This window comes from Roseibium album, from assembly GCF_001404515.1.
GTDB classification, from domain to species: Bacteria; Pseudomonadota; Alphaproteobacteria; order Rhizobiales; family Stappiaceae; genus Roseibium; species Roseibium album.
Window position 1 is genome coordinate 1 of sequence record NZ_CXWE01000011.1, and the last position, 57,671, is coordinate 57,671.

Consider the following 57,671-nt stretch of genomic DNA (forward strand, 5'->3'; position numbering starts at 1 on the left):
TTGATCCTCCGTTTTCCTAAACATAACGGCGGACCACTTCAAAGGGGGAGGATCAGCTGGCGCGTATCGTCAAAGACTGGGTGAAAGGCGCGTCGCTCCCTGATCTGGCGGAAGCCTATTTCTCAGGCGATGGCGATGACGCGACTGCGGCGATCTCTAAAGCTTGCCGGCTTGTATATGGCCGTCTCACCTCAACGGCATCCTGGGGTCTCTCCGCGATCCAGAGCCTGACGATTGGCGATGCACTCGATGGCATGACCGAGGCCGAGCAGAAGCACTTTCGGAACCTCCCGTCGCGCATCTTCTATGGCGTAAACTCTGATATGGCCATCGACCTGCGCCTCCTAGGGGTTCCGAGAAATGCTGCCCAGCCACTTGCTGATTATCTGGCCGAGCAGACCGTTGGTGGTGGACTTAGGTCTATCCGCACTACTCTCAGTGGTTTGACAGATGCAGATTGGCAGCGCGCAGTCGGCCCATCTGGCCCCACTTATCAGAAGGCTTGGAAAATTCTTGAAGGCTATTCATAGGCCTGCGCTGTCAAGTTCAGCTGCATAAGCTTGGACATTCCATCAGTCAGAGCGCATGTTTGTTCTCGAGGCCCTGAAGAGAATGTACGCGCTACGCTTTCGATGGCTCTTTAAGGCTGATAACGGCCCTGAATAGTCATATGGCGCCGGATTTTGGCTGATGTCAAAAATAGATATGCACTCAATCAGACGTGATCATCATGCGAGGGCTATGGGGTGAGGGTAGTGACCCGTTTCATACTTATGACTCGGTATCGAAATCCGTCGGAAAATTCTCAGGCCTATAATCGGTTTCATTCATCCGATCGACAACGGACGTATGAATGAGTGGCTTCCTATCCGTCCCCTCGATTTTTCGTGGTTCTGCAAGCGGCAGGTACATCCCAGCCAATTTCCGCCGAGTCCATTCCATCCATTTTGCAGATTTCGGGAGATACTCGAGGGGACGCCAGCCCGCAGTGAGGGAGTCATGCGCATCTGCCAAATGATCCGGCTTTGTATAGCGTACACTTGAGCCCATTCGCGCTTTGCCAAGAACGATGTAGTTTCGGGTTGCAGGATTGACTTTCAAGCCATGGGCTATCGCCTCTCGAAGCATCCAGTCGAGGGGGAATTTTGCCAAGCCACTCTCTTCTTCCGGATAGCCTCCTCCGATATCGGAATGGCATCCCGCAAACCAAACCTGTTTTATGTCCTGGGAAACAGGTTCAGCCTTTTTGTCGAAGGGATTTTTCACGAAAGGCTGCGGTTCCTCCCAGCGATTGAGCCGAAACATTCGCCGCCTTTCGTCAATCGCCATTGCGTGGCGGAACACTTCGACGCTTGGGTTATTTCGTGTGTAGGGTAGGGTGAGCAGTTGGGGGATCAGACGATCTGGGCGCGGGACAATGACAGAGGCCACCGTGTCCCAGACACCGAGGAATTTGATACGTGCAGGTTTGGCACCAGATACTTTTGCAAAGTGCCAAGGCACGGTGAAGTCGCCTTCAAGACTGGCTTGTTTGTAGGCACGAAGGGCGTAGTTCGCGATATTTAGCTGGTCGATAGGAATGAGCCCGACCATATGGATGAAGCCTGCAAGTGCTCGTGCTGTGTAAGCTCCACGGCTGAAGCCGAACAGGAATAATTGATCGCCGTCAGCATAATTGCGGCAGATGAAATCATATGGAGCAAGGATATCGTCATCCAGGCCATACCCTGTGGCCAGTTCAAAAACGGCCTTTGCGTTTTGGCGGTATCGGGCCCATGCATCGCTGGAGCCAATTGTTCCAATGCCAGCGTTGTAATAGACGCGCTGCTCTTCATGTTTGCGGCAGACACGGAAAAGTTTCAGAACGTTGGAGAGATTATTTTCAATCTGGTTTCCAGTGCCATCACAGCAAACGACGATGTTCTTCCCCATTTGTCCACCCTCGATTTGGTCGGCTTAATCCTGGTGAATGACAGAGGAATTAAATCAGTAATTGAAATTTCTATCAATTGCCCGTGATAATGTATTTGAGCAAATTCCTGAGTGGTTCAATGCTTTCGAAAACAGACTTCATACAGTATCTCAACTGCCCAAAGTCGCTCTGGCTCAAGCAACGCAAGCCAGATGTCTATCCTGAGGGTGAGCAGTCCGAATATGCTAAGAAGTTGGCTCGAGAAGGCTATGAGGTTGAGCGCTACGTGCAGCGGTTGGTGCAATCCCGACCGGATGCTGACGCCTATTCGTTTCAAGACGTATTCGAGACGGGGGAGGGGCTATATGCTCGAGCGGACATGCTACGCAAACACGAAGACGGATCCATCGATATATTCGAAATCAAGTCTTCGACGAGCGTTAAGGACAGCAACCCTCACAACCAACTGAAGGACGCGGCGTTTCAGGCGATCGCTGTCGCCAAAACTGGTCGCGAAGTCAGAAACATCTTCATCGTACATCTGAACAAGGACTACATCCGGGACGGCGAGATAGATCCCGCTGGGCTTCTGATTTTTGCAGATGAGACCGCACGCGTTAAGGGGCTGATCGAGGAGACCGAACAGCAAATTGAGGATGCGCTCTCTCTTTTAGGAGAAGCCACGATCGACGAGAGTTCATGCACCTGTCTGAATTTCAGCCGTTCTCACCATTGTGACAGTTTCGATTACTTCAATCCGGGAATCCCGGAGCGTTCCATCTACGCTCTCCCACGATTGTCTGGTGCCAAACTTGCGTCCTTCGTTGCGGATGGCCGTTTCGCTCTGGATCAAATCCAACTTGATGAGGTCACTAGGCTTCAGCAGCCGATTATTAAGGCCTACATTTCAGGTGCTCCGTATATCGATTTGGCTGACATTGAAAACTTCATTGGTGTTTTGAAATACCCACTCTATTTCCTCGACTACGAGACATACGCTTCTGCCGTTCCAATCGTTGATGGCGCAGGGCCCCAGGAGCAGGTTCCCTTTCAGTTTTCCCTTCATGTCCTCCAGGAGGACGGAGGGTTCGAACATGTGGAGTATCTGGCGGATCGGCCAGAGCAACCACGTCCATTGGTGGAGGCTCTGGAAGGGGCTATTGGTGCGACTGGCTCCGTCATTACCTGGAACAGGGCTTTCGAGAACACACGAAACAAGGAGATGGCCGAAGCCTTTCCTGACAAGGCAGATTTCCTCCTAGGTCTTGTCGAGCGAACTGTCGATCTGATGGACGTGTTCAAGACGGGGTATGTCGATATCCGTTTCAACGGATCGACATCCATCAAGAAGGTCCTTCCCGTTGTCGTTCCGGAACTTAGTTATGAGGGGATGGAGATTGCCGACGGAACTGCGGCAATGGATGGCTGGAACAAGATGGTCAACGAAGGCGATCCGGAAAAGCGCGCGCTACTGCGAAAGGCGCTTTTGGAATACTGCAAGCTCGATACACTCGCTATGGTCCGGATTTTTCAATTTGTACGGACGCTTCACGGGTGAAGACGTGCTTACCTAAATTGATAATATCTATGGTTGTGTTATTTTGGTTTCATCAACATGCTGGGGAGCGGTTGCATGGAAAAACATATTCCAAGAAATCGTTGTCTGCGGGTGTATTCGTTCGATCCTAGTCTTGCGTCCGATATTGCAACTTGGGGAATAAATGAGATCACAATTAGTGTTCCATGGGAGATTGATGAGGATGGGGAAAGCCGTCTGCAACCGGGACCAATTGGAGAATACATAGAAGTAATTGATTTTGATCCTGCGAGCGAACTTTTTTACAAACCTGTTGATCTCAACGACCGCAATTTACTCGGACAAAACGGACTACCCGCATCGGAGACCAATCCGCAATTTCACCAGCAAATGGTCTACGCTGTAGCGATGGCTACGATTGACCACTTCGAGAAGGCGTTCGGGCGGAAAGTTTTTTGGGCAAATAATATAATTCGCGAGCCTAAATATCGCGAGCAGTTCGTCGAGAGACTGCGGATCTATTCGCATGCGTTGCGGGCGCAGAATGCGTTTTACAGCCCTTCGAAGAAAGCGCTTTTGTTCGGGTACTTTCCAGTTACATCGAAGGACGAAAAGAACACTCCCGGAACTACGGTTTTCACCTGTTTGAGTCACGATATTATCGTGCACGAGATGAGCCATGCGCTTTTAGATGGTATCCATCCGCGCTTCAATGAGGCATCAAATCCAGATGTGCACGCGTTCCACGAAGCTTTCGCAGACGTTGTGGCAATTTTTCAGAGGTTTTCTTACGAAGGGGTCCTTGAAAGTCAGATTTCAAGGACTCGAGGTGATCTAGCCGGGGAAAACCTGCTTGCTCAACTCGCTCAGCAGTTTGGCAGAGCCACTGGGCGCGGTACTGCATTGCACGATGCGTTAGGCGGACTTGATCCTAAAACAGGTCACTGGATTCCGCGCCTACCAGATCCTAAGGCCTTGGAGGGGATCTACGAACCTCATGCGCGCGGTGCGATCTTGGTAGCTGCCGTTTTCCGCGCGTTTACCTTAGTTTATCACCATCGGGTCGCGGATCTCTTCCGCCTTTCTACGGGAGGCACTGGGATACTGCCGGACGGAGCAATTCACCCAGACTTGGTTGGCTGTTTGGCTGGCGAAGCTCGGGAAATTGCTGCCCGTATCCTCCGGATGTGCATCCGTGGTTTGGACTATTGCCCTCCGGTTGACTTGACTTTCGGTGACTACCTAAGGGCAGTCGTAACTGCGGATTGGGAATTCAATCGTGAGGATCCAGACGATTGCCGTGTTGCTTTTGTCCAGAGCTTTAGAGAGTGGGGGATAGCCCCAGCCGGGATACGATCAATGTCGGTAGATGCATTGATCTGGGACGAATACGCGACAGCGGGCGCCAAACACGATCTGCGAGAAATGCAAGGGACCGGCGACGGCGAAACAAAAAAACGCACTCCGGATGCGCAAATGCTATCGAGTCGAAGGCGCGAGTACCGCGAAAACTATAGCAAACACAAGCGCCTCCTTCATCAAGGTTATTATGAAACCGGAGAGGAAGATGCGCCCAGCGAACGAAGTGGCCGTAAAAGCCAACCCAGACGCCGCCGGAAGATACAGTCTATTAAGGGTTGGGGAGACCGAAAAGCCATTTGGGCATCGGCGCAAGACAGTACATACCCGATATGGGCTTGGCTAAACGATCCTGAGAATGAAGAAGTTGCTAGCGTTCTGAACTTAGAGTTGGATCCGAATATTGCACCGCCCACCGTCTATCGGAATTCGCGGGGGAACCCTACGGTTGAAGTTCATGCTGTGCGCCCGATTTTGCGTCGGCCCTATGAATTGACCGGCGAAGTCTCGCTAGTTGTGGAGGTATTGCAACGTCGGCGAGGATTTTTCGATAACGATGAGCAGCAAGTGATGGATAAGCCTGGCCAGATTCACGATCGGACGTATCGTGGCGATTTCACTTACCGTGCCGGCTGCACGTTTTTTCTCAATCCCGAGACACTGGATATCTACTCAGTGATCAGAACTCCCGGAACCATCTCCAACGATGTTGAACTGGCGCGAATGCGGGCTTGGCTAACCGGCGAGGAAATTCCCCTACACCATGCATTTGACCGCGGGCCCTTGAGTTTGAGTGAAGAGGCTGATCCCTACCGCAACGAGCCCTTCGCATTGCTGCATGAACATGACGAGGAGTGAGGTCATGGCACGTCGAAACACCAATCGCACTGCGGTAGATAAAATGGAGCCACCCGAAAATGGAGTCGCTATACGCATGTACCGCCAGGGCCATGGCGACTGCTTCTTACTAGCTTTCCCTCGCAACGACGGTGGCGATCCAGTTTATGTGATGATCGACTGCGGTTACAAACCGGGGTCACAGATCACTATAAACGGACGAAAGGTGACTGCGGATGATGTTGTTAAGGACATCAAGGCTGTCACTAAAGGAAAGCTGGACGTTTTAGCTGTGACCCACGAGCACCAAGATCATGTGAATGCGCTGGGCAAGTTCGAAGACTTCGACATTGGCACAGCTTGGTTTGCTTGGACGGAAAACCCAAAAGACAAAGATGCTAACGAGCTCAGGCGACGTCACAATGACCAACTGCTGGGACTTCTGGGAGCCCGGAACCAATTGCGTGGGCTGGCCGGGAATGCTGCAAAAGGTGCAGTAGCCCGGTTGGACGAGTTGCTGATGCTTGAACTTGGCGGTGAGGAAGAAATGCCGAAGGTTCCGGTCCAGGCGCTGTCGATGGGATTCGGCGCTGGATCAACGTCGGATCCTGCAAAATCGCAGAACAAGCAGGCGATGGAGAAGATCAAGAAGGCGGCTCGACTGATTGAGTATATTCTGCCCCATGATCGGATTATGGAGGTGCCGGGCGTTAAGGGTGTCAGGGTTTTTGCATTGGGGCCACCCAAGAAAGAGACACTGCTGAAAGACGAAGATCCTCAAGGTGATGCTTCTTTCCCTGGTCATGAAATTGCTGCGGGTAGCTCGCTTTCCTTTTTTGCCGCTGCCACCCAGAGCACTGCAAGCAGGTCAGGCGCCCCCTTCGCTGTTGAGTATGGAATATCTAAAGACGAAGCTTTCGCCGCTGACCGTCCGGACATTGCTGACAGCAGGGAGAACAAAGCGAAAGCTAAGGCTTTGAACGAATTCTTCCGGAACCACTATGGCGACGGACCTCTAGTCGATGAAGGCGATACGGTCGCCTCAAACGCCGAGTGGCGCCGTATTGATGAGGAATGGCTCTTTGCTGCGGAATCATTTGCGCTGAAGTTGAACCGGGGCATCAATAATACCAGCTTAGTTTTGGCCTTCGAGTTGATAGATACGGGCAAGGTGTTGCTGTTTGCTGCCGATGCCCAGAATGGTAATTGGAATTCTTGGGACGACGGTTATTGGATAGAAGACGGCAAGAACGCTACAGATGACGGCGCGAAAATAACCGCCAAAGATCTTCTAGGCCGCATTGTGCTCTACAAAGTCGGCCACCACGGTAGCCATAATGCGACGCTGAATGGCGAGCGGTCCAGCAAGTACCCAAACTTGGGGTGGATGGGCGTTGGCACCTATGCGCGTGAATTCACCGCTATGATCCCTGCCCATCGTGACTGGGCGCTCGAAAAGGCCAAGTGGAACCATCCCTTGCCCGCGATTAAGCAGGCGTTGGAGGACAAGGCGTCGGGCCGGGTCCTGCAAATGGATACCGGGCTGCCACCCCAGCCGAAAGACGTTTCAGATAGCGAATGGCGGACGTTTGAGGATCGAACCAAAGTCACAGATCTCTATATTGAATACCACGTGTCCGGCACGTTCTGACGTTGGGTACATTCATATGGGCGGCATGGAAATGGTGAAATGGAGAGCATCGTCCGAAGCCGGCCTGTTCAAGCCCGGAGAGTTGTCCAGCTATGACCCGACAGCAGTTGGTTTCAGTATGTCCGGTGGAGGTTACCGGGCAACCCTTTTCCACGCTGGTGCCATATTGCGACTGAATGAACTGGGCGTGCTGCCCCGCATTGACCGGATATCCAGCGTGTCTGGCGGCTCGATCACCAATGGCATTTTGGCAAAGGCGTGGCTCAAATTGGATTTCGATCCTGCGACGGGCGTGGCAAGCGAGAACAGCATACGGACGCATTTCCTGGATGTTGTGCGCAATGCGACGTCGCGTACGCTGGACGTACGAACGGGCTTTGCCGGTTTCCTTCCCTTTGTATCTGCGGGGAACCGGTTGGCAAGCCTCTACGACCGGTACATCTTCGATGGGATTTGGCTTGCAGAACTGCCGGAACACCCGAAGTTCATTTTCAATGCAACAAATCTGCAAACCCAGGGACTGTTGCGGTTCACCAAGAATTATTTGGCTGATTGGCGAGCACTTAAATCGACAACCCGGGGCATTCGCGTCGCCGATGCCGTCGCCGCCTCATCGGCCTTTCCGCCGGTGCTATCGCCAATGCGGTTAGATCTGCGCGATGAGGACGTCATTGTTCCGGATGGCGCGCGTTTCAATGAACCGGAATTACTGAAAGAACCAATTCTTGTTGACGGCGGCGTTTACGACAATCTGGGGTTGGAGGCGATCTGGAAGCGGTGCGGCGTGCTAATCTCGAGTTATGCTGGCCTCAACAGCGCGGCAGAACCTAGCAATTTCAACTTTGATCATATGCTCCCAGTTATCTATTCCTTCCTTGCTTCCTCAATCGACTGGCGTGAGAGAATGCTGGTGTCGCTATTCCAGCACAAGTTGGCCGATGGCCTGTGCGAACGAATTGGAGCCTATTGGACTGCGGGGACGGACATAACGAAATACAAGGTTCCTGTGGGCTGGGTGCCATCTTCCGATGAATTAAATCAAGCGGCGAATACTCCGACGCGACTTGAGGCCTTGAATCGGCAAGAGCAGGATGTGGTGATCCGCGCTGGTTATGCCTATGCCGATGCCGGAATGCGCCGCTACCTACTCACAGAGGTCGAACCACCAGCCGGCCCACCTGTGCTTGCTTAAAGAGACAAATTTTCGCTTTTTGAGGTTGTAAGATTTGGAGTGCACAACGTGGCAAGTGAAATACACCGGGACAGCCTTTCTGCCTGGAACGCGCTGCGCCAAATCGGTGGCTTGGACATTGACGATCGTGACGTCGATCTAGTCCGTATGCTTAAACAGCGGCTCGACGCGACCGCCCCCGATTTGGAAAGCGCGCTTACTTGTTCAACCATCGACCAGTTTCTTGCTGCGCTCTTTGAATCAATCCAGCCTTTCGTCTATATGTTTAGAGATATTCTCACGTTTTTCGAGGCGGCCGCCGCGCGGCAAGGCCAGTCACAGTGGCGCGTCAGCGTCAGTAACGAATTTGTTGAATTCCGTCACTTTGAAGAGTTCCTTGAACATTGGAACACAATTGACGCAGACTTCGTGGTACCGGCACTTGATCACAGGCATGCATTCATCTTGAATGATGTTCGTGCTGAAATTGGCGGCTATGATTATCTTGTCGATGGAATGGACTATGGGAAGCCTGCGGCAACGGGTTTGCAAGACGTTGACGATTGGCTCGGGGAGTATGATGAGGGGCACTACGAACCGTTTCCCTGTAGCCTAATGCCCCAGAACTTTCCGGAAGGATTGTCTGAATTGGCTGCGGTAATGCAGGCGGCCGTTTCTATCCTCCGTCGCCAAGGGTTCACCAGGCAGGAGATGCTCGAGCGGCATCGTGCTCGCCACTATAAAGCTGTTAACGAGGATGCTCTCCACCCGTGGACTATCGCGCAGAGCGAAACCGACTTTTGGCTTCGCTCCCATATCGGTTACCTCGCCAATATCCGGCAGCGGCCAGATGTAGAGGTGCAAGCGCTTGCCACCAAGGCGAAAGAGAAGTTAGCTCAGTTCCCGCTGCGGCGTTTACCGGGTAAGATAGACGTTAAGGACATCGAGCGACTTTTGTCACTGCCAGTCTGGACGCATCACTATGAAACTTATGGCGTTTGGATCGCGACACGGATCATTGACACGCTCAATGACCATGACGTGGTAATAAATTCGAATAACGGTGAATTAAGATTTGCGTTCGGTGAAGCAAGGATAGCAGATATCGAGACTGCAAATCCGAGACTCAGTCTTTTTGCAGAGCGACGCGTGGCATTGGCCAACCCTGTAGGTAAAAGTCGAAAAGAGGGTGCTCAGCCTGATTTCAGTATCTGGACGCAAGACGCTCGATACCCTGAATGCGTTTTGGTCGTCGAAGTCAAGCACTATAAGAAGCGCTCGCGGCGCAATTTTCGCGACGCTCTTATCGACTATAGCAGGGCTCATCCTCAGGCCAAGGTCATCCTAGTCAACTATGGCCCTGTGGGGGAAGAGTTCAGCGATCTGTCCGATTCAATCCGTAAACAATACCAAATGATTGGCCCACTGACGCCCGAGAGCTATCAGACGCTCTCCGATTTCCGCAAATTGGTACGTTCCATCGTGGGTGACCCAGTTAAACGCATACTAATCGATGGCTTGGCAGTTCCTGATCAGATTATCGTCCTTGATATATCGAAATCAATGCAATCATTGCTTTCTTCCGAGGTGCTACGGGACTTTCTCGCCATATCACTTGATGCAGGCAGTAAGATCGCTTTGATTGACCAGAAAGTAAGAGTAATCATGCTTGCTCACCAGCTTAATCGATGGTTAGTGGAAAATGATTTAGGCAATTCGACCTCGCTTGCTGAACCAGTCAGTGAGCTTCTAACTCAATATGAGCAGATTATCCTAATCACCGACGAGGGTGGCATGCGAAGCCTCAACGCGTTAGACTTCGAACGTTTACTGGACCCGCTGAGCGAGCTTGGCGAAGCCATCTTCTTGCGAGTGAAGCGATGATGCACTTTATCAATTACACAAGGCAGTCACCTTACACGGCAAGTTCCATTTCGTAGTCAATGTTCTCCGTCTCACTTCAGTAGTTGAACTTAAAAAATATGCTGCTCAGGCATAGTTAACAATTGCCTATGCTGGCTCTTCAGGCCTTGGATATTCAGCAAGGTTTATTCCAATCCCGTCGTCTCCCACGATCAGGGTGATGGCAGGGACACCGTCGGCCCTAAGGATAAGGGAAAGCTCAGCCAATTGCGCGAGGTCTGTAGCGCTCGGCTGGACCGATGCTCCGATGGGATGCGAGTGCCATTCCCCAATGTACCGAGCAAGCCCACCAGTTTGGTCTATGGCAGCATCAACAGCGCGGAACAGTCCTCGGGTTCCCCGAATAAACTCGTAAGGTTGGCCTCGGCTATCTTTCGGTGCGGGTAGGGCATCAAGGATGTCGACCCGCTTCCGCTCGATGTCGACCAGGCCAAGAAGCGCGCCTCCGGTCTCGTTTGGTAATGCGTCCAACCTTTTTTCTGACAAAACGCCTGCCAAGGAAGCGGGTGCTATGATGCTCCAGTCTCTCGCATTCCCCCGGGTGACGGCGATCGTAGGCCTAATTTCTTGGAGTTGTAGCGAAGCATCGAGCTGCCAGATCCGTAGGAGTGCGTCATCGTTGGAGATCGCATCCGAAATACCCGCGGAGATCAGGCCCGCAAGAACCTGGGTTCGAGAGGCGGGGATCCGATTGGTCACCGCGCGGCACGCACCAGCATACGGCAGGAAGTCCGTTGCGGAGAGGTGACCTATCAGATCGTCGTTGACGAGCAATTCCCTAAGGTACACCGCCTCAAGATCGCGCAGCTTATACTCCCGACACGCATCCTCGACCATCAGGACGGCAGCCCCCCGTCAGGCGTGAAGAACGCACTTATACGACGGGCTTTGGAAGCCCAATCCGAAATCGCCCGAGCGGCCGGGACAGATGCCGACGCGTCGATAACGAAGTCTGCATCATCAAAAGCTTGATTCACCTCGTCGCTGCGTTCGGCGTCAAAAAGGTTGGCCACTATGGCGCGGGGATCGGTATCATGACGGATCATATGCAGACGGCGCGCGAGCATTCGCGCCTTCAACTGTCCCATGGCACCCGCGTTGAGAGTGTGTCGCGACAAGTTATGCGGCAAAAGTACGTCGTCATCCAGGATCGTCCATTTGAACAAGCCTTCCCGGACAAGCGCCTCGGCGATCGCTGATCCCAGAGAGCCAGCGCCGACCAAGAGGACGCGCTCTGCCATAGGAGTAGTTCGTCCCGAGTAGACCGCCGCCGCCGCACAATCAAAATCGCGGTGCACGATGCCGGGAAAAAGACGTACCAAATCCGCCTTCTCCAGGTTCGGCGTAGCGAACAGTTTCCGCGAAAAAGCTGCGGTTGGCCTCACGTCTCGCTCATTCCTAAAGAGCAGGCCTAAGACTTCTCCGACTTCGCCAGCGCTTCGGTCTGTTACGAACGCGACGGTCGAAACCGCTCCGGTGTCTCCTGACTCTGGATGGAGGATTGGCATTGTAACGAGGAAACAGAAGGGGGCGTTTTGATGGTGAGCCTGCTCCTCGGAGCCCTGCCAGGCGTCGATGGTCTGTTTAACCTTGCTCGGTAGGTCGCATCCTCCAGAGGTGAGCAAATTTGCAAGTTCACGCAAGTCAGCCGGAGCATGCCTCATGCGTTTCATATGGGTGGGGTTCAACACGCAGCGGACAAGGTTGAAGCTGGCGGCAGTCTTGTGCTCTTTGCCCGAGCTCCTTGGCTCTACGAAGAGATATCTGGCGTCGTCATCGTATCGATAAACGGCCAGATCGTGGTTCTCTGAGTTTTCGTCTTCGGCAGCGAGCCGGAACACAATCTCGAACGAATTTCCAAAAATCGTAGGGTCGAGAGGCTGACGAGCATCATGCAGTTCCCCTTGAGTAGCTCGGGCGAACCACGAAGCTACTCGTTGCAGGATCTCCGATGCCGTGTAGGCAGACTTCACGTCTTCCCAGGGGCGGTCGTCCACGCAAAGCTGGTATGGAAAACCGCGCGCGACCAAGCTTTGGTGCGGCGTGTCCGGGAAGTCCGCTCTTGCGACCAGAATGACCGGAGCTAATCCGTTGTCCATAAACAAAACCGACACCGTCTCATGGTCATGGAACGGGTACTCAGGCCTTTGCGGGATCTCAATCTGGAGGCTAAATGAGACGATCTCGTGATCGCCATTCTTCCTGCATTCGATAAACTTTGCGAAATCGGCATGCCCCTTGCGGACGTAGTCGGCAAATTCACGTGCGAGGCGGACCTTCAGGTCTTTCGCCTCGATGGCTTCGCTTCCTTCGGGCTGCCAGGTAAGCCGCGTCATCCGGCCCTTGTCGGTCTATTCGTGGCGGCCGCAGTTGCCGTCGCTGCCGCGGCCAGCATGATCGCGGCCCCCGCCGCTGTGATCTTCACACGGATCGGCTTCGGTCTCGCTTCGCTAGGCGTTTCCATAGTCACCTTGAACTGACCCTGGATGTCGCGTGTCACGCCCTTGTAGTAGTTCGCGGCCTGACGATGGGGGGGCTGGACATCTTCGTCCTCCTTCGACCCCTGCGCCGGGATTGGTTTGCTCGGCGAGATGACGATCGCGCGGTGCGCCGACTGCTCCTCCATGAGCCATTTAACTTCGGGAACGGGCACCGTCTTATCGCTGCCTTTCTCGTTGCTAAGCGACTTGTAGGAGCAGTGGTGGAACAGATGCAGGATGGCCCATTCTAGGCGCTCATTGTTCCCGTGCCATCTGGTGGTATTGACGATCCGGGTAAGCGCCTCGTGATCGACATCGGATCCGAGAATTGTGCGGGTTTTGTTGACGCCTTCCGCCATCGTGAGCTGCACGACGATCGAGTCCCGATTGCGGTCCACGAGTTCGCCTTCCTTCGTCCGGGACGCGAACGGGCTGTGGACGAAGAATTCGGCTTTCTCCGGGCCGTTGATGGAAAAGGTCGGAACGAGTTTTCCGGCATCCACAATACAATGCATGCGGTCGGCCAACTTGATGCCGTTTTTATCGAAGAAGTCCTTGAGCATGCCGGGCCGAGAAAAGACTTTGATGCCCTTGCCTTGCTTCAGGCGGTAGCGTGCCTCCTGCCTGATGATCCGGGCCTCGTCTTCAAGCCCGTCTTCGACGATGGCGGCTGCCGGCACCCAGAGCTCATCGATCTTGACACGGTCGCCGCCCTGGTACTTCGACGCATGTTCGAGCCAGAAGAATTCCGTCGCCTTGCAAATGTGGTCGTCGTCCAAGTGTGTAAATGCGACCGCTGAAAAGGATTCCTGTCCGGCGTCATCCATCGCGTCCCTTACCTCCTTCGGAAGGTTACAACGCTTGTCGTTCGGATTTTCCGGGTTGCCTTGGTGGGCGAAATCCATCATGACGAGCCTGTCGTCGGCCAGCCGGATGAGTGTTGCGTCTGCGTTCCCGATAGGGAAGAAGGTAATGTAAGCTGTCATTGCTTTCTCCAGTCTCCCCCGCGCTTTCCAATCGTGTTTCTGTTTCGTTCTTTTTTGGTCTTCCGGACGCCCAAGAGCGTCCGGATTTTTCGTTTTGAGCCGCTTATTGGCCTAAATTGGCCATCCTATGCGACTCGGGACAACTCCCGACTGAACCGTCAGCTGCAGCCGCTTGTCGAGCCGCAGGTGTCGCATTTCAGGCAGGTACCATTGCGGACCATGGTGAAGTTGCCGCATTCGGCGCAACTTTCGCCCTCGTAGCCCTTCATGCGCGCCTGGGCGATCTGCTGGGCCGCTGAGGAGACCTGCGGAGCAGGGGTCGTGCTGATTTCAACAGCTGCGACGCCTTCAGAGCCCCGTGCAAAGGCCGTTGCAACAGCGGAGACCTGTGCGGCGGGTGTATTGGCGGTCTGGACCGAGATGGCCTCGGTGGTTTCGCCTGCAGGTTCACCTACGCTGGACACCAGCCGGAAGCGTTCGGTTTGTCCGCGGACAAGACCGTGCGAGACAATCTGCCCGCTTTGACCGCGATCGTCGCCGGAAGACGCGTTGTCTCCAGAGGTGCCGAAAATCTCCGGCGGGACATGGGCGAGGTCGTGACGCCCAAGGTAGGACACTGCAAGTTCCCGGAACACGTAGTCGAGGATCGACGTTGCGTTCTTGATCGCATCATTGCCCTGAACCATGCCAGCCGGTTCGAACTTGGTGAAGGTGAACGCATCGACATACTCTTCCAGCGGCACACCGTATTGCAGGCCGAGCGAGACGGAGATGGCGAAGTTGTTGATGAAGGCACGCAGTGCCGAGCCTTCCTTGTTCATGTCGAGGAAGATCTCGCCGAGGCGACCGTCATGGTATTCGCCCGTGCGCAGGAACACGGTATGGCCGCCGATCTTGGCCTTCTGGGTGTAGCCCTTGCGGCGCGCCGGCAGTTTTTCCTGTTCGCGGACAACACGTTCAACGATCCGTTCGACGATGCGTTCTGCCACGACTTCAGCCTTCGCCGCCAACGGCTTGGCTGCAAGTTCTTCAGCAACCTCATCCTGATCTTCGTCGTCGTCGGCCAGGAGCTGGGAATTGAGAGGCTGGGACAGTTTGGAGCCGTCACGATAAAGCGCATTTGCCTTGAGGGCCAGCTTCCAGGAAAGCATGTAGGCTTCCTTGCAGTCCTCAACCGTTGCATCGTTCGGCATGTTGATCGTCTTGGAGATCGCGCCGGAAATGAAGGGCTGGGCCGCTGCCATCATTCGAATGTGGCTTTCGACCGACAGGAAGCGCTTGCCGATACGGCCGCACGGATTGGCACAATCGAAGATCGGGTAGTGCTCTTCCTTGAGGAAGGGAGCACCTTCCAGGGTCATCGCGCCGCAAACATGCGTGTTGGCCGCTTCGATCTCGCTCTTTGAATAGCCGAGGAAGGACAGAAGATCGAATTCCTGGTCTTCCAGCTGCTCGTCGGAGACGCCAAGTGCCTTCATCTGTTCATCGCCGAGGGTCCAGCGGTTGAAAACGAACTTGATGTCGAAGGCCGACTTCATGCCGTCTTTCAATTTGCCGAGACTTTCCTCGGAAAACCCTTTGGTCGTAAGGCTCGCCGGATTGATTCCGGGGGCCTGGTCAATGGTTCCGTGACCGACCGCATAGGCTTCAATTTCGCCGATTTCGCTTTCTGAATATCCAAGTGCGCGAAGGGCCTCGGGAACAGCACGGTTGATGATCTTGAAATAACCGCCGCCGGCCAGTTTCTTAAACTTGACCAGAGCAAAGTCCGGCTCAATGCCCGTGGTGTCGCAGTCCATGACAAGCCCGATCGTGCCTGTTGGCGCAATCACGGTTGACTGGGCGTTGCGGAAGCCGTTCTTTTCGCCGAGTTCAAGAGCCCGGTCCCAGGCCTTCCTGGCCCGCTCCACCATCACCTGGTCCGGGCAGGACGCATGATCGAGAGCAACGGGATTCGTGTTGAGACCTTCGTATCCACTTTCTTCGCCATGAGCGGCGCGGCGGTGGTTGCGAATGACCCTGAGCATGTGCTTGGCGTTTTTCTTGTAGCCGGGGAAAGACCCCAGTTCGCCGGCCATCTCCGCGGACGTCGCGTAGGCAACACCGGTCATGACGGCGGTCAGTGCTCCGCAAATCGCGCGGCCTTCGGCCGAGTCGTAAGGAATACCGGAAGTCATTAGCAAGCCGCCGATATTGGCATAGCCGAGACCCAGCGTGCGAAACTTGTAGGACAGCTCCGCGATTTCCTTGGAAGGGAACTGCGCCATCAGGACCGAGATTTCGAGCACGACCGTCCACAGACGTACCGCGTGCTCGTAGCTGTCGATGTCGAAAGAGCGATCTTCCTTGCGAAACTGCATCAGGTTCAGGGAGGCAAGATTGCAGGCCGTGTCATCAAGGAACATGTATTCCGAGCACGGGTTCGACGCACGGATCTCGCCATCAGCAAGGCAGGTATGCCAGTCGTTGATGGTCGTGTGGTACTGCAGGCCAGGATCGGCTGAGGCCCAGGCCGCGTAGCCGATCTGCTCCCAGAGTTCCTTTGCCTTCACGGTTTTCAGGGTTTTACCCGTGCGGCGCGCTGTCAGGTCCCATTCGCTGTCCTGGATGACGGCAGATAGAAAACCGTCGGTCACACGTACGGAGTTGTTGGAATTCTGTCCGGCGACCGTCAGATAGGCTTCGGAATCCCAGTCCGTGTTGTAGGTCGGGAATTCGATCTTGGTAAAGCCCTGTCTGGCGAACTGAATGACGCGCTGGATATAGTTTTCCGGCACCATCATTTTTTTCGCGGCACGGATTTCACGCTTCAGGGCCGGGTTCTTGGCCGGATCAAAGCAGTCACCGTTATCCGCCTCGCAATTCACGCAGGCACGCATGATGGCAGACAGGTGCTTCTGGCAGATCCTGGAACCGGTGACGAGCGCCGCCACTTTCTGCTCTTCCTTGACCTTCCAGTTGACGTATTCCTCGATATCGGGGTGATCGACATCCACGACGACCATCTTTGCCGCCCGGCGGGTCGTCCCCCCGGACTTGATTGCGCCTGCTGCACGGTCGCCGATCTTCAGGAAGCTCATCAGACCCGAAGACTTGCCGCCACCGGAGAGCCTTTCGCCTTCGGAGCGGACATGGGAGAAGTTTGAGCCGGTGCCGGAACCGTATTTGAAGAGGCGCGCTTCGCGGACCCAAAGGTCCATGATACCGCCTTCATTTACGAGATCATCCTGCACGGACTGGATAAAGCAGGCATGCGGCTGAGGATGCTCGTAAGCGGTTTTCGACTTGGTCAGCTTGCCGGTCTGAAAGTCGACATAAAAGTGCCCCTGGCTCGGACCGTCGATGCCATATGCCCAGTGCAGGCCTGTATTGAACCATTGCGGTGAATTCGGTGCCACCTTTTGAGTCGCCAGCATGTAGCGCAATTCGTCATAAAACGCCTGCGCATCTGCTTCCTGGTCGAAATAGCCGCCCTTCCAGCCCCAATAGGTCCAGGTGCCGGCGAGGCGATCAAAAACCTGACGGCCATCGATTTCAGAGCCGTAACGCTGATCTTCCGGCAGGTCGTCCATTGCGCTGTCATCAGCTTCACGGCGCCACAGCCAGGACGGGACGGTGTTTTCTTCGACCGGTTTCAGTCTGGCAGGCACACCTGCCTTGCGGAAATATTTCTGAGCCAGAATGTCCGAGGCAACCTGGGAGAACTGGGCTGGAACCTGGATGTCCTCCAGACGGAAAACGATCGATCCGTCCGGATTGCGAATCTCGCTCGTCGCAGTCCGAAATTCAATGCCGGCGTAGGGCGATTGCCCTTCCTTGGTATAGCGCCGCTCAATCCGCATTCTCTAAGTCCCCTTGTGTCCCCGACCGGTTCGGCCCGAACCGGTGAATTCCGCTTCTCACCCGGAAAGACGATGTCGTCAGTCCCATCGCCGGGTGTCACCCTTTCGCCTACAGGCGCCGTCTGTATGTAGCGTTTCTTTCATCGTGATGCACTATATATAGTGTTCATCAACAGGTTTGTCACGATGTGCGCCTTGTATTCGGCGCGCAGAAACTCCTCTCCCGGTTTACCTGTAAAACGCGGAAGCTGTACGCTGATACTTTAGTGTTTTGGATGACCGGAGCGCCCGGAAAGGCTCCCGACTACGCACATCGCAATGATAGGAAAGGTAATGTAAATGAATTCTTAAGGTCAAGGCGTGAGTGACAACAGCTTGTGCCAACATTGTGGGCAAACGCAAAATATTGTGTGCCTGTGTGGATTGCGGGGAGTGGAGTGGGGACAGCAGGAACGCTTGATAATTTGCGCTTGCATTCCCATTGCAGAAGTGCCGGACCCATGCCCGAACTTCGCTGTGGATGACGATCATCCCGCTTTTATGAAAATTTGACGAAAATGGAGGTCGGTGGTTTCAACCCGGTTTAAGCCAGGTCTGATTAAGTGCGGAAACGAGAGGGAAAGGGATCCGCATTACATGAAGCATCACGCCGCCTTTGGCCTTGCGATGGAAGATATCGACGCGGTCGTCGTGGAAGACAGCAAGCCAATGCAGACGATCATCCGGTCGATTCTTCTCAGCTTCAAGGTAGCGCGGGTGCGGGTGTTTGATTCGGTCGAAGAGGCTCTTGAAGCGAGCCTTGCTGAGCCACCGAACGTGATTCTGACCGATTGGCGGATGGAACCGACATCCGGATACCAGTTTTTGCGACTCGTCCGGCACCGTCACATGGAACCCCTTTGCTATGTGCCGATTCTCTTCATCACGGCACACGGTACACGACCCCTGGTCGACAAGGCCCTGCGTGCAGGCGCACACCATGTACTCGTCAAGCCGCTTTCGCCGTCAACCTTGTACAAGCGACTCAGATGGCTGTTGACTGACGACCGGCCGATGATCCTTGAGCATTCCGGTTTCTACAACATCAATGGCATCCAGAAATCCATGGATGAGCAGGCGGAAAAAATGCAAACGCTGGCCGGTGCACGCATTCAACACAAGAAAGCGATACAAAAACGCGCTGAGGTTGAGGAGGTTGTCGAAGAGGAATTTGACAGGCAAGAGAAAAAGGAGCCCGTGTTTGCAGGGGTGAAGAAAGGTGGCGTGAAGAAGCAGCAATCCGCCGCTGCCAAGCACATCCGCAATGCGGAATATGTAAAATCCAAAGACCTGAAGCTGCACTGACCAGCAGGGCATATCCCGGAAAATCCGATCCGGCAGCCTCGTTTGCAGATCGTCGTGCGGATTAGGTCGATTTCTCCGACCCTGCGGCAGCCCGGCACTGGACAGACGCCACTCTTGACGCCATAGTCCGCCAAAATCCGGCCGTGGGCATTGCCCGTCCGGGCTCAAGTCATATGCTATCAAGGGACCTTTCAAGGGCCATGAAAAATCTGCTGCTTGAAGTCTTTACCTGGTGGAACAGCCAGACCATGGGAACCCGCTTCTTCACCTGGCGTAAAGGTGAATTTGTCGGCGAGGATGCAGCCGGCAACAAGTATTACAAGGAACGTGGCGGCAAGAAACGATGGGTGGTCTACAACGGCCTCGCAGAAGCCTCGGCAATTCCTCCGGGTTGGCATGGCTGGATGCACCACAGGGTCGATACCCCTCCTTCAGACGAGACCTACCATCCGAAACACTGGCAGAAGCCGCATGAGGTCAACCACACCGGATCACCGGCGGCCTACCGCCCACACGGTTCGATTCTGACACCGGAAAAACGTCCCGAAGTGACTGGTGACTACGATGCGTGGACACCGGGCGGCTGAGTGACCGATATTGCAAGTACAAGCGAGCCCCGCTTTCGCGGGGCTTTTTTGTGTGATCGCGTACAGCATCAAAGACTGGTCGATTTTCAAGCCGACTTGCTTCTGGCTTTGGCCTTTGCCGGTGTTTCGTGGGCACCGAACAGGGTGCTTGCCGACGAGATGATCCGATTCAGGATCAGGATGACCAGCGAGGTGCTGTAACCCAGCACGAAGGGCATGATCAGCAGCATGGACTGATTGGTGAACGCAACTTCCGACTTTGTCGGAACGGTTGTCTTGTTGAGAGCCGCGGCGCTGAGGCTTTTTACAAACGCAAGAAACTCGTGAAAACCAAATGGAAGCGTGAAAAAAAGTGCAAACAGCGCACCAAGCACAATCCTTTGCACAATGAGACGGGAGTCGGAGATATCGAACGTGATATCACTGGTCACAGCGATTGCGTTGAATCCTATGAATGCTGCAGAGCCAATTGCCCCCAGAGACATGAGCCAGAGCAGAAAAAACAGGACCATGAGCGCGCCGTCGAGGCCTTTGCTGAGGAGCGTGACTTCCGCCATGAAAACCGACAGGATCATTGATCCGATCGAAACAACAACCAGCCAGACCGCAAGCCTTGGCAGAAAGTTCGGCATCTGGGACGCCAGGTAACTCTTCCTGTCGGCGTCGCTCAAGTGTGCAAACAGGACCTGTGTTTTCTCCTCGAGTGCTTCCCATTCGCCTTGATCGGGCGCACGGCCCTTTTGACCGGGGCCAGCAGCCTTGAGACGGTTCAGCCGTCCGAGCTTGAAATTTTCCGGAAGGGATGTTGCTTCGCGGATCAGAAATGAATGCAAGCTGGTGAGGGTATTCAGATCCTCATTGAATTTTTCGTCCTTGATCATGTTTTGAGGATCACTGGGCGGATCGGCGTCGGCGAACATGAGCGTCGCCATGTCCTTGATCTTCCCGGTTGCTTGCTTGAAATCCGAACGAAAACCTGTCGACTCGTTTGTTGCAGACGCGTCGGTCAACTCACCGGTCTCTTGTCCGGCAATGTTTTTCTCGGTCGAAGGTTGATGCCCTTGCCTGGGTTGACCGCTCAAGCGGGTGTCCAGTTTGGTTTTGTCCGCCGCCTTGCTGTCGGCAGCGTCCTTGATGTCCCCAGCCATGTTGTTTCCCTAAAACAAGGATTACGTTGGGGAATTCTATCAATAATCGTTTTTTAAGCAAATACAACCAAGTGAGCTCGCAGGAGTTGCGCGGCGACCAATCTCAAATGTCAGCAATAGCGGTTGTCTGCGGAAGGCACGAATTCAGCCTGAATGACAAACAGTTATTCGGAATGCCAGGAGTCCAGAACTGTCAATACCTCCTGGCCAGTTGCCTGGGGCGATAACGCGTAATAGTCGGTTTCGAGCTTGAGAGCCTCGGCCAGCAGACTGTTGTAGTCGGCCTGCGAGACCTCCTGTGTGCCGAACCTGGTCAGATGATCGGTCACAAACTGGGTGTCCAGCAGGGAGTAACCGCCGACGATCAGTCGGGCGACGAGATGTGCAAGACACACCTTTGACGCATCGGTCCGGAAGGTAAACATGCTTTCGCCGAAGAAGGCACCGTTCAGGCTGACACCGTAAAGTCCACCCACAAGTTCGCCGTGCTGCCAGGCTTCGACCGTGTGGCAATGCCCCATCTCGAACAGCTCTCCGTAGAGCCGTCGGATTTCCCGGTTTATCCAGGTTTTCTGACGACCCGGCATCGGTTCCGCACAACCGTCAATAATGCCCTGGAAATCGGTGCTGACCCGAATTTCGAAGACATCATTTCGTATCGTGCGTCTCAATCGCCGTGGCATATGAAAATCGGCAAACGGCAGAATTCCGCGGTGCTCAGGCTCCAGCCAGAACAAGCCCGGATCATCTGCGGATTCAGCCATGGGGAACAGGCCGCAGGCATAGGCTTTGAGAAGCACCTGCGGTGTTATTTCCATTACAATATCGTCTTTGTAACCAGCCATGAGGCCTCGCTTTCCGGGTGGAAGGGACGGTCCCCTTCGCCAGAACCCGGTCAGTTCGACTTGTCAGCCAGGTATTTTTCCAGCCAGTGGATGTCGTACTGACCGTTCGCTATATCCTGATTGTCCACCAAATCGCGGAAAAGCGGAATAGTCGACTTGATTTCGTCAACCACAAATTCGTCAAGACATCGGCGCAAGCGCATCATGCATTCCACACGATTGCGGCCATGAACGATCAGCTTGCCGATCAGACTGTCATAATAGGGTGGAATCTTGTAGCCCTGATAGACGCCTGAATCGACCCGCACACCAAGACCTCCTGGCGGATGATAGTAGGTTATCGTTCCAGGTGATGGAGCGAAAGTCACGGGATCTTCCGCGTTGATGCGGCATTCGATAGCATGGCCGTCGAATTTAATGTCTTCCTGGGTCATGTCCAGATCACCGCCTGCGGCGATGCGGATCTGCTCGTTGACGAGATCGATGCCAGTGATCATTTCGGTGACCGGATGCTCGACCTGAAGACGGGTGTTCATTTCAATGAAGTAGAATTCGCCGTTCTCGTAAAGAAACTCAACGGTACCGACGCCCCGATATTTCAGCTCGCGCATCGCATCGGCGACAATCTGACCTATCTTGTGACGCTGTTCGGCGTTGAGACTGGGCGAGGGGGCTTCTTCAAGGACCTTCTGGTGGCGGCGCTGCAAGGAGCAATCACGTTCGCCGAGATGGACGGCATTTCCCTTGCCGTCACCCAGAACCTGGATTTCGATGTGGCGGGGTTTGCCGAGGTACTTTTCCATGTAAAGAGCATCGTCGCCGAATGATGCCTTGGCTTCAGAGCGGGCGGTGGATAGCGCGGTATCCAGTTCAGCCTCGCTCTTGGCGACCTTCATGCCGCGTCCGCCGCCACCGGCCGCAGCCTTCACAAGCACCGGATAACCGATTTGCCTGGCAATCGCATGCGCATCGTCGTCGGCAGTGACTTCTCCGTCAGATCCCGGAACCACCGGGATGCCGAGGTCCCTGGCAGTCTGCTTGGCCTGGATCTTGTCTCCCATGACGCGAATATGTTCAGCGGTCGGGCCAATGAACTCGATATTGTGTGCTTCCAGTATTTCCGCAAAGCGGGCATTTTCGGACAAAAAGCCATAGCCCGGATGGACGGCGTCTGCACCGGTTATCTCACACGCGGCGAGTAGTTGCGGAATGTTGAGATAACTGTCGCGGGCAGCGGGTGGTCCGATACAAACGCTTTCATCTGCCAAGCGCACATGCATGGCATCGGCGTCCGCCGTCGAATGTACGGCAACCGTTGGAATGCCGAGCTCTTTACACGCGCGCAGAATGCGCAGAGCGATTTCACCCCGATTGGCGATAAGAATTTTGGAGAACATGGCCCTGGCGGCTCCTTATTCGACGACTATGAGCGGTTCGCCGAATTCCACCGGCTGGGCATCGTCGACAAGGATCTGTTTGACAGTGCCGGTTTTGGTGGAAGGAATATTGTTCATGGTTTTCATGGCTTCAATGATCAAAATCGTCTGGCCCTCGGTGACCTGGTCACCAACCTGAATGAAAGCTGCAGTGCCAGGTTCAGGCGAAAGATAAGCAGTGCCAACCATAGGCGAAGTGACGGTCAGTCCCGACTGTGTCGGCTTTTCCGCGACGGGTTCCACCGGCGTTGCCACAGGTGCCGAAGCGACAGGGGCCGCCGAAGCGATGGCTGCCGACGCGGGAACGTTGACCGGTGCATTTATCGATACCTGGCGGGCAACACGGATGCGTGTATCGCCCTGTTCCAGTTCGATCTCGGAAAGGTTCGTTTCGTCAAGCAGAACTGCGAGATCCCGGATCAGGGCCGTGTCGAACTTCTTGTTATCATTACGCATCATATCGTTTGGCTCTCGTACTCGCTCCACAAAAAGCGGGGAAATCTGATTGACTGATACCGGATGCCCCTCTTCGGCGACGTCCTTCCGGCAGTTTCCGGGTTTTACGAGGCATTCTCCATGCAAAATCCGGTTCAATCCGCACTTTTTGTTCCGCCAAAATGTGGCGGTAACAGATCATTGGCCCGCATTCGGCCGAATGCGGGCCAAGCTTCTTATAGGGATTCAATTGTGTCAGGAAAACCCCTGATTTCCCATTGATAACGCCGGGATGCGGTTTCCAACAGCCTTGCGTGTTTGTTGCTCAGCAGGTTGCCTCGCCGCAATTCTTCAAGGCACTCAGTTTGGCGGTCAGCTGGTCGTATCCCACTGCGCCCATCACGACTTCGTTTCCAACGACGTAGGATGGTGTTCCTGTCAGTCCGAGACGGTTTGCCAACGCGTAGACTTCCTCGATGGTCTGGCCCGCCTCATCGGTTGCCATGGCAGCCTGGAGATCGGCCTCGGAAACACCTGCTCCTGTCGCAGCAGCCATCGCGCTCGACAGGTTGGCCTGGCCACGGCTCAGAAGCAGAGCTTCGTGAAAATCACCGTATTTTTCCGGCGCAACCGAGTTTACGGCGACCGCCACCTGTGCGGCTTCGATCGAGCCCTGACCAAGCACCGGAAATTCCTTCAGGACGACTTTGAGATCAGGATTTTCATCAATCAGCCTGACCATGTCGCCATAGGCGCGCTTGCAGTAGCCACAGTTGTAGTCGAAAAATTCCACGATTGTGACAGACCCTTCCGGATTCCCGAGGACGACCTGACGGGTGGAATTGAAAAGGACGTCGGCACTATCGCTGAGCACCTGCAGACGGGCGGCTTCTTCAGCTTCCTGTTCGCGGCGCTGAAGCTCGTTGAGAGCCTCGGCTATGATCTCCGGGTTTTCGAGCAGGTAATCACGCACGATCTTTTCAACGTCGCCGCGATTGAGGTCCTGCGCCGCCACGGTTCCCGCCATCAATGACAGGATCAGTGCCGCTGCAGAAAGTATGCGCAGAACCACTGGGGGACACAGTCGCTGCGAAAGTGTGAAAAGTTGGGCCATTGAAAACTCCTTTGGTGGTCGGAATGTCCAGTCTCCACCACCATGCGTGATTTTCGGTATCACCGGCGATTCGGCAGATCCGGTGGTTTGTACGCTACAATGTCGTCTGCTTGAACCCATGCCGGCGATCCACGCTTCAAACTTTTTTGAGCACGCGCCGCATAGCGTTTCGCTGCGTCGAAGTCGCCGCGCACCATCAAACCTTTCGCCGTTGCCAGATCTGCTTCGGCTCGCTCGCCTTGCCGGCCATGGGCTATGGCAAGCTGGCCATAGGCAACGCCGGAATTTGAATCCCGTTGAATGGCTTTTTTCAGCACGCGTTCTGCTTCCGGCAGATAGGTCGAATTGTTTGCGCCAACCAGAGCATAACCGAGCCAAACGAGGAACTGCGGTTCGTTCGGTTTGAAAGACAAGGCCTTGCGGAACGGCGCAATCGCCCGCTTCGGGTCTCCGCCTTCCAGCAGCGCCTGACCCTTCAGTTCGTAATAGTACGGGTTGTTGGGTTGCGTCCGGATCAGGGCATCGATTTCCTTCACGGCACCTTTGCCGCGGCTTTTCATTGCCGCAATTGCCCTCGCGTATTGTGCAGCAGGGCTCTTGTCACTTCGAGGGAAGGCGCGCAATGTCGCCGAAGGATGACTGGAAAAGGCAAAAAGCTTGGCGCGCACCTGATCGTGCCGGTATTGGAGTACATAGTCTTCCGGTTGATTGAAGTACTTGGATTTCTGCGCCTGGTTCAAAAGACCGTTGTACCGTTCCTGGGCCATTGGATGGCTTTGTGCATAAGGGTCTGCATATTGACGGGAAAACAACTGTTGTTCGGACATGCGCTGGAAGGTCTTCAGCATGCCCCGCGGACTTTGCCCGGTTGCATTGAGATATTTAAGAGCTGCCCGGTCAGCCGCGGCTTCTTCGCCACGCTGGTAGGAAAGCAATGATCTTTTGCCGACTGATGTTGCTCCCAAAGCAGCAGCAGCGCCGCCGGACGCGGCCTGGCCTGAACCCGAAGCAGCGCCCGCTGCGGCTGCGCCTGCACCCAACAGCATGCCGATAACCGCTATGATCTGGGCATTTGCAGCAGCGGCACGCAAGCGAACCAGATGTCGCCCGGCTATGTGACCGGTTTCGTGGGCAATGACACCGATCACTTCACTTGGCGCCTCGGCTTCCATAAGGACACCGATGTTAATGAACATGCGGCGTGAATCGGGAACGAAGGCGTTGAAGCTTTTGTTGTTGACCAGAATGATTTCCGGCTCCGAATGTGCAATGCCCGCAGCCTTGAAGATCGGTTTCGCATAGTCTTTCAACAGAGCTTCCGTCTCTGCGTCGCGAACAATGGGAATCTTGCCCCGCTGAGCATTTGCGGGAACTACGACCATCGGCAACACAATTGCCAAGGAACACACAATAGCCACTGCCTTGCGCAGGAGACGCAAAAGCGACTGCTTTGGAAAAAAGGCAGAAGCGGGCGAGGAAAGCAGCAAGTCGTAACTCCTGTCCGGTACCGGGAAGATTAAACAATTCAAGGTGAGGCGAAAGTATGGACGTGTTCGGTTCGGGTCAAGAATTCCTGCATGACATTTCGGAAAGGTTTGGTCGTCTCATGCTCATATGCCACGGCTTTGATTCCGGGATGCATTGCAAGCGTGCGGAAAATCCGCAATACGGTCAGCAGGACAGGAATAGGCCGGAAGTACAGCATCTCCATGACCAATGAAGCATTTCAACCATCTCGGCGCAGCGACGTTGCTCCCTTTATAGCCATGGATGTTCTCGCGGAAGCTGCAAAGCTTGAAGCCGGGGGACGATCGATCATCCACATGGAAGTTGGTCAACCATCCGCTCCAGCCCCCAGGCTGGCACTTGAGGCGGCACGAAAGGCACTGGAGCATGGTCGTCTCGGTTATACGGCAGCTGCGGGCATTCAGCCGCTCCGTCATGCGCTCGCCGAGCACTACAAAAGAGAATATGGGGTTGAGGTACCTTCGGACCGCATCATGGTGACGACCGGCTCCTCTGCCGGGTTCAACCTTGCTTTTCTCGCCGCATTCGACCCTGGAGACAGAATAGCGCTGACGGCACCCGGATATCCGGCCTACCGCAATATTCTGCGATCGCTGGGTCTGGTTCCAGTTGAGATAGAAGTGAGTGAGGAAACGCGGTGGTGCCTGACGCCGGAACACATTGAGCAAGCCCTCAAGGACGGGCCCGTACGAGGGATACTGGTGGCAAGTCCGGCCAATCCAACCGGGACCATGATGAGCTCCGATGCGCTGACCGAATTGATCAAGTTTGCCGAAGCGGAAAAGATCTGGTTCATTTCAGACGAGATCTATCATGGACTTGATTATTCCGGAGACCAGAAGTCAGCCCTTGAAATTTCGGATAATGCGATAATCATAAACAGCTTTTCCAAGTACTACTGCATGACAGGCTGGCGCATAGGCTGGATGGTTTTACCAGATCAACTTGTGCGTCCGGCAGAGCGTCTTGCCCAGAACCTTTATATCTCCGCACCGGAGATGTCTCAGCTTGCGGCAACCGCAGCATTGGGCTCTGTTCAGGAACTTGAAGCAGTCAAGGCCGGGTACGTCGCCAATCGAGAGCTGTTGCTTGAAGGGCTGCCTGCCATCGGTTTCGATCAGTTACTCCCTGTTGATGGCGCCTTTTACATTTATGCGGATATCAGCCGTTTCAGTGACGACAGCCTCCGGTTTGCAAGACAAATGCTGCATGACGCAGGTGTCGCAGCAACTCCGGGCGTCGATTTCGACCCTGTGCACGGCCATAAATTCCTGCGGTTCTCATTTGCCGGCGCGCATGAAAACATGAAGGAGGCTCTTGTCCGCATGTCGAATTTCTTGTCTCGCTGAAAAATTGAATTTCGGACCAGTAGTTCACAAGGTTTTTCTCGTTCGGAACACAAAAAAGGCGGCCATCGGCCGCCTTTTTCCTATTCACCGGGCATGATCAGAAAAACGATCGGCCACGTTGCCACCAGCCGACCCGCTTCGGCTTGCCTTCCTGATCTTCATCAGAAGTTTCGCTGGTTACAACCGGCTCAGCAGGCGCTGAAGGTTTGGTATCGGCCGTCTCCTCGGTCGTTTCGTTCGGGACAGGCTGTTCGGATGTCGGGGTTTCGACAACAATGTTCTCGGGCGCGGTTTCCGCTGTAGCCGATGTTTCGACTTCAGGTGCATCAGATCCATTGTTATCGCGGGCTTCGGCGACAGCCGCCTGCACGTCCGGTACCTCATCAACCTCGGCGGAAACTTCAACTGAAGCATCTGTTTCTTCCGAACCAGCAGATGTTTCTGTATCCGTCTCCGGTGTTACCGAGGTCTCGGGAACTGCGGCATTGGCTTCGCCTGTTTCAGTCTCAACAGGGTCGGTTGCTTCCGTCGTTTCGGTTCCGCTTTCAGCATCGGCCGATTGCTGGACATCTCCGTCGGACATGTCGTCGCCCTGGAGTTCCGTACCTTCTCCATTGCGTCGACCACGCCGTCCGCCGCGACGGCCACGACGACGCTTGCGGCGCGGCTCATCGCCGTTGCCGTCTTCGTCTTCTGCCTGTGCGTCCTGCGACGGAGCTTCGTCGCTATCTGCATCCTCCGAACTGGATGCTACCTGACGTTCATCATTGCTTTCGTCGCCATTGTCGGACCCGCCTTTCCGGCGTTTCCGGCGTCGCTTGCGGCGGCGGTCTCCACCGTCCTCGTCTTGCGCCTGTTCTTCGACATCAGGTTGCTCGGTGTCTTCGTCGATTATTTCGACCGTGTCCGGTTGCACCATCGGTGGGGGTGCCGGAATGCGATCCCGATCAACGGGTGCACCACGTTCAAGCACATATAGCTGACCATTCACCATGTCGTCGGCATTTACTTCTATCTCAACGGCAAAACGGGTTTCCAGATCGAACAAGTTCGAGCGTTTCTGGTTGAGAATATAAAGCGCGACCTGTGTCGTTGTACGTATGATCAGGTTGTGTGTCGCACCCTTGAGAAGATTGTCTTCAATGGACCTCAAAACATGAAGTGCGACCGATTCCACGGAACGGATCATGCCGGTGCCCTGACAATGCGGGCAAGGCGTTGTCGAGCTCTCCAGAACACCTGTGCGGATACGCTGGCGCGACATTTCCAAAAGGCCAAAATGGGAGATCCGTCCAACCTGAATGCGCGCACGGTCGTTTTTCAGGCAGTCTTTCAGCTTTCGCTCAACCGAGCGGTTGTTTTTCGACTCTTCCATATCGATGAAGTCGATAACAACCAGACCTGCCAGATCCCGCAAACGAAGCTGGCGGGTAACTTCTTCAGCAGCCTCGAGGTTCGTCTGAAGCGCCGTATCCTCGATGTTATGTTCGCGCGTCGATTTGCCGGAGTTCACATCGATCGACACCAGTGCTTCCGTCTGGTTGATTACGATGTAGCCACCGGATTTCAGTGTAACCTGAGGCGAGAACATCGCATCGAGCTGTGGTTCGACGCCATTGCGGATAAACAGAGGCGAGGGATCGCGGTAGGGCTGAACATTCTTGGCATGGCTCGGCATGAGCATGCGCATGAAGTCCTTGGCTTCGCGATAGCCTTCGTCACCTGAAACCAGGACTTCGTTTATGTCCTTGTTGTAAAGGTCCCTTATGGATCTTTTGACAAGACTGCCTTCCTCGTAAACAAGACTTGGGGCACTTGATTTGAGTGTAAGCTCCCGGACATTTTCCCAAAGCCGCATCAGGTATTCGAAATCGCGTTTGATTTCTGCTTTCGTCCGGCTGGCACCTGCCGTTCGCAGGATTACACCCATGCCTTCCGGCACATCGAGTTCGGAGGCAATTTTCTTAAGGCGCTTGCGGTCTGTCGGTTGTGTGATTTTCCGCGAAATTCCGCCACCACGCGCGGTGTTCGGCATCAGCACGGAATAACGACCCGCGAGCGACAGGTAAGTGGTTAGAGCAGCACCCTTGTTCCCGCGCTCTTCCTTGACGACCTGAACGAGAATGATCTGGCGGCGCTTGATAACTTCCTGAATCTTGTACTGCTTGCGAAGCGGAACAGTACGTTCCGGAACTTCTTCCATCGCGTCTTCGGCACCAACCGATTCAACGGCGTCATCGTCGTTTTCAATCTCGTCGTCGTCGTCTCGATTGCGCCGCCTGCGACGGCTGCGTGCTCTTACAGGGGCCTCTTCGTCATCGCTCGAAGCGTCGGAGGATGCATTCTCATCGGCTTCGGAATTTGAATCGTCTGCAGTAGACGCTTCCGAGTCGTCGTCACTCGATTGATTTTCGGAGGACCTGGCTGAAATTTCTTCTACGGCTGTTTCGTCACTATCCGAGGAAGTCTCAGTTTCTGCTCCGGCTGCATTTTCCTCGCCGTCGCTCGTAATGTCCTCAGCATTGGTCGGGTCTTCGGCAACACCGTCTTCAGCACCTGCCGATTGGGTGTTGTCCTGATCAGCTGCGCCATCGGCGTTGTCGGAGTCATCATCAGCAGCGGTTTCCACTTTTTCGCTGGCAACAGTTTCCGATGACTCGTTTTTCGCTGCCCGCGAGCGGCGGCGGCGCTTTGGCTTTTCTTCAGCTTCCTGATCTTCACCCTGGCGCTCTGCTGCTTCTGCAGCCAGCAGCGCTTCCCGGTCGGCGACCGGGATCTGATAGTAATCGGGATGGATTTCGCTGAAAGCCAGGAAACCGTGGCGGTTTCCGCCATATTCAACGAAAGCTGCCTGAAGCGAGGGTTCGACCCGTGTTACTTTCGCCAGATAAATGTTACCGCGAAGCTGTTTCCTGTTCGCCGCTTCGAAATCGAATTCTTCAACACGATTGCCACGTACGACGACGACCCGGGTCTCTTCCGGGTGGCCCGCGTCGATCAGCATTTTGTTTGCCATTATTGAACGTCTCCACGGCAGCGTTGCTGGGCGCGTTTCGTAAACGCGCATCGCCCGAAAGGAGAAGGGCTGCCGTAATTGTTTTGCTAAGATTGGGAAGGGCGTCTGCGCCCTGCGCGGTCGTCAGACCAACAAAAGCGGCCGCTGAAGCGGAGCCTTGCCTTGTGTTGGTCACTGTGTTCATCGCGCGGGTCCTTCGGGGCAACGCAGGCCCTTAAGTTAAGTCGTTGTACCTTTGCCGGAGAGCAGGGAGGGGAATGCCGCTTCGTCTGCTATCGCCGGTTCCGGAAAGATTCGTCTTTGTTTTCCGCCAGTTATCTCGCTCTGAACCTTGCCGCAAAGGCAGGTTTCAATCTGGCGAGACATCGCGGTCTCAAAGATTTGCCGCTACCTTCTCTTCAGCAACAAGGCACTTCTCGAAACGGCAGAACGGCCTCTGTTCCGTCGCTTGAAGGCCTTGGATTGCGATGACGTTGTGGATAGATACCCCGTTGCGTCATCCGGGAAGGTATCGGTTTTGAACCGAAATCCGTAAGGTACTTTTACGATCCGCTGACTGGCTTTGCAAGCAATGTGAAATGCATATGCCATTTTCCTTCGCACACATATAGCGTATGAGGGGAGCTGCGGGGCCTCAGCGTTGGCAGATGATGAGCGACATGGCCGGAGAAATTGTGAAAAAAATCGGGACAAAACCTAAGGTGGCCGGTGTTGCAGCCACTTTCGGCAGGGCCGTCACATTGGCCATTGCCCTGATAACACTGTTTTTTTTCAACATTCCCGGATCCGGTCTCATATCGGGTGCCGAAGCGGCAATGCCCGAGGTGATCGGGGCTCGCGTCGCCGGCGATGAAAGCCGAACCCGATTCGTACTTGATATGGATACACAGGTGACCCCGTCCATATCCGGGCTCGCCAAACCCTATCGGCTCATTCTCGATCTGCCCGAAGTGAAGTTTTCCTTGCCCGATGATACGGGAATGTCCGGCAGAGGGATGGTTGAAGACTGGCGGTACGGTCTGTTCGCAGCGGGAAAATCCCGCATCGTTATGGATCTGTCAGGACCCGTTCGCGTCGACAAGACGTTCTTCCTGCCCGCTGTCGATGATCAACCGGCACGCCTGGTTGTGGACCTTGTTCGATCGACACCGGAGCAATTTGACGCCTTCATACAGGAAACTCGCGGTGCCGGACCGGCAAAGGACAAGAACTCAGCGCCGAAAACCGACCGAATGAAAGCGAAGAAGGCGAGGGAAAAGCCTCTCATTGTGCTGGATCCGGGTCATGGTGGCATCGACAATGGCGCGACTGGTGTCGGTGGTACCCTCGAAAAGGCAATCGTGCTGGATTTTGCAAGTCTTTTGAAGAGCAAGCTCGAGGAAACAGGCCTCTATGAGGTCCGGTTGACCCGAGAGGACGATACCTTTGTTTCTCTGTCACGGCGCGTGGAAATCGGCCACGAACTTGAAGCCGACCTGTTTATTTCCATTCACGCCGATTCGGTGCGTCGCGGCAGAAAATTCGCCCGTGGTGCAACCGTCTACACGCTGTCAGACAAGGCTTCCGACCAGCTTTCGGAGGAACTTGCGGAAGTGGAAAACATGTCGGATGTCATAGCGGGTGTTGAACTGGATGACGAACCAACCGATGTGACGGACATTCTGCTTGATCTGGCGCGCAGGGAAACAAGGTCCTTTTCGAGCTACTTTGCCAAGACGCTTGTGAGCGAGCTCAAGAGCGCAGTCCGGCTCATCAACAATCCGCATCGTTCGGCGGGTTTTCGGGTTTTGAAAGCGCACGATGTGCCTTCTGTTCTGGTCGAACTCGGTTATCTGTCCAATGAGCATGACGAGAAGCTTCTGATAACCGAGGAGTGGCGGGAACGCATGGCAAATGCCATGAACGAGGCGATTCACGGGTTTTTCCGCCCAAGACTTGCGCGGCAACAGGAATTACCGTCCCAGTGAAAAGGCTGAATTGTCACGTAAATTGAGCGTCTTGTGTGCCGATTGCCTCAGCATCGCCATATTGGTGCACGAGGTAACAATCAGGACATTGTGAAAACAGGTGCCTGAAGGTGCCGTATGAATGTTTCCGTGCTAGAACGCGATATGCAGCAATGACGGGGAAAGACGAGCCCGCACTATGAAGTTTTTGGTGAAATTTTTCGGTTACCTTTTCGGAATTGGGGCCGCGCTCGCACTGCTGGTTGCAGCAGGCGTGTGGATGTATCTGCAACATCTTGATGAAGACTTGCCGGATTACACGACCCTGAAGAATTACGAGCCGCCCGTGATGACCCGCGTACATGCGGCAGACGGCAATCTCATGGCCGAATACGCAACCGAACGGCGCATGTTCCTGCCGATCCAGGCCATGCCAGACCTCGTGAAACAAGCCTTCATCTCTGCGGAAGACAAGAATTTTTACTCTCACATCGGGGTCGACCCAGAAGGGATCGCACGCGCGGCCGTTCGATTTGTACAAAACTACGGATCCGGCCGGCGACCGGAAGGTGCCTCGACCATAACGCAGCAGGTCGCAAAGAATTTTCTGCTTACCAATGATCTTTCCATCGTTCGCAAGATCAAGGAAGCAATACTCGCCCTGCGTATCGAGCAGGCTTACACGAAAGACGAAATTCTCGAGCTTTATCTCAACGAGAACTTTTTCGGCTTGGGGGCCTACGGAATTGCGGCAGCAGCACTGATCTATTACGATAAATCGGTGCATGAACTGGAGCTGGACGAAGTTGCCTACATGGCCGCGCTTCTCAAAGCTCCCAACAACTACCATCCTTTCCGACACACAGATCGTGCGATTTCACGTCGAAACTATGTCCTCGACCGCATGGTTGCCGACGGCTATGTGAGTTTCGAGGAAGGCGAGGAGGCGAAAAAGAAGCCGATTGTCGTAAAGCCGCGGCAAACTGGTTCACGGCTGTTCGCCGCAGAATACTTCACCGAAGAGGTTCGCAGGGAAGTTGCGGAAATCTTCGGAACCAAGCGGCTCTATGAGGGCGGCTTGTCGGTTCGGTCAACCCTCGATCCGGAACTGCAGAACATGGCGCGCAAATCGCTGATGGACGGATTGATCAATTTCGACCGCCAACGCGGCAGCTGGAATGGTCCCGTCGATCGGTTGACGATCGGTGCCGATTGGGGTGTGGATCTCGCAAAGGTCGAAGCACTTAGCGACATTCCCGAATGGACGCTGGCAGTGGTTCTCGAAAGCGGCAGCGACCAGGCAACAGTGGGCGTTCAGCCGGAAACGCTCGTCAGCGGCAAACTTTCGGACGAGCGAAAGAGCGGCCCCCTGTTTCTCGACGCCATGAAGTGGGCACGTGTCAACGGTCGTGCGCCAAGCGCCGTCTCGGATGTGCTGGCACCAGGCGATGTGGTTTATGTCCAGGAAAGTCAGGTCGCTCCGGGGACGTTTGAACTGAGACAGATCCCCAAGGTCTCCGGCGCCCTGGTCGCAATGGATCCCTACACGGGACGTGTTCTGGCCCTCGTCGGTGGATTCAGCTTTGCTCAGAGTGAATTCAACAGGGCGACGCAAGCTTACCGGCAACCGGGATCGTCCTTCAAACCATTCCTCTATGCCGCAGCACTGGACAATGGATATACACCGTCTTCGGTCATCATGGATGCGCCGCTTGAGATAAGCCAGGGACCCGGTCTGGGAACGTGGCGGCCGCAAAACTATGGCGGCAAGTTCTATGGACCGTCGACGTTGCGAACGGGCATCGAGCGGTCGAGAAACGTGATGACCGTCCGGTTGGCACAGGACATGGGCATGCCATTGGTCGCCGAGTACTCGAAGCGGTTCGGTATCTATGACAATATGCTTCCTGTCCTGTCCATGTCGCTCGGCGCGGGAGAAACAACGGTTCTTCGCTTGACGACGGCCTATGCGACCATCGCCAATGGCGGGCGGAAAGTTCGCCCTACGCTGATTGACCGCATTCAGGACAGGTACGGGCGTACAATCTACAAGCATGACAGTCGTATTTGCGACGGATGTACCGAAAACGTCTGGGAAGGGCAGCAGGAACCGACGCTGATTGATGATCGAGAACAGGTTCTCGATCCCATGACGGCGTATCAGATCACCTCGATGATGGAAGGTGTGGTCCAGCGTGGTACTGCAACTTCCGTGCGGGCGGTCGAAAGACCAGTGGCCGGCAAGACCGGGACGACGAATGACGAGAAAGACGCGTGGTTCATGGGTTTCACACCGGATATTGCGGTCGGTGTTTTTGTTGGTTATGACAATCCCAAGCCTATGGGACGCGGAGCAACCGGAGGGCAGGTGGCAGCACCGATCTTTACAGACTTTGTGAAGAAAGCGCTGGTCGACAAGCCTCCGGTCGAATTTCGCGTTCCTCGCGGTCTTCAGCTGATCCCGATCAACCGTCAGACCGGGTTGCGTACCGCAGCCGGGACACCTGGAGCAATTCTGGAATCGTTCAAACCCGGTATGGCACCGCCGGACAGTTATTCGGTAATCGGTTTTCAGGACACCATGGGTGTACCGACTGCCGTTTCACCCGCAGCGCAGCAAGCGGTGACTGTGGGTACCGGCGGCCTTTACTGATTTTCTTCGAGCCAGCGGAACATCATCTGCAGCTGACCTGCTTTCGATAGCCGGTTTACAGTGACCGGCTCCGCGGCTAATGTCCCGCTCCAATTCTCGGCCCGGTGCTCCTGACGGAAGCCGGGCCGTTTCACTAAAACAGAGAGGTATCCGATGCGCGCCGAAACGGAAGCGATCGTAGATGAAATCAAGCAGGCCATAAGCCTGCTGAGGAGGCATCTTTGACTGGGATCAGGCTCTTGTCCGTCTGGAAGAACTGAACGCTCTTTCTGAGGATCCGGAACTGTGGAATGACGCCGCCAAGGCGCAGAAGCTGATGCAGGAACGGCAAAACCTCGACGACGGCATCAATGGTGTCAAGCAGCTTGAACAGGACCTCTCCGACAATGTCGAGTTGATTGAACTTGGCGAGATGGAAGACGATTCTTCGGTGATACAAGACGCGGAGAACGCGCTTCGAGAGCTGAAGGAAAAGGTCGACAAGCTTCAGCTGAATTCATTGCTTTCCGGTGAAGCGGACAGCAACGACACCTATATTGAGATCCACTCGGGTGCTGGCGGGACTGAAAGCCAGGACTGGGCTTCCATGCTTTTGCGGATGTATCGCAGGTGGGCCGAAAAACGTGGCTACAAAGTCGAGGTCCTGGAGCACCAGGACGGAGAAGAAGCCGGTATCAAATCGGCAACGCTTCTGGTCAAGGGCGAAAACGCCTATGGCTGGCTGAAATCGGAGTCCGGTGTTCACCGTCTGGTACGAATTTCCCCTTATGACAGCAACGCGCGGCGTCATACCAGCTTTTCCAGTGCCCGGGTTTATCCGGTGATTGACGATTCCATCGAGATCGATATCAACGAAAGCGATTGCCGGATCGACACTTACCGGGCATCTGGTGCTGGTGGGCAGCATGTCAATACGACCGACTCGGCTGTTCGCATAACGCACCAGCCAACCGGGATAGTGGTCCAGTGCCAGTCTCAACGGTCGCAACACAAAAACCGCGCAACTGCCTGGGACATGTTGAAAGCGCGGCTCTATGAGGCTGAGCTAAAACGACGTGAACAGGAAGCGAACGCAGAAGCTGCGTCGATGACCGACATCGGTTGGGGGCACCAGATCAGATCTTATGTTCTGCAGCCCTATCAGCTGGTCAAGGACAACCGAACCGGTGTTGAAAGCACATCACCTGGCGACGTCCTCGATGGCGATCTTGACAAGTTCATGGAGGCGTCCCTGGCGCAACGGATCTCTGATGGAGATACGGCCGACACCGGCGGCAGCGACTGACAGGTCGTGTGGCAAATCAATCCAATGTCAACGGGGCCTTCGGGTCCCGTTTTCGTCAAAGGGCGAGTTCGGCAAGTTTCTCGCCAGCGGTGAGAAATGCTGCTGGATTATGAGGTTTGTCGTCCTTGCGGATCTCATAGTGAAGATGCGGGCCGGTGGAGCGTCCTGTCGATCCGACATTCCCAATCAAATCGCCTGCAAGGACATGATCACCTTCAGCAACGTGCAACCGGCTCAGATGGGCATAGCGCGTGACAAACCCGTTTGCGTGGCGCACCTCTACCATCTTGCCGTAACCACCGTTCCATTTGGCGCTCAAAACCGTGCCGGGTGCGGTAGTGTAGACACGAGCCCCATAGGGAGCCTTGAAATCGATCCCGGTGTGCATGGCAAGGCGCCTGAGGAACGGATCAACTCTCGGACCATAGCTGCTGGATATGCTTCCGTTTCGAACCGGCCGCTTCACAGGCAATCTCAGTGCGGTGAACTTGACACGCCGAAGCGTTTTCAAGGCACTTTCCGCGCGCTGGAGCCGAGTGGGAAAGGTCTTTTCCGATATCGGTGCAAAAGGGCCACCGATGGAGCTGTTTTCGCGTAGCGCGGCATTCAGAGCCGGCGCAATGTTCCTCGTCGTTATAAGGATATCTTCAATCCGGCCTTCCGTGGCGACGGTTATGGCGTCGACCGCAGCCGTGCTTTCCACATCCATCTCGGAGATATCGGCTTTCACCGCGTCGAGTGCTGCCCGTTTCTCAGTGTTTTTTTTTAACTCTTGAGGATTTTCCGCAGTGTCTTTCGCGGGTTTTTGCAGCAAGGACAGCGGATCGATGGATCTGGGAGTGCTTTCACGCAATCCCAGCGCCTTCACAGGCTCGTCAATCAGTTCGCTTTCCCCACCGATCGCCGTTTTGTCATTGGTTCCGATCGAGGCAAGGTTCCGTGAGTCGAGGGAGGGCTTTTGCGGCGGAAGCGGTTTGTCATTGCTGAGATAAATGCCGACACTTTCGGCGCGCGCAACAAGGTCGGCGACGATTGCATGGCGCTGATTGAGATCCTGCTGCCGGCGAAGAACATCCATGACCTGGATTTCGACAGTTTCCCTGTCCACCATCTGGCGGCTCGTCAGCTTCTGGATTTCCGCTCTCAGCCGGTCGATATGATCCTGATATTCGAGAACCAATTCAGTCCGCTCCGCGGTGGCTTCCGCCACCATGTCGCCGCGAACCAAATAATAGCCGGCTGTTCCGCTTACGCCGAGTGTCGCCGCGACACAGGCGAGGGCGCCGCATATGAGGTGAATGGGCCGCACGCTATAGGTCGTGGATTTCGCACTCTTGTCCAAAGACGAATGGTGTGTCGCCATTCTTGGCTTTCGATTTGTTTGCGTCGTTGTTTGGCGCTGTCGCATGATCACTCAGTCACTGTCTGCATTCTGCAAATGAACTGAGGATGATTAGAATTTGGTAAGGTTAATAAATCGTCTGCAATCGAGGTTAATTTATCCCGAGAGTCGGGCGAGAGGCTTGTAAAATCCGGGGGTTAGGCCTGCTTCAGACCTTGCTCGATCATTAAATGGCGGTTTCAAATTGCCACGAAAATGCCGGCGAACGTATTCGTGGAAGGCCGATTCAGGTCTGATTCCCTGCCGGTCACACAAGAATCGGAACCACTTGGCACCAAATGCAACGTGATTCTTTTCATCGCGATAGATGACATCAAGACATTTTGCGGTGTCTTCATCTCCGATGTCGCGTGCCTTTTTGATCATGGGGGGTGTTATGTCGAGGCCACGCGCTTCGAGCACCAGGGGGATGATGGCGAGACGTGCAGCCAGATCATGTCCGGTATCCTGTGCTGCTTGCCAGAGGCCGTCATGTGCCGGCATGTCGCCATAGCAGGCATCGAGTTTTGCCATCCGGTCTTCAAGCATCGAAAAATGTTTGGCCTCCTCGAGACCAACACGAACCCAATCGTCATAGTAGGAACGTGGCAGACGCACATGCGCAAAGCGGCCGACAAGGTCCCAGGTCAGGTCCACGGCGTTCAATTCGATGTGGGCGAGTGAATGGAGCAGCGCGACACGACCGGAAGTTCCGCCCAGATTACGTTTGGGCATGTCACGTGGCGCCCGGAGGTCGGGTTTGTCCGGGCGGCCTGGCCTGTCCGGCATACGGCCGTCCCTTGATGGGGTTCCAAGCGAAAGATCGCGCTGGAACCAGGACTTTGATATCGCATAAGCCAAACGGACTTTTTCAGTCGTGTCAGACGCTGAAACGATGGCCCGCGCGCCTGCCACGAGCGTGGAAGGCTGACTTGGAGCGGAAGATTGCGGCATGGCACCCTTGGCAGGATTGAACTTGATGGCGGTTCTACAGAGCCTTTGCAGCCTCGAGGACTGCTTCAGCGTGACCGGGAACTTTTACCTTTCTCCAGATCTGGGCAATTTTCCCTGTCTTGTCCACGAGGAAGGTTGAACGTTCCACACCCATGTATTTTTTCCCGTACATGGATTTTTCCACCCAGACACCATAAGCCTCTGCGGTCGATGTGTCGGTATCCGCTCCGAGACGAACAGCGAGATTGTGTTTGGCAATGAAATTGTCGTGTTTCTTTGCGGAGTCGGGTGACATCCCTACGATCGTGACGCCCAGATTATTGAAGTCCTCGATCAATTCGGAAAACGCAATAGCCTCTTTTGTGCACCCGGGAGTGTTGTCCTTGGGGTAAAAGTACACGACAACCGGTTTTCCCTTGAGGGCGTCCAGAGAAACGCGGGCACCACCATCACTTTCCAGATCAAAATTTGGTGCGGTGTCACCTATCGCCAGCTGCTGCATTCTGTCATCCTTCTGTCATAATTTAAGCGTCATTGCCGGAACCTGAATCCGATATGTACACAGCTGTCGATTTTGCTGCGAGATTCGAAGTATCATAGGACGTGCTGCGACTCGTTCAATGCGCGTTGAAGCAGGTATTTGAGGCTGTGCAAAGGCCGCGGGCCTGTTGGCTGTCAACGGTCAGGAGAATGGACTGAATTTGTTTCGACGATCTGGCGGCAATACCAGGCAGGAAAAGACCCGTACGCAGAGACGATTTCGCAGACGCTTCTGGTACCTGGCGGCTTTCGTTGTTATTTGCGTGGTCGCAGGCCTTGCAGTTCTGTTTGCCTCCGGACCGGTGCGGATCCCTCTCCTTGGAAGTTTGCTTGCGTCACAGGGTACGCGTGGTCCCGTGCAGCTTTCCGTCGAATTGGCGCGCATTGATTTCACAGCTCACGACGGTATTGAGATCATTCTGGAAGATGCATCCGTCGATATTGGAGGGCCTGCACCCGTCAACATAAGTTTGCCGAGGCTCGTCGTTCCGCTCGACCGGGATGAGCTGCTGGCCGGTAAGCTGCGGTTCTCCTCGCTGCTGCTTGACAGACCGCGCGTGCGTGTTGCGCTCAAAGGCGGTCCGGCCAAGGTTCCTGAAATCGGTCCGCTCATGGAGGCCGTCGACCGGACGAGTGATGTCGTCGACGACCAGTTTGCAAGACGCGGACTGAGGTTCGTCAAGATAAGAAACGGGTCCTTCGAATTGGCGGGAGCATTTCCGCGCAGCTTCGAGGGAATCGACGCTGATGTCGTGCGCCGCGAAAATCGGGTTATACGGGCCAATGCCAAGGTCACGGGAAACGTCTCGACTTGGCGTCTGGAATTAGCCAGAAGTGCTCCGGAAGATGGATCAGGCAAAAACATCGGTGTGGTGGTGAATGGTATCACACTTGCCGAATTGCTGGGTCCTGACGCTCTGGAAAGACAAGGCAAGGGCCTTGGTTTGCCGGCCTCGGCAAAGGTTGAAACGCGCCTGGACGGGGACGGCAATTTTGTTTCGGCAAATGTGGTTGGCCGTGTTCGAAACGGATGGTTTCAGCTCGGAAAAACGATCGTCGCCTTCGACGATGCTGCTCTGTCGTTGCTCTTCAAGGGCGGGCAGGAAGCCATTGAAGTCACAAAGTCCCATGTTATCCGCGGCAACACCCGGATCTTCTTTACCGGCCTGATCGAGCCTGACGCAGACGGTGGCATGGATTGGAATGTCGGCATCGACATGGACCACCCCCAGTTTGGTTCATCCGATGTGCAAGAGCCGCCGCAGATGCTTGACGGGGTCAAGATCCGTGCGAGGTTCAATCCGGTTGACAGGCTGATTTCAGTAGACCGCTTTATTGCCAAGTCCGGCAAGGCGATCGCTCAAGGGGTGGCCAATATTCAGATTGCTGCGGACGGGCCGTATCTCGCGATCGCTGCCGAAGGGGAAAATATCCCGATTGGCGTTGCCAAACAGGTTTGGCCGATCACACTTGTCCCGCCGGCGCGCAACTGGGTGATTGAAAACATCAAGCAGGGAACCGTCGACAAGTTTTCCTATACGGCTGCCATCAGGCCACCGGCCTTCAATCACCGTGACCCGGATGCAGGCTGGTCTGGTGACGACATGCGTATGACCATGTCATTTTCAGGAGGTGCCGTCACGCCTTTCGGTGACTTGCCCGAAGTGACCGGGCTTGAAGGAACCATGACGGTTGCCAATGAGGTACTGACCGTTTCCGCTTCCAATGGCGAGGCGACGGCTTCGAGCGGCGGACAGGTAACAGTCCCGGGCAGTGTGTTCGAGATCTATGATCTACCGCTTCGTGACGGCAAGACCGCCAAGATTTCGGCAAATGTAAAAGGTGCTGCCAAAGATCTGGGGGCCGTGGCAAACAGTGAACCCCTCAGTGTGATTGACCGTGTCGGGTTGAAAAAAGACGGAGCCAGCGGAACCGGAAGCATCGACGTTGTCGCTTTGTTTCCCCTGAGAAAAAATATCGATGTTGAAGATATCGATTGGCGTGCCAGCGGTCAGCTGGATGGCTTTAGCGATACCAATCCCATCATGGGGCATACAATCAAAAACGCCGATGTCCAGATCGATGCGAATCCCGGTCAGGTCGCAATCAAAGGCAACGGCATCCTGGATGGATTGCAGGCTGATATTGATCTTGTCGTGCCGATTGGTGAGTCCGGCGTTGCCGGGAAGCAGGATGTCGTTGTCGCTGTTACCGCGAAGAAATTGAAAGAAAAAGGAATTGACCTGACCGCCTTCCTGGACGGTGGCCTCAGGCTGGAGGTTGCCGGTTCAAGTGAATGGCAGGCATTTTCCGTAGATTTGAGGCAAAGCGTTATCAAGCTGGAGGCGCTTGGCTGGCGAAAGGCAAAAGGTGTTCCGGCCACGGCCACCTTCAAGCTGGTCGAGACGGAAAAGGCTCAGCAGGTTCGCGATTTCAGGCTTACGTCGGAGGGAGCAAGTGTTGTCGGATCGATGCTGCTTTCCAAATCCGGTGAACTGATAGAAGCCTCATTCGATACATTCAAATTGCGACCGGGTGATAATGCGGACGTTGCCATCCAGCGATCTACGGATGGGCGCTATGACATCATTTTTTCCGGAAGTTCATTCGATGGCAGAGGGTTGATACAAAGCCTGACAAGTCCTGGTGGCAGCCAGGGGGCAGGTGACTTTGAGAAGGGTGCCCGCATAGCCGCGTCGATCGACCGCGTGACCGGGTTCAACAACCAGACGCTTCAAGGTTTCACAGGGAAGATCGAGACAGGCCGGAAGGGACTTCGAACCGCGGACTTGAACGGAAAGATCAACGGCCAGTCCGACTTTGAGTTGAAGGTCATTGAACAAGGGGCGAGCCAGCTCGCAACCGGCCAATTTGCCGACACGGGCGCGACGTTGAAATTCCTGGATTTTTATGAACGCATGCAGGGAGGCAGGGGTGTTCTCAGCGTGGCCATGGCGGATGAAGACAGTTGGGCAGGTGACTTCAAGGTTCGGTCACTGCGAATTACCGAGGATCCCGCAATCAAGAGCATCCGTGAACGGGAACGATCAAATCTTGATCCGGACAGTACCATTGCCACTGCGAGGGAAACGGATGGTTCTGCAAACTTCGACACAATGGATATCAATTTCACTCGCGAAGGCGACATACTGACGATTATTCGGGGTGCGCTGCGAGGGAATGTGCTTGGCGGCACAGTCAGCGGTAAAGTGAACCTCACGGAACAGACATTGAGCCTGAGCGGAACATTCGTGCCGATTTATGCGTTGAACAACTTCTTCGCGAAAATTCCGATCCTGGGTTTTGCACTCGGCGGCAATTCGGGCGAAGGACTTATCGGCGTAACATATCGTTTGTCCGGGTCGGTGTCGGACCCGGTGCTGTCGGTCAATCCGATATCCGCGATTGCCCCCGGTATCTTCCGGAAAATGTTCGAATTTCAGCAGAACTGAAAAAGCCGGAGTTGTACCGGCAATTTCAATGTTCCAACGAAACTCAGACAGGTTTGAGCAAAACGTGTTTTTTCTTGCCGAGTGACAGCTTGATGATGCCATCGTCCATCACATCCTCGGGCATGAGCATACGCTTGTCGTTCTGCTCGCCCTTGTCGTTGATCTTGACGGCACCGCCCTTGATGTTCCGGCGCACTTCTCCATTCGAGGCGCAAAGACCCGCAGTCACGAATGCTGACAGGACACCGAGACCGCCGTCCAGATCCGCTTTTGGAATTTCGACAGTTGGAAGACCTTCGGCGGACTGGCCTTCCTCGAAAGCCCTGCGTGCGGTTTCCGCAGCTTCTTCCGCCTTGTCACGCCCGTGGATGAGAGCAGTGGCTTCTGTTGCCAGGATTTTCTTGGCTTCGTTGACTTCTGCCCCTTCCAGTGCGGAAAGTCTTGCGATTTCTTCGATCGGCAAAACCGTGAAGAGTTTCAGGAAACGCTCGACGTCAGCATCTTCCGTGTTGCGCCAGTATTGCCAGTAATCATAGGCCGATAGCTGTTCCTCGTTGAGCCAGACGGCGCCCGCCGCAGTCTTGCCCATTTTTGCGCCGGAAGCTGTCGTGAGGAGCGGGGAAGTCAGCGCGAAGGCTTCGTGTTCCGATAGTCGGCGAACAAGGTCGGTGCCGGACAGAATATTGCCCCACTGGTCGGAACCTCCCATCTGCAGGCGGCAGCCCGTGCGCCGGTAGAGTTCCAGGTAATCGTATCCCTGAAGCAGCATGTAATTGAATTCCAGGAAGGACAGGTGCTGCTCCCGCTCAAGCCGCAGGCGAACGGAATCCCGCTGGATCATCTGGTTGACCGAAAAGTGCCGACCGATATCTCTCAGAAAATCAACATAGTTCAGCTTGAGGAGCCAGTCTGCATTGTCCAGCATGATGGCATCGCCAGGACCGTCGCCGAATGTCAGGAGTTTCTCGAAAACTTTCCGGATACCGGCCTTGTTCTCTTCGATTACATCTTCGGTGAGGATCTTGCGGCTTTCGTCCTTGCCGGACGGATCGCCGACACGCGTTGTTCCTCCGCCCATCAAGGCAATCGGGCGGTGCCCTGTTTTCTGGAACCAATGCAGCATCATGATCGGAACGAGAGACCCTGCGTGCAGGCTCGGAGCAGTACAGTCAAATCCGATATAGGCAGTGACGGTTTCCTTGACACACAATTCATCGAGCCCTTCAGGATCCGAGATCTGGTGAATGAAGCCGCGTTCCGAGAGAACGTTCAGAAAGTCCGATTTGAACTTGCTCATATTTTCGTCCGTGCCTGTCTTTGGTTCCAGCCAACTGGCCTGTCTTCAAACGTGCTCTAGCGCGAGACATCAGTGTTGTAAATTGCAGAAGGGCTGAATTCAGGCTGGTGTGCGGGTTCTGCGCCAACTTTCGGCACGGCGGACCTGCGCGCGGATCAGTGGGTCAACCCAAACCGGACGGGCACGAAAAGACTGGTGGCCAATCCGGCCACGATCAGGATTGCGAAAGAGATGGCAATCAGAATTATTTGTGTCGGCAGGGCCAATTTTTCCATTTCCATCTTGGAGCGATCGTGTTTCCGGTGTGGCTGGTCCTGCGCCACGTCCTCATGCCCCTGGTGCAAGTGGCCGGACATTGCCGGTTCCGGAGATCTGTGACCGAGAGCCGGTGTGTCTGCTCCGGGCAGGGTCATGCATCCGTGTTTGAGATGTGATTTCACGAGCCAGTAGTTGACCGGATAGGCCGTGAACAGACCGACAATCGAGGCAATGCTCATCCGGAACCAGAATTCCGGCCCGGACGGTTCTGTTGACGAGGGCCAGACGCTTGCAAGCACGATCATGGTCGGCAGCATGCCTGCCATGACGCAGTTCATGGACACGGTTTCTGCGAAAAACGTCTTGCGTACCGCTTTCCAATAGTCGCCGTCATACATGCCGCGCATCATCAGTGCCTGGAAAATGAACAGTCCGCAAATGAAGCCCGCAATGTACTCAAAGACACTGTCCCATCCGTTGGTCAAATGGAAAACGGGAACAATCATGGCGGCAATGACAATGCCCGTGGCGTCTCCGGCCAGGCAATGCATTTCGCTGTTGACCGACTGTTTCCATGTCTTTTTGGTGAATTCGTCATGGCCGCCCGGAAATGGCCGGCGGCAGGTCATCAGATAAAGAAAGCAGCCGACAGGCCCGGTGTAGGCAACCACGAGGATCCAGGCGAGTTTCTGAACCCAGCTTGTCACACCGTTGAAAACTGAATCCCAGATGACGAAGACGAGGCTGGCGGCCGTCAGCAGAAACCAGACGATCATGGCACCCTGGAGCATCGAAAATTTCCGGATGATTTACGACGAAGGGCAGCGTGCCGTGGCCAAAAGTGAAAGTCAACGAAACCGGCAGTCGAGCGAATAACGGTCGTTTTGGTTTGAAGCGTGGCAGACCAGTAATCCTATGTGTCGCGCTTCTTGGCACAACATGTTCCCGCGTGATGCAGGGCTGTTTCGGCCAGGCTCGCAAGTCCGCAAGTGCCCGTGCAGGTCAGACGTTTGATCCATACAGAACCCGATTGGTTACCCCGAAATCACTCACATGACGACCGTCTGTGTTGAAGTTCCTTTGCTTCGGCCCTGCCTGCCAATTTCATTGATTCAAGTGAATGTGACGTTGCGTGATGACTATCACAACAGGACGCGCCAGTTGATCGTAAGGTCTTTTCATCAGCGAGAAAGATACTTCTAAGGATCAGTTGAGAGGACTTGTTATGTTTCGTAAATTTGCTATCGCCGCCGTTACTGTCGCCACCGTTGCGACCGCGGCAGTCGCCATGTCGCCGACCGACGCATATGCCAAGAACCGGAGAGGCGCTATTGCCGCAGGTGCAATTCTCGGGCTTGCCGCAGGAGCCATAATCGCTTCTCAGGCCCAGCCGCGTTACTATCAGCCCGTTCGCTGCCAGAATCAGCCGATCCGCCGCTGGGATCCCTACTACCGTCAGTATGTCGTCGTCGGGTACCGCCAGGTCTGCTATTGAGCCTGAGAAACCCTCGCGGCTCTGCCGCTGAAAACCGGACATAACGAAGAGCCTCCTTCTCGGGAGGCTTTTTCGTGTTGTGAGGACGTTCAAATTCCCATTCAATGAAGAAAATCGTCTCTCGGATCCGGTGCCCAATGTCCTTAGAAACCACTTCTCCCGCGCGCTCCCATGGTCTGGTCTGCGGTGACATGTTGCCCGGAGCGGGCAACAGGATCACGGACGTTCCTGGCGTAAAGGTGGGACACCAGACCGTGATTGAGGGTAATCTCAGAACCGGGTTTACAGCAGTTCTGCCCCATTCCGGCAACATCTTCTTGGAAAAGATTCCCGCGGCTGCGGATGTGATCAATGGCTTTGGGAAAAGCGCCGGTCTCATGCAGATCGAGGAACTCGGCACCTTGGAAACGCCGATCCTGCTGACCAACACATTTGGCATTGGCACTGGCATCAACGCCTTGATCCGGCGGGAACTTGCCGAAAATCCGGAGATCGACAGATCCGGAGGAACTGTCAATCCGCTCGTCATGGAGTGCAACGACGGTTATCTGAGCGATATCAACGCAATTGCACTGACTGAAGCAGACGCGTTTTCCGCGCTTGCAGCCGCCTCAAGTGACTTTGAGCAGGGCAACGTCGGTGCCGGGACCGGCATGAGTGCATTCGGTTTCAAGGGGGGAATCGGAACGGCTTCGCGTGTTTTTGAACTCGACCGGGGACAATTCACGCTTGGAACGCTGGTACAGGCGAATTTCGGCAAGCCCGGTGATCTGACACTTCCCGATGGCCGCAAGCCGCATCCGAACAATACCGATCAAACAGAAGAACGGGGATCGGTGATCATCGTAGTCGCGACCGATGTGCCTTTGGAAAGCCGCCAGTTGAAGCGCGTTGCACGCAGAGCAGCCGCCGGTCTCGGGCGATTGGGGGCCTTTTACGGCAATGGCAGCGGGGATATTTCACTGGCCTTTACCACAGCGTACAGAGTGCCGCATTTCATCGAAGGCGACTTTGTCGCGCGCGAGATATTGCAGGAAGGCAGAATCGATGTCCTGTTCAAGGCGGTAGCCGAGACGACACAGGAAGCCGTGCTGAATGCCATGATTTCGGCACCGGCAATGCGTGGATACAAAGGGCGCAGCCGGCCCTCCTTGAGAGACTGGCTCAACGGGTTGGATTGAAAGTTCCTGGCTCAAACAAAAACCCCGGCCGAATGGCCGGGGTTTTCCGTTGTCTGAAGAGTGGTGGTTCTTAGACCGAGTAGTACATGTCGAACTCGACCGGATGCGGCGTCATTTCAAAACGCTCGACTTCTTCCATCTTCAATTCGATGTAGGCGTCGATCTGGTCGTCGTCGAAGACACCGCCGGCTTTCAGGAAGTCGCGGTCTGCATCAAGGCTTTCCATTGCTTCGCGGAGCGAGCCGCAAACCGTCGGGATCTCGGACAGTTCTTCAGCCGGGAGATCGTAGAGATTCTTGTCCATGGCATCGCCAGGGTGAATCTTGTTCTTGATGCCGTCAAGACCGGCCATCAGCAAGGCCGAGAAGCACAGATACGGGTTCGCGGTCGGATCCGGGAAGCGGACTTCAACACGCTTTGCCTTCGGAGAGGAGCTGAACGGAATGCGGCAGGACGCAGACCTGTTGCGCGAGGAGTAAGCCAAAAGAACTGGAGCCTCATAGCCCGGGACCAAACGCTTGTAGGAGTTGGTGGACGGGTTGGTGAAGGAGTTCAGGGCCTTGGCATGCTTCAGAATACCACCGATGAAATAAAGGCAGGTTTCGGAAAGGTCCGCGTACTGGTTGCCGGCGAATGTCGGCTCACCGTTGTTCCAGATGGAAAGGTGGCAGTGCATGCCGGTGCCGTTATCGCCAAAGACCGGCTTGGGCATGAAGGTCGAGGTCTTGCCGTAGGCGTGAGCCACCTGATGAACGACGTATTTGTAGACCTGCATGTTGTCGGCGCAGCGCGTCAGATGATCGAATTTCATGCCGAGTTCGTGCTGAGCTGCAGCCACTTCGTGGTGATGCTTTTCGGTCGGAACACCCATTTCGCTCATGACGGACAGCATTTCGGAGCGAATATCCTGAGCGCTGTCAACTGGTGGAACCGGGAAGTAACCGCCCTTGGTGCGCGGACGGTGGCCAAGATTGCCGGTTTCGTATTCGGAACCCATGTTGGAAGGCAATTCAGAGCTGTCCAGAATGAAGCCGGTGTTGTAGGGATCCGCATTGAAGCGAACATCGTCAAACATGAAGAATTCGGCTTCCGGGCCGACGAAGATCGTATCACCGAAACCGCCGGACTTCACATACGCTTCTGCCTTCTTGGCAGTCATGCGCGGGTCACGGTTGTAGCCTTCACCTGTGATCGGATCGACGATGTCGCAGAATATTGCCATGGTGGACTGCGCAAAAAATGGGTCCATATGTGCTGTTTCCGGATCGAGGATCAGCATCATGTCGGACTCGTTGATGGCCTTCCAGCCTGCAATCGAGGAGCCGTCGAAGGCAACGCCTTCCGCAAACATGTCTTCGTCAACAAGTGCAACATCCATGGTAACGTGCTGCATCTTGCCGCGCGGATCCGTGAAACGGAGGTCTACGAATTTCACGTCCTTTTCCTGAATTTCCTTAAGGACGTCAGCGGCAGTGGTCATTATGTCCATCCCTTGATTATCTTGTGAACGGTTGGGTTTTGGTCCGGGCCCTCAAGGAGGCGTTTCCCTGCTTGAGAAGCCGGAGTTGGGATTACCGGCGAATGCCGGAATTCTGAGGGTTAGATGGCGTCGATGCCGGACTCTCCGGTCCGGATGCGCACGGCCTCCTCGATGTTTGAAACGAAGATCTTGCCGTCGCCAATTCGGCCTGTCTGGGCGGCTGTACGGATCGCGTCAACCGCCTTTTCAACCATGTCGTCGCCCAGTACAATCTCGACTTTGACCTTGGGAAGGAAGTCAACGACATATTCAGCGCCGCGGTAAAGCTCCGTGTGGCCTTTCTGCCGGCCGAAGCCCTTGGCTTCGGTAACGGTGATACCCTGAAGGCCGACTTCCTGCAGAGCTTCCTTGACCTCATCCAGTTTGAAGGGCTTGATGATCGCTTCGATCTTTTTCATCACCTTGTTTCTCTCTCCACGTAACAGGCCGGACTTGTCGGCGGGCTCGTTTTAGTCCGGTGGGCCGGGACGAGCGTTCCCGCTCACCGGTGCGAACCGATAAGCCCCAGAAAGCACGATGCGTGCCAACCTTGCGTGGTTGATTTCGTTATTTCATGAGTCCGGGAATTCCGCCAAGAAAAGCGGCATTTTGAATCCAAAAAAGGATGCCACACGCAGGGACTTGACGAGATGCTGCTCAAAAATTATGCGAAACGACAAAAAAATAGGCAGAAAATCGATTAGCTTGTCATCAGTCGGATGAAATCCGTAAAATTCAGACCCTGACCGCCGTGTTCTTTTTTGTCTGGAGCAATAATACCAAATGACATTCGAAACCGGAAATTCCGAAGCGGCTCTCCTGACGCCAGAGGAAATGGGTCGTGCGGACAAGCTGACTATCGAGAGCGGCGTGCCGGGTATCGTCCTTATGGAAAGAGCCGGACAAGCTGTCGCGCGCGCCGTTGGAGAACGTGTTGCCACTGGCGACAAAGTGCTGTTTTTGTGCGGTCCCGGGAACAATGGCGGCGACGGGTTTATAGCGGCCAGGTGTCTTGCGGCCGCCGGATATGCCGTCAGGATCTTTGTTTTGAAGGACCCTGCCGAACTCAAGGGAGATGCGCTCGAGGCATTTGAACGACTCGGTCCGGTTGCAAGCAATCAATGTGGAAAAGCGATCGAAGGCGATGATATCGCAGACGACTTTATCTCAAGTCTCGGGTCGTCGGACCTTGTCATTGACGCGCTTTTCGGAGCCGGGCTCGACCGGCCGCTTGCCGGTACCGTTCTAAAGTTGGTGGAACTCGTCAACCAGTCCGGTGTTCCGGTACTGGCCGTCGATCTGCCGTCGGGCGTGAGCGGAGCCAGCGGACTGATCCTCGGTGGCGCGATCAAGTCGTGCGCGACGGTAACGTTCTTTCGGGCAAAGCCCGGACATCTTCTTTTGCCAGGAAGGGAACTGTGTGGTGAAACCAAGGTTGCCGATATCGGCATTCTTGCACAAACGCTTGAGGAGATCTCTCCCGACACTTTCCGCAACAGTCCGGAGCTCTGGTTGGGCTCCTGGCCACGTCCGGAGACGAGCGCGCACAAGTATTCCAGAGGACACGCGGTTGTTTTCGGTGGGCCGATGTCATCCACCGGGGCAGCGCGACTGTCTGCAGGGGCCGCGCTGAGGGCAGGGGCGGGGCTCGTGACCCTTGCTTCGCCACCGGATGCGATGATGGTGAATGCCTGCCATCTGACCGCTGTCATGTTGAGGAAGGTTTCAGATACCGGTTCCATCACCGGATTCCTCACGGACGAGCGATTGAATGCATTGCTGATCGGACCCGGTTTTGGCGTCGGGGCAACAACCCGCACGGTGGTCGAAGCGCTTTTGGCCGCGAACCGGGCAATCGTTCTCGACGCAGACGCGTTGACAAGTTTTTCCGAAGATCCGGACGCTTTGTTCGGGATGATACGGTCGTCCCCCGGACCGGTGCTGCTGACGCCGCACGAAGGCGAATTTTCCAAACTGTTTCCTGATATTGCCGGCGATAAACTTCAACGGGCCCGGCTTGCTGCCGAAAGGTCCGGTGCCATCCTGGTGTTGAAAGGTCCGGACAGCGTCATAGCAGCCCCTGATGGCCGTGCAGCTATCAATCGGAATGCGCCCCCCTGGCTGGCTACTGCCGGGTCTGGTGATGTCCTGGCGGGAATTGCCGTTGGTCTGCTGGCCCAGGGTGTTCCGGGCTTCGAGGCCGGCTGCCAGGCTGTTTGGCTTCACGGGGAGGCGGGGCTGGAATCCGGTCCGGGCCTTACCGCCGAGGATCTCGCGCCTGCACTCAAATCAGTGATCCGTGGAGTTGTGGACAAGAGCAGCGTTGGACACAGGTGAACGCATCTTTTTCCTTTGACGGGCAAATCTGCGGTGGTATAGAACCCCCGCTTTAGACGCAGGGCCAAGCGGCCTGACGCGACGCGGATGTGGTGAAATTGGCAGACACGCCAGATTTAGGTTCTGGTGCCGCGAGGCGTGAGGGTTCTTCTATACGCTAGAAGAATTCTTACTTTTAGGATGACGTTGAGAATTGGTTTTATGCGCGTGTGGCGAAATTGGTAGACGCACCAGATTTAGGTTCTGGCGGGGAGACCTGTGGGGGTTCGAGTCCCTCCACGCGCACCACTCTCTTTTTGGTTTGGTTAATTGATCTACTCTGTGGCGAAAGTCATCCAATTCTGAAATAAGTCCGATCTTTTATATGTGTGCGATGCCAAGGCGCTTCTGTCCGACAATCTCGGATCAAGTTTCAAGTACTATCGTGTCGGCCGGGAGGCCAATTCGTCCAGGATGGGCAACGATCCTAGCTTGATCGAGCCTTGTCAATAAGACACGGTGCAAGGCAATAAAATGGCGCCAATGAAACTTGCAAATGCTGTGGCGCCAATTGGCTAACTAGTTGCAGTTATGTCTGTTTCTGCATCCTTGAACGCATGCTTCATATGTCTTTCTGCATGCTTGCACTGTGCTGTCGTTTCCACCTCGGTTGCCAGTACAAGCCTTCCATCGTGTGTCGCAGCTAACGCCACAGGCATTGAATGCTGAGAGGTTGCACGTTGCTTGAGCAAGGACGCTAGTAGATTCCGAAGTAGCGGTAATTGCAGGCTTTGTGCTGTTTACATCGTGACTCAATCCATCGAGAGTTTGGGCCTGTGGCGACGCGATATAGAAGCACTGAATCGCAATTGTAAACAGAACGGTTTTAAGTTTACTCATGAACAGTCTCCTGTATTTATTATCGGATATTTTTGTAAGTTTAAATTTTTCTACATTTACCCAAATAAATTCAAAGTAGGTCGCATCATGGATTGATAAATTTTCGCGTGCATCACCCAAATGGGGGATGACCTTTGGTTCATATTGATTTGGAACGTTGCTTAAGTTTTCTACGGACAAGCGAGAAGGGCAGCTCATGAGGCTGTGTATGGCAGTTTTCTTTCTACAGTACAGACAATCAAGATCGGTGGGACAACCTGGTAAGCCAATCGTCATGCCTCGGCGATCCTCAACGCAGGCCGCATGGGAAAACGTGTCTGGTCGCCGATGAGTTTCTCTTCAAGATCATCAATAACATCGGCGACATCTCCGGCGTTTTTGTATGCCGGGAAATTCTTCTTGAAGATTTTCGTGTGTAAACCGACGTTGCGGGAGTCTTCGACCACTCCAAGTTGTTTGCTACATCCAAAATGCTCTATATGAAATAGTGGGGACTATTTTTTCGAACTTGTGATAGTCCACTGTGGCGATCATCCCTTTGCCTACTGGCGAGGGGTCGTTGAAGGTGATGGACATACCGTTTTTGGTTGGTTCTACCCCAGTCATCACAATCATATGTCCTGTGCCACCGTCATTGCTGAAGTAGTCTGAGATGCTGTTGATGAAGCTGTGGGCCATGGGGCCTTTCATCAGTTGCGCGTGAAGTGCGGGCAGGGTCCAGCACTGTTGTATCGAGTATTTTAGGTTGTGGGCTGCAGCGAACTTCTTGGTTTCCTCAACTATGTCACTTGACCCGCTGTGGTTTTGCAGTCCCCCATTTGGATTGATCAATTCGCGAGGTGTTGTTTCTACAATCTCTGTAATGGTTTTGCCCTTTAGCATCGCGATCGCGGCTGCCCAACATGTGGCTTTTGTTGGTTGCGGAATCAAAGGAACATTATGTTGGGCAACTTGTTTGAGTTTCATAAGAAGCACCTAAAAGAAATTACGAAAGTAAGTTTTGCAACATAAACTACAACCACAGCTTGGTAAATATGGATTACACCTTGAGATGAGGGGGCTCTCATGCAAAAGAGAGTGTATCTTTGAGCCTGCAAAGGGACAGTTTTGAAGTGCCTAATCAATAGATTGACAACGCATCTACGAGGGCAGGCAGTCTTTACAATTCCGAACCAATATTCTTTGATCAGTTGTCTAGGCTGGGCGATACCTAGATACGCGTCGAGAGGATATTCAAACGGTTGCTCACAAGTTTGATATCAAGCAAGGTTCGAGGGCAGTGCATTTGTCGACACAACGAACTCAGTGGAAAATACTTCGCGATCTATGCTGCTTGCCAGTTGGCGACAAAAGATAACGTGGCTTTTAAGGAGTCGTTGGTTCGAGATCACTCCGCGCCACAGCGTCGAAATTGATGCACAAAATGATGTACAAAATGGTGTACAGCTCTAAGTAAACTCTATTAACTTATTGAAAAATAAGCATTCAATTCTTCGCTCCAGTCCCTCCATCCGCACCATCAAATACTTTTGAAATATTGCCTGTCCAATCACTTGTGCCCGGTGCCGGCACTGTCGACACTCGAAATCGGCTGCCGTTGGTTCAGTTCATATCTGGTGAATTGGGTATCCGGTGACCTAGATCGTCCGGTTGTCCGTATTTGCGTTTGCGCGCGACCAGGTGCGCCGGGACCGAGAGCGCATATCCATTGCTTCGAATTCATTATGTTCATCAGCGTCTCCAAGCTCAACGGCACACATTGCGGCGAGGGTGCGGCAGGTCACTTGTTGCGTCTCAACGTGATGTCTATCACCATTCGGCCAGACGAATGGGCGTAAGGGTATGTGACCAGTTTCGATCGTTCAGCAGGATCGGCGCATTTTTCATGTCACTGTCTGGAGTTCATTATGAGTACTCTGCCGAAAATTCAGATTGACCGTTCTGTCGGGCATCGGGCGCAAAACAATATTGCGGACGTGCGCAAGGTGCAGATCCAGCTGAACCGGCTTCTGGATCCCGGCCGGACATCCCTGGTTGAAGACGGTTTTTATGGTCCGAATACCAAAGAAATGATCGGGGACTTCCAGAGCAAAGTTCTTGGATTTCAGTTTCCAGACCATCGCGTTGACCCCGGTGCAAAGACCATCAAGGCTTTGAATGATGAAGCTTCAAGGCAGAAGTGGAAAATTACTCCGGATACTCCAAAACCCGTCGAACCCGACAAACCGAAGCCGGTGAATCCTGTCAATCCGGAAGACTTGCCCAAAATCGTTGTCCATGGGCCGATTGACCAAAAGGGCGGTTTCGACAGCTATCCGGCACCTGTCCAGGTGCTGGGACCAACGCAGGTGACGTCGAATGTCGACAGGGACGGTGCCTGGATCATGGTTCCAAACGGTGGTGAAAGAACAATACGCCTTGGAATTTCACCTGATGCCCCGGTGGAGTTCGTCAGCAACGGCGTCGATGAGAACGGTGTCGTGAGATCATTCAAAAAACAGGAATTGATCAAGGTAACGTCGCATGGGCAGAACCTGACCATCAAGGGATTGAATCCCTGCAAGAACTGCAAGGTCGACATCGTCAGCAACGGGCGGCATCTGAGACTCTACGTTTCGGTAAAACCACAGCGAATCGTGCCTCTTTTCGTTTTTCATGTCGAACATGGACCGGGGATGAAATCCCGCGTGTCTGCAAGTGAACTCAGAACTGTGTTGAAGATTGCCAACTCCGAGATACTGCGGCCACAATGCAATGTAGAATTTGATCTGAAGGATCAGCGCGCGCTATCGCACAAGGATATCGGCAAACATCTCGGCACGATCGTTCGCGACGATACCTTCAACAGCAAGAAAGACGAGTGGAAGTATCTCAGACCATTCGTGAACAGCAGGAAATTCCCGCAACCCAACGGCGCTGAACCCACAACAACAGTCAATTTGTTCATCGTGCGAAACATGCGCAGTGTTCAGGAAGAGGGCAAGCGTCCCATCAAGGTGTGGGGTGCGATGGACAGCAGTTCAGGAATGTGCGTCATGCAGGATCGATCCATCGGACGATTTACCGGTGTGAACGGTCTGGCGCATACGCTCTGCCACGAACTTGGTCACCTGCTCATCGGGCAGATCTATGTACACGGCAACGACATCGTTCAACCCGAATCTCACAATCCCTACTCTGACGCACTGATGTATGCCGGCGGGAAGGGGAACAAGCTTTACCGAATCGAGATCGAGGCAATGAATCCGACGCGTCATCAGCCTCCGCCACTTGTGATCGGCTGAGGATGTCGTCGCCTTACCCGCGCGAATTGGAAACAGTATCGGGAATCTTGTCGATCCAGGCTTTTCATCCCACCATTCGAGTCCGGTCGTCAGATAACGACGACCCGTTTTCAGGCGGGTCCTGGAATAATGTCATTTCCGCTTTTGATGGTGTTCGAAACGGCCACAATCAGGCAGGGCGGTGGCCAAATTCCCCGCTCTCCCCTTGACACTTTGGGCCTCAGCCTTTATCGCGCTCCCATCGTGCGTCCCGGAGTCCGCTTCGGGGCGAGGTGCTGCTTTTTGAACGCTTCCGGCAAAAGGGGAGCGCGAGCGGCGCGGCACACGGGATTGAAAACAAAACCTCCAGGGCGAATTGGCGCTCAGGACCGAGGACGACAAAACCCATGCAGGTAACCGAAACCCTCTCCGAGGGCCTCAAGCGAGAGCTCAAAATCGATATTCCGGCCGGTGATCTTGCCACCAAGCTCGAAGACTACATGGCCGACCTGAAATCCAAGGCCAACATCAAGGGCTTCCGCCCGGGTAAAGTGCCGGTCGGACACTTGAAAAAAATGTACGGCCGTCAGGCGATGGCGGAGATCCTGTCGAACACCATCCAGGAAACGACCCAGAATGTTGTCGAGGAACGCTCCGAGCGCCCGGCTCTGACACCAGAAATCGATCTGCCGGAAGAAGATGCCGAGAAGATCATGGCTGGCGACGCCGACCTGTCCTTCAAGATGACCTACGACGTTCTGCCGGTCTTCGAAATCGTTGATTTCGCCGGGTTTGACATCGAGCGTCCGGTCGTTGAAATCGCCGACGAGGAAGTCGAAACCCAGGTCGCGGATATCGCCAAGAACAACACCCCTTTCGACACCAAGGATGGAGTGGCTGAAGACGGTGACCGGGTCACCATGTCCTATCTCGGAAAGATCGACGGCGAAGCGTTCGACGGCGGTGCGGATGAAAACGGTCAGCTCGTTCTGGGCTCCGGACAGTTCATTCCCGGTTTCGAGGAGCAGCTGACCGGCCTGAAGGCTGGCGATGAGAAAGTCGTTGAAGTCAATTTCCCCGAGGACTATCCGGCTGCGCATCTGGCCGGAAAGGCTGCTGCCTTCGACGTCGAGGTCAAGGAAGTTGCAGCTCCTGGCGAAGTCACGATCGACGACAAGTTCGCCGAAGGTCTCGGCCTTGAGTCGCTCGACAAGCTGAAGGAAATTGTCCGAGGCCAGATCGAGAGCCAGTTCGGTCAGATGACTCGTCAGCGCGTGAAGCGTCAGCTCCTGGACAAACTCGACGATCACTATTCCTTCGAGCTTCCCGAAAAGCTGCTTGAGTCGGAATTCGAAATCGTTTGGCGCCAGGTCGAAGAAGACATGAAGCGCAACGAAAAGACCTTTGAGGACGAAGACACCACGGAAGACGAGGCCAAGGCGGAATACCGCAAGATTGCCGAGCGCCGTGTCCGTCTCGGACTTGTTCTTTCGGAGATCGGCGAGAAGAACGACATCCAGGTGACCGACGAGGAACTGCAGCGCGCGCTTTATGACCGGGTCCGTCAGTTCCCGGGTCAGGAGCAGCAGGTGTTCGATTACTACAAGAACAACCAGCAGGCACTGGCGTCTCTCCGTGCACCGATCTACGAGGAAAAAGTCGTCGACTTCATGCTCGAGCTTGCCAACGTTACCGACAAGACGGTGACCAAGGAAGAGCTGGAGAAACTGGTTGCGGAAGACGAGGAAGACGCATAATCGTCTTGCCGGTAATCCCCAGGCGCGGTGATGGCCTTAACCTTGCCTTCATACCGCGTCTGCCATGAGTTTGCGTTAAGGGCGACATCCCATATATACGGGGTGTCGCTTTTTTCGAGTCAGACCCTTGATCGATGCGCTTTTAGGGTCTGTGTCCTGCCCGGTGTCCCCGGGCATCATCTCAAGCATATGGATGAGGTATGAAGGATCCTGTCGATATCTACATGAACACTCTCGTGCCAATGGTCGTCGAGCAGACGAATCGCGGCGAGAGGGCCTTCGATATCTACTCGCGCCTGTTGAAGGAGCGCATCATTTTCCTCACCGGTCCGGTTGAGGATCACGTGGCAACCCTGGTAAGTGCCCAGCTTCTCTACCTGGAAGCTGACAACCCGACCAAGGAAATCGCGATCTACATCAACTCTCCGGGTGGTCTCGTGACCTCCGGACTGGCGATTTACGATACGATGCAGTTCATCAGGCCCTCGGTCTCCACGCTCTGCATTGGCCAGGCAGCTTCGATGGGCTCCCTTCTTCTGGCGGCCGGTCAGAAGGATATGCGTTTCATTTTGCCAAATGCACGTGTCATGGTGCACCAGCCTTCCGGCGGATTCCGCGGTCAGGCAGCCGACATCATGCTTCATGCACAGGAAATTCTGGCCATGAAACGCAGGCTTAATGAAATCTACGTGAAGCACACGGGTCAGAGCCTCGATCAGGTTGAAGAGGCGCTGGAGCGTGACAACTTCATGACTGCCGAAAAGGCCAAGGAATTCGGCATTGTCGACAATGTCATAACCGATCGCACGTCGCTTGGCGGCGAAAGCGAGGCCTGATAGGAATTACCCGGTCTTAAGGAAGGTTTCAATTTCCGTCCAATAGACCGGAAATTCCCCAATTGATGCCGGGTTTTCATCTTCGCCTTAAACCTATATTGATTTTTAATGGTGAAGCATGATGACATTATATAATGAA

39 protein-coding genes and 1 tRNA gene are annotated in these 57,671 nt (G+C 54.6%); 20 read left to right on the forward strand and 20 right to left on the reverse strand.

The genetic code is table 11. The annotated features are described in order from the left end of the window. The first annotated feature begins 80 nt into the window (after positions 1-80). A complete protein-coding gene (locus tag LA5095_RS27990; RefSeq protein WP_055121125.1) occupies positions 81-530 on the forward strand; it encodes a hypothetical protein in 450 nt (149 codons plus the stop codon). A 241-nt stretch (positions 531-771) separates the two neighbouring features. Here LA5095_RS27990 and LA5095_RS27995 read toward each other — a convergent pair whose 3' ends face one another. Continuing rightward, complete coding sequence (locus tag LA5095_RS27995; RefSeq protein WP_055121126.1) at positions 772-1,932, reverse strand: T6SS phospholipase effector Tle1-like catalytic domain-containing protein; 1,161 nt, start codon at positions 1,930-1,932, stop codon at positions 772-774. A gap of 119 nt (positions 1,933-2,051) precedes the next feature. Between LA5095_RS27995 and LA5095_RS28000 the strand changes: the two genes are divergently transcribed. The 5 genes from LA5095_RS28000 to LA5095_RS28020 all read left to right on the forward strand — a co-directional run bounded on the left by LA5095_RS28000 (position 2,052) and on the right by LA5095_RS28020 (position 10,351). Beyond that, the gene (locus LA5095_RS28000; protein ID WP_055121205.1) at positions 2,052-3,470 is read left to right on the forward strand and encodes a DUF2779 domain-containing protein; all 1,419 of its coding nucleotides are present in this window, start codon (positions 2,052-2,054) and stop codon (positions 3,468-3,470) included. Positions 3,471-3,545: 75 nt separating this feature from the next. Beyond that, positions 3,546-5,666, forward strand: coding sequence for a gluzincin family metallopeptidase (locus tag LA5095_RS28005; protein ID WP_055661743.1), 2,121 nt, complete (start codon positions 3,546-3,548; stop codon positions 5,664-5,666). Positions 5,667-5,670: 4 nt separating this feature from the next. Then, positions 5,671-7,296 carry a ComEC/Rec2 family competence protein gene (locus LA5095_RS28010; protein WP_082442572.1) on the forward strand — a complete coding sequence of 542 codons (1,626 nt, stop codon included), beginning with the start codon at positions 5,671-5,673 and terminating at the stop codon, positions 7,294-7,296. A gap of 16 nt (positions 7,297-7,312) precedes the next feature. Further along, on the forward strand, positions 7,313-8,488 hold the full coding sequence (locus tag LA5095_RS28015) for a patatin-like phospholipase family protein (RefSeq protein ID WP_055121129.1): 1,176 nt from the start codon (positions 7,313-7,315) through the stop codon (positions 8,486-8,488). 48 nt (positions 8,489-8,536) lie between these two features. Further along, a complete protein-coding gene (locus LA5095_RS28020) occupies positions 8,537-10,351 on the forward strand; it encodes a hypothetical protein (RefSeq protein WP_144436192.1) in 1,815 nt (604 codons plus the stop codon). A 126-nt stretch (positions 10,352-10,477) separates the two neighbouring features. Here the strand turns inward: LA5095_RS28020 and LA5095_RS28025 are convergent, their stop codons facing one another. From LA5095_RS28025 to LA5095_RS28040, 4 genes are all read right to left on the reverse strand, one after another. Beyond that, the gene (locus LA5095_RS28025; protein WP_055121131.1) at positions 10,478-11,227 is read right to left on the reverse strand and encodes a Mov34/MPN/PAD-1 family protein; all 750 of its coding nucleotides are present in this window, start codon (positions 11,225-11,227) and stop codon (positions 10,478-10,480) included. Then, positions 11,227-12,726, reverse strand: a complete 1,500-nt coding sequence (gene cap2-3 / locus LA5095_RS28030; protein WP_055121132.1) for an anti-phage 6A-MBL system cap2_3 protein — start codon at positions 12,724-12,726, stop codon at positions 11,227-11,229. The genes LA5095_RS28025 and cap2-3 overlap by 1 nt, the downstream gene beginning before the upstream one ends. After that, positions 12,723-13,856: an anti-phage 6A-MBL system MBL-fold protein gene (gene mblB / locus LA5095_RS28035; RefSeq protein ID WP_055121133.1), complete on the reverse strand. Its 1,134-nt coding sequence runs from the start codon at positions 13,854-13,856 to the stop codon at positions 12,723-12,725. The genes cap2-3 and mblB overlap by 4 nt, the downstream gene beginning before the upstream one ends. Positions 13,857-14,014: 158 nt before the next feature. Continuing rightward, positions 14,015-17,698, reverse strand: a complete 3,684-nt coding sequence (locus LA5095_RS28040) for a vitamin B12-dependent ribonucleotide reductase (RefSeq protein ID WP_055121134.1) — start codon at positions 17,696-17,698, stop codon at positions 14,015-14,017. A gap of 636 nt (positions 17,699-18,334) precedes the next feature. On the opposite strand from LA5095_RS28040, the gene LA5095_RS28045 reads away from it, so the two are divergent. Next, a complete protein-coding gene (locus tag LA5095_RS28045) occupies positions 18,335-19,042 on the forward strand; it encodes a response regulator (RefSeq protein ID WP_173937374.1) in 708 nt (235 codons plus the stop codon). Between the two features lie 200 nt (positions 19,043-19,242). Continuing rightward, positions 19,243-19,629, forward strand: a complete 387-nt coding sequence (locus LA5095_RS28050; RefSeq protein WP_055121135.1) for an NADH:ubiquinone oxidoreductase subunit NDUFA12 — start codon at positions 19,243-19,245, stop codon at positions 19,627-19,629. Between the two features lie 86 nt (positions 19,630-19,715). Here LA5095_RS28050 and LA5095_RS28055 read toward each other — a convergent pair whose 3' ends face one another. The 6 genes from LA5095_RS28055 to LA5095_RS28080 form a co-directional block, all read right to left on the reverse strand. After that, positions 19,716-20,777, reverse strand: a complete 1,062-nt coding sequence (locus LA5095_RS28055) for a hypothetical protein (RefSeq protein ID WP_055121136.1) — start codon at positions 20,775-20,777, stop codon at positions 19,716-19,718. A gap of 164 nt (positions 20,778-20,941) precedes the next feature. Further along, the gene (gene aat, locus LA5095_RS28060; RefSeq protein ID WP_055121137.1) at positions 20,942-21,622 is read right to left on the reverse strand and encodes a leucyl/phenylalanyl-tRNA--protein transferase; all 681 of its coding nucleotides are present in this window, start codon (positions 21,620-21,622) and stop codon (positions 20,942-20,944) included. Positions 21,623-21,672: 50 nt separating this feature from the next. After that, complete coding sequence (accC, locus tag LA5095_RS28065; protein ID WP_055121138.1) at positions 21,673-23,019, reverse strand: acetyl-CoA carboxylase biotin carboxylase subunit; 1,347 nt, start codon at positions 23,017-23,019, stop codon at positions 21,673-21,675. 15 nt (positions 23,020-23,034) lie between these two features. Continuing rightward, positions 23,035-23,514, reverse strand: a complete 480-nt coding sequence (accB, locus tag LA5095_RS28070; RefSeq protein ID WP_055121207.1) for an acetyl-CoA carboxylase biotin carboxyl carrier protein — start codon at positions 23,512-23,514, stop codon at positions 23,035-23,037. 304 nt (positions 23,515-23,818) lie between these two features. After that, positions 23,819-24,607 (reverse strand): DsbA family protein, encoded by a 789-nt coding sequence (locus LA5095_RS28075; protein WP_082442567.1) that lies wholly within the window; start codon positions 24,605-24,607, stop codon positions 23,819-23,821. A gap of 59 nt (positions 24,608-24,666) precedes the next feature. Further along, entirely contained in the window at positions 24,667-26,094 is a 1,428-nt protein-coding gene (locus LA5095_RS28080; protein ID WP_235808797.1) for a M48 family metalloprotease, read from the reverse strand. A 222-nt stretch (positions 26,095-26,316) separates the two neighbouring features. On the opposite strand from LA5095_RS28080, the gene LA5095_RS28090 reads away from it, so the two are divergent. Next, positions 26,317-27,483, forward strand: coding sequence for a pyridoxal phosphate-dependent aminotransferase (locus LA5095_RS28090; protein ID WP_055121140.1), 1,167 nt, complete (start codon positions 26,317-26,319; stop codon positions 27,481-27,483). A gap of 97 nt (positions 27,484-27,580) precedes the next feature. Here the strand turns inward: LA5095_RS28090 and LA5095_RS28095 are convergent, their stop codons facing one another. Further along, positions 27,581-30,499 (reverse strand): Rne/Rng family ribonuclease, encoded by a 2,919-nt coding sequence (locus LA5095_RS28095; protein ID WP_055121141.1) that lies wholly within the window; start codon positions 30,497-30,499, stop codon positions 27,581-27,583. Positions 30,500-31,173: 674 nt separating this feature from the next. On the opposite strand from LA5095_RS28095, the gene LA5095_RS28105 reads away from it, so the two are divergent. The 3 genes from LA5095_RS28105 (at position 31,174) to prfB (ending at position 36,383) form a co-directional block, all read left to right on the forward strand. Next, positions 31,174-32,466 (forward strand): N-acetylmuramoyl-L-alanine amidase, encoded by a 1,293-nt coding sequence (locus tag LA5095_RS28105; RefSeq protein ID WP_235808798.1) that lies wholly within the window; start codon positions 31,174-31,176, stop codon positions 32,464-32,466. Between the two features lie 187 nt (positions 32,467-32,653). Beyond that, complete coding sequence (locus tag LA5095_RS28110; RefSeq protein WP_055121211.1) at positions 32,654-35,098, forward strand: penicillin-binding protein 1A; 2,445 nt, start codon at positions 32,654-32,656, stop codon at positions 35,096-35,098. A gap of 153 nt (positions 35,099-35,251) precedes the next feature. Next, positions 35,252-36,383, forward strand: a protein-coding gene (gene prfB, locus LA5095_RS28115; RefSeq protein ID WP_144436195.1) for a peptide chain release factor 2 whose coding sequence is annotated in 2 segments (ribosomal slippage) — positions 35,252-35,320 and positions 35,322-36,383 — 1,131 coding nt in all. Because the reading frame shifts where the segments join, the coding sequence is not laid out codon by codon here. A 55-nt stretch (positions 36,384-36,438) separates the two neighbouring features. Here the strand turns inward: prfB and LA5095_RS28120 are convergent. From LA5095_RS28120 to bcp, 3 genes are all read right to left on the reverse strand, one after another. Beyond that, positions 36,439-37,746, reverse strand: a complete 1,308-nt coding sequence (locus LA5095_RS28120; protein WP_208992898.1) for a M23 family metallopeptidase — start codon at positions 37,744-37,746, stop codon at positions 36,439-36,441. A 135-nt stretch (positions 37,747-37,881) separates the two neighbouring features. Next, the gene (locus LA5095_RS28125; protein WP_055121145.1) at positions 37,882-38,718 is read right to left on the reverse strand and encodes a ferritin-like domain-containing protein; all 837 of its coding nucleotides are present in this window, start codon (positions 38,716-38,718) and stop codon (positions 37,882-37,884) included. Between the two features lie 34 nt (positions 38,719-38,752). Next, positions 38,753-39,220, reverse strand: coding sequence for a thioredoxin-dependent thiol peroxidase (bcp, locus tag LA5095_RS28130; protein WP_055121146.1), 468 nt, complete (start codon positions 39,218-39,220; stop codon positions 38,753-38,755). Positions 39,221-39,419: 199 nt separating this feature from the next. Here bcp and LA5095_RS28135 point away from each other — a divergent pair, with 199 nt between their 5' ends. Continuing rightward, complete coding sequence (locus tag LA5095_RS28135) at positions 39,420-42,710, forward strand: YhdP family protein (protein ID WP_055121212.1); 3,291 nt, start codon at positions 39,420-39,422, stop codon at positions 42,708-42,710. Between the two features lie 43 nt (positions 42,711-42,753). On the opposite strand, the gene tyrS is transcribed toward LA5095_RS28135, so the two are convergent. After that, positions 42,754-44,007, reverse strand: a complete 1,254-nt coding sequence (gene tyrS / locus LA5095_RS28140; protein ID WP_055121147.1) for a tyrosine--tRNA ligase — start codon at positions 44,005-44,007, stop codon at positions 42,754-42,756. Between the two features lie 155 nt (positions 44,008-44,162). Next, positions 44,163-45,056, reverse strand: a complete 894-nt coding sequence (locus LA5095_RS28145; protein ID WP_055121148.1) for a DUF4396 domain-containing protein — start codon at positions 45,054-45,056, stop codon at positions 44,163-44,165. A gap of 434 nt (positions 45,057-45,490) precedes the next feature. Between LA5095_RS28145 and LA5095_RS28150 the strand changes: the two genes are divergently transcribed. Together LA5095_RS28150 and LA5095_RS28155 are read left to right on the forward strand one after the other, a co-directional pair. Continuing rightward, positions 45,491-45,760: a hypothetical protein gene (locus LA5095_RS28150; RefSeq protein WP_055121149.1), complete on the forward strand. Its 270-nt coding sequence runs from the start codon at positions 45,491-45,493 to the stop codon at positions 45,758-45,760. Between the two features lie 137 nt (positions 45,761-45,897). After that, positions 45,898-46,941: a DmpA family aminopeptidase gene (locus LA5095_RS28155; protein WP_055121150.1), complete on the forward strand. Its 1,044-nt coding sequence runs from the start codon at positions 45,898-45,900 to the stop codon at positions 46,939-46,941. 70 nt (positions 46,942-47,011) lie between these two features. On the opposite strand, the gene glnA is transcribed toward LA5095_RS28155, so the two are convergent. Together glnA and LA5095_RS28165 are read right to left on the reverse strand one after the other, a co-directional pair. Next, positions 47,012-48,421: a type I glutamate--ammonia ligase gene (glnA, locus tag LA5095_RS28160; protein ID WP_055121213.1), complete on the reverse strand. Its 1,410-nt coding sequence runs from the start codon at positions 48,419-48,421 to the stop codon at positions 47,012-47,014. Positions 48,422-48,540: 119 nt separating this feature from the next. Then, complete coding sequence (locus tag LA5095_RS28165; protein ID WP_029061908.1) at positions 48,541-48,879, reverse strand: P-II family nitrogen regulator; 339 nt, start codon at positions 48,877-48,879, stop codon at positions 48,541-48,543. A gap of 364 nt (positions 48,880-49,243) precedes the next feature. Here LA5095_RS28165 and LA5095_RS28170 point away from each other — a divergent pair, with 364 nt between their 5' ends. Together LA5095_RS28170 and LA5095_RS28175 are read left to right on the forward strand one after the other, a co-directional pair. Next, entirely contained in the window at positions 49,244-50,797 is a 1,554-nt protein-coding gene (locus LA5095_RS28170; RefSeq protein WP_055121151.1) for a bifunctional ADP-dependent NAD(P)H-hydrate dehydratase/NAD(P)H-hydrate epimerase, read from the forward strand. 203 nt (positions 50,798-51,000) lie between these two features. Continuing rightward, positions 51,001-51,085, forward strand: a tRNA-Leu gene (locus LA5095_RS28175). Between the two features lie 1,050 nt (positions 51,086-52,135). On the opposite strand, the gene LA5095_RS28180 is transcribed toward LA5095_RS28175, so the two are convergent. Further along, the gene (locus LA5095_RS28180) at positions 52,136-52,642 is read right to left on the reverse strand and encodes a papain-like cysteine protease family protein (RefSeq protein WP_055121152.1); all 507 of its coding nucleotides are present in this window, start codon (positions 52,640-52,642) and stop codon (positions 52,136-52,138) included. A gap of 941 nt (positions 52,643-53,583) precedes the next feature. Here LA5095_RS28180 and LA5095_RS28185 point away from each other — a divergent pair. The 3 genes from LA5095_RS28185 (at position 53,584) to LA5095_RS28195 (ending at position 57,532) form a co-directional block, all read left to right on the forward strand. After that, entirely contained in the window at positions 53,584-54,960 is a 1,377-nt protein-coding gene (locus tag LA5095_RS28185; protein WP_055121153.1) for a hypothetical protein, read from the forward strand. 386 nt (positions 54,961-55,346) lie between these two features. Next, positions 55,347-56,696 (forward strand): trigger factor, encoded by a 1,350-nt coding sequence (gene tig / locus LA5095_RS28190; protein ID WP_055121154.1) that lies wholly within the window; start codon positions 55,347-55,349, stop codon positions 56,694-56,696. 200 nt (positions 56,697-56,896) lie between these two features. Next, positions 56,897-57,532, forward strand: a complete 636-nt coding sequence (locus tag LA5095_RS28195) for an ATP-dependent Clp protease proteolytic subunit (RefSeq protein WP_029063389.1) — start codon at positions 56,897-56,899, stop codon at positions 57,530-57,532. Positions 57,533-57,671: the final 139 nt, after the last annotated feature.

Excerpts from the sequence above, each read along its gene's own strand:
- LA5095_RS27995 (WP_055121126.1), bottom strand. The coding sequence starts at position 1,932 with ATGGGGAAGAACATCGTCGTTTGCTGTGATGGCACTGGAAACCAGATT.
- LA5095_RS28000 (WP_055121205.1), top strand. The coding sequence starts at position 2,052 with ATGCTTTCGAAAACAGACTTCATACAGTATCTCAACTGCCCAAAGTCG.
- LA5095_RS28005 (WP_055661743.1), top strand. The coding sequence starts at position 3,546 with ATGGAAAAACATATTCCAAGAAATCGTTGTCTGCGGGTGTATTCGTTC.
- LA5095_RS28010 (WP_082442572.1), top strand. The coding sequence starts at position 5,671 with ATGGCACGTCGAAACACCAATCGCACTGCGGTAGATAAAATGGAGCCA.
- LA5095_RS28015 (WP_055121129.1), top strand. The coding sequence starts at position 7,313 with ATGGGCGGCATGGAAATGGTGAAATGGAGAGCATCGTCCGAAGCCGGC.
- LA5095_RS28025 (WP_055121131.1), bottom strand. The coding sequence starts at position 11,227 with ATGGTCGAGGATGCGTGTCGGGAGTATAAGCTGCGCGATCTTGAGGCG.
- cap2-3 (WP_055121132.1), bottom strand. The coding sequence starts at position 12,726 with ATGACGCGGCTTACCTGGCAGCCCGAAGGAAGCGAAGCCATCGAGGCG.
- mblB (WP_055121133.1), bottom strand. The coding sequence starts at position 13,856 with ATGACAGCTTACATTACCTTCTTCCCTATCGGGAACGCAGACGCAACA.
- LA5095_RS28040 (WP_055121134.1), bottom strand. The coding sequence starts at position 17,698 with ATGCGGATTGAGCGGCGCTATACCAAGGAAGGGCAATCGCCCTACGCC.
- LA5095_RS28045 (WP_173937374.1), top strand. The coding sequence starts at position 18,335 with ATGAAGCATCACGCCGCCTTTGGCCTTGCGATGGAAGATATCGACGCG.
- LA5095_RS28050 (WP_055121135.1), top strand. The coding sequence starts at position 19,243 with ATGAAAAATCTGCTGCTTGAAGTCTTTACCTGGTGGAACAGCCAGACC.
- LA5095_RS28055 (WP_055121136.1), bottom strand. The coding sequence starts at position 20,777 with ATGGCTGGGGACATCAAGGACGCTGCCGACAGCAAGGCGGCGGACAAA.
- aat (WP_055121137.1), bottom strand. The coding sequence starts at position 21,622 with ATGGCTGGTTACAAAGACGATATTGTAATGGAAATAACACCGCAGGTG.
- accC (WP_055121138.1), bottom strand. The coding sequence starts at position 23,019 with ATGTTCTCCAAAATTCTTATCGCCAATCGGGGTGAAATCGCTCTGCGC.
- accB (WP_055121207.1), bottom strand. The coding sequence starts at position 23,514 with ATGCGTAATGATAACAAGAAGTTCGACACGGCCCTGATCCGGGATCTC.
- LA5095_RS28075 (WP_082442567.1), bottom strand. The coding sequence starts at position 24,607 with ATGGCCCAACTTTTCACACTTTCGCAGCGACTGTGTCCCCCAGTGGTT.
- LA5095_RS28090 (WP_055121140.1), top strand. The coding sequence starts at position 26,317 with ATGACCAATGAAGCATTTCAACCATCTCGGCGCAGCGACGTTGCTCCC.
- LA5095_RS28095 (WP_055121141.1), bottom strand. The coding sequence starts at position 30,499 with ATGGCAAACAAAATGCTGATCGACGCGGGCCACCCGGAAGAGACCCGG.
- LA5095_RS28120 (WP_208992898.1), bottom strand. The coding sequence starts at position 37,746 with ATGGCGACACACCATTCGTCTTTGGACAAGAGTGCGAAATCCACGACC.
- LA5095_RS28125 (WP_055121145.1), bottom strand. The coding sequence starts at position 38,718 with ATGCCGCAATCTTCCGCTCCAAGTCAGCCTTCCACGCTCGTGGCAGGC.
- bcp (WP_055121146.1), bottom strand. The coding sequence starts at position 39,220 with ATGCAGCAGCTGGCGATAGGTGACACCGCACCAAATTTTGATCTGGAA.
- tyrS (WP_055121147.1), bottom strand. The coding sequence starts at position 44,007 with ATGAGCAAGTTCAAATCGGACTTTCTGAACGTTCTCTCGGAACGCGGC.
- LA5095_RS28145 (WP_055121148.1), bottom strand. The coding sequence starts at position 45,056 with ATGCTCCAGGGTGCCATGATCGTCTGGTTTCTGCTGACGGCCGCCAGC.
- LA5095_RS28150 (WP_055121149.1), top strand. The coding sequence starts at position 45,491 with ATGTTTCGTAAATTTGCTATCGCCGCCGTTACTGTCGCCACCGTTGCG.
- LA5095_RS28155 (WP_055121150.1), top strand. The coding sequence starts at position 45,898 with ATGTCCTTAGAAACCACTTCTCCCGCGCGCTCCCATGGTCTGGTCTGC.
- glnA (WP_055121213.1), bottom strand. The coding sequence starts at position 48,421 with ATGACCACTGCCGCTGACGTCCTTAAGGAAATTCAGGAAAAGGACGTG.
- LA5095_RS28165 (WP_029061908.1), bottom strand. The coding sequence starts at position 48,879 with ATGAAAAAGATCGAAGCGATCATCAAGCCCTTCAAACTGGATGAGGTC.
- LA5095_RS28170 (WP_055121151.1), top strand. The coding sequence starts at position 49,244 with ATGACATTCGAAACCGGAAATTCCGAAGCGGCTCTCCTGACGCCAGAG.
- LA5095_RS28180 (WP_055121152.1), bottom strand. The coding sequence starts at position 52,642 with ATGAAACTCAAACAAGTTGCCCAACATAATGTTCCTTTGATTCCGCAA.
- LA5095_RS28185 (WP_055121153.1), top strand. The coding sequence starts at position 53,584 with ATGAGTACTCTGCCGAAAATTCAGATTGACCGTTCTGTCGGGCATCGG.
- tig (WP_055121154.1), top strand. The coding sequence starts at position 55,347 with ATGCAGGTAACCGAAACCCTCTCCGAGGGCCTCAAGCGAGAGCTCAAA.
- LA5095_RS28195 (WP_029063389.1), top strand. The coding sequence starts at position 56,897 with ATGAAGGATCCTGTCGATATCTACATGAACACTCTCGTGCCAATGGTC.